Genomic DNA, 56,572 nt, shown 5'->3' with positions numbered 1-56,572 from the left:
CACCGTTCCAACGGATGTTGTTCGTGACGGTAATTGTCTCGCCGGGGACGGGCGTACCGTTGCTGATCGTTCGGTTGAATGTCCAACTGCCTGACGCCGTCGATGTGCTCACGGGCGCAGCGGACGCCGTCATGACGCCGAACGTCGTGGCGAAGCCCACCGCCATCGCTGCGGTGCTGACGCCGGCTAACAACCGACGTAACTTCTTGTCTTTCATGTGCTTCGAGCCCTCTCTTGCGATGCGCTGACTGGACGGAACAACCGCCGCAGCCAGTGCCACAGCAGCAGTTGAGCCAATCCGAATCTGCTTTGCGCAGCAGAAGGGAAGCCCACCCAGCGAGCCGACATTTTGGTTAGGAACTGTTGATCAAAAGTTGAATCACAGAGTAGCTAGAAAACTGCTACCTGTATCAGTTTTGGTAAGACGGACGTCCAATAAGGAACAAAATGTTGCTGACCACCGTCTTGGATGAGCTAAGAAGGCCGAAATAGACAAGAGCGCGGCTGCAGCCCCGCTCTGTGAGAAACGACTACCCCCAAGCCGAATACACCCGGCCGGGCAGAAAAAGCAGCCGAGGCCGCGACAAAATCGTCGCGGCCTCGGCTTTTCAGCTAGGAAGAAGTCAGCGCAACACATCCGTGCCGACAAACGGAACCAGTGCTGCCGGCACGCGAACGGTGCCGTCGGCCTGCTGGTGGTTTTCGAGGATCGACACAATCCAGCGCGTCGTGGCGAGGGTTCCGTTGAGGGTGGCAGCCGTCTGCGGCTTGCCGTTCTCGTCGCGGTACCGAACGCTCAACCGTCGCGCCTGGAACGTGGTGCAGTTGGAGGTCGAGGTCAGCTCGCGGTACGCCTGCTGCGTCGGAACCCATGCCTCGCAGTCGAACTTACGGGCAGCCGAGGAACCGAGGTCTCCGCCGGCAACGTCGATGACGCGGTACGGAATCTCCATGGCGTCCAACATGTCCCGCTCCCAACGCAGGAGACGCTGATGCTCGGCGTCGGCGTCCTCCGGTCGGCAGTATGTGAACATTTCGACCTTGTCGAACTGGTGGACGCGGATGATGCCGCGGGTGTCCTTGCCGTAGCTGCCCGCTTCGCGGCGGAAGCACGAGGACCAACCGGCGTAGCGCTTCGGGCCTTCGTTCAGCTCGAGAATTTCACCCGAGTGGTAACCGGCCATCGGAACCTCGGAGGTGCCGACGAGGTAGAGGTCGTCTTCCTCGAGGTGGTAGATCTCGTCGGAGTGAGCGCCGAGGAAGCCGGTACCGGCCATGATCTCGGGGCGCACGAGCACCGGCGGAATCATCATCGTGAAGCCGTTGGAGATAGCCTTCTGCGCCGCGAGCTGCAGCAGTCCGAGCTGGAGCATCGCGCCGTACCCGGTCATGAAGTAGAAACGCGAACCCGAGACCTTCGCGCCGCGCTCCATGTCGATGAGGTTGAGCGATTCACCGAGCTCGAGGTGATCCTTCGGCTCGAAGTCGAACGAAGGAATGTCGCCGACAGTCTCGAGGACGATGTAGTCGTCTTCGCCGCCGGCGGGAGCGCCCTCCTGCACGACGTTGGAGATCGCGCGATGGGCAGCGTCGAGCGCGGCCTGAGCCTCGTGCTGCGCGGCTTCGGCTTCCTTGACCTTGGCCGCAAGTTCCTTGGACCCCGCGAGCAGTGCGGGACGCTCCTCCGGAGATGCCTGACCGACCTTCTTGCCGAACGCCTTCTGCTCGGCGCGGAGGTTGTCTCCGGTCAGCACAGCGGCGCGTCGGGACGCGTCGGCTTCGAGCAGAGCGTCGACCAGTCCGGGATCTTCTCCACGGGTGCGCTGCGACTCGCGGACGATTTCGGGATTCTCGCGGAGGAACTTGAGGTCAATCACGACTAGGAACTTTACCCACTCACCCCAGGTAGCCAACGGTCACGTCCGCGGCCGCTCCGGGCGACGCTCAGGATTCGAGGAGGGAAAGATAGTCCTCGCGTCCGAACATCCGGGCCGCGTCGATAGCGCTCGGATGCCCGCCGCGCGGGTCGGCTCCCCCGCTCACCAGTGCTTTTACGACGGCGTCCTCACCCTTGAAGACGGCACCGGCAAGGGGTGTCTGGTTCTTGTCGTTGGCCCGATTGACGTCTGCGTCGCGCTCGATCAGAGCAACGACGGCATCAACGTGGCCGTGATATGCGGCCAACATCACCAGCGTGTCGCCGCTGCTGTTGGTCAGATCCACCGGAATCCCGGCATCGATGTACGACGCCAGAGACGCCGCGTCGCCGGTCCGCGCCATGTCGAAGAGGCGCCCGGCAAGTTCGACGGCTTCGGGTTCGAGCCCGGATTCTTCGGTCATAGTCCATAAAATACCTGCTTCGGACGTAAACGTTTTGCCGTGAAGGTTCGGTACGGCATGGAAAACAGGCATGATGGGATCGATGCCTGAAGACAAGATCGAGAAGCCGTCCGATCCGGCGGGCCCGACGGGCGCGTCGGGGAAGAAAACCGTCTCAGCGCACCGCACCAGACGCGTTCTGGCTGCTGTTGCGGTGGGCGCGGTTGTTGCCGCCATTGCGACAATCGCGATTTCCGGCGGCCTGAACAGTGGCGACAAGCCAGCTGCCACTGTCGGCGGAATCGGCTCTCAGGCCACCAACAAGTCCGCCGAAGAAAACGCCTTCACGTCGGCCGGCGCAGGCGATTGCCTGAACTGGACGCCTGCGACGGCATCCGGTGGCGATCGCACCGACATGTCCATCGTCTCGTGCGACACCGAGCATCGATTCGAAGTTGCCGGCCCGCTCGACTTGTCGGTGTTCCCGGGCGCGGAGTTCGGCCCCGGATCGCGATACCCGGGCGCGCTGCGGTTCGCAGAACTGCGCGACGAGCACTGCACTCCGATCGTGAACTCGTACCTCGGCTCGCGGTTCGACCCGAAGGGCAAGTTCAGCGTCGGACTGATGTTCCCGAGTGAATCATCCTGGACGTCTGGCGACCGTTCGCTGCGCTGTGGTCTGCAGTTCTCGACCACAACCGGTGAACTTCTGCCATTCATCGGCAGGGTTGCCGATCAGGACCAGTCGAATGTCTGGGACGTCGGAACCTGCATCGGCATCAACCAGAATCTCCCGACCGACCCCGTGGATTGCGCGAACCCCCACGCATACGAGGTCATCTCGGTGATCGACCTGGGCACCCAGTTCCCCGCAGGCATGCCGTCGGTCGAGGATCAGGACGCCTATCTCGAAGGCGTCTGCACGCAGGCTGCCAACGAGTACCTGGGTTCAGCCGACGCGTTGCGCGACAAGACACTGACCCTGTTCTGGGACAACATCGCCCTCGAGAGCTGGTTGGCCGGCAGCCGACGCGTCAACTGCTCCGTCGGCACGGAAGTCGCCACCGGCGGGTTCGCGGCCATCACCGGCAGCGCCAAAGGTGAAATCCTGATCAACGGCGCGGCTCCGGTCCCGCCGCCCTCAGCACCGGAAGGTCGGTCAGTGCCGACACCGTTGCCCGGCGCGTCCCCGCCGTCGTAAGCCATGACGGTAACCATGAACGACGACCGGTTCGAAGACCTGGTCGGCGAGGCACTCGATCTCATTCCGCCGGAATTGGCAAAGGCCATCGACAACGTTGTTGTCCTGGTCGAACCTCGTGACCCCGAGGAACCGGGACTTCTCGGGCTGTACCAGGGCATTGCCCTCACCGAGCGCGATTCTCAGTACGGCGGATACCTGCCGGACACGGTGACCATCTACCGCGACGCGATCCTCGACATCTGCGAGTCCGAAGAAGAGGTCGTGCACGAGGTTGCGGTCACGGTCATCCACGAGATCGCCCACTACTTCGGAATCGAAGAGGACCGTCTGCACGAACTCGGGTGGGGTTGAGAAACCAGTCCGATTTCGAGGGAACCGACAGCTCCCGGCGCGCATCAAAGTAGGTGCGGGGAGTTTGACGTTCGGCGTCTGTAGGGCGACGGATGATGATCCTCGCCCATCATTCGCACTGGTCACCTAGGAGTTCGGCACATGCACGTCGATCCTCACGCACTGATTACCGCTGCCCTCGAACTCGAAGCCGGGGCCGCACGGCTGCGCGGAGTCGTCGCGTCCACAAGACCCGCCCGGCAAGTCCTGCCGTCCGGCTCCGACGAAGTGTCCACCAGCGCCGCGAGCAGTTTCAATGCGACGTCCGAAAGCTTGGCATCGTCAGCCGACCGCGCTGTTGCCGAACTCGAAAACGCGGCCGCCGCACTGCGCCGCTACGCCGCCGCCTATGAATTCGAGGACAACCGGACGCAGGCGGATCTGGCTTCGGCTCCACTCTGATTCTCGTCCGCAGACACGTCACTACTTCGCACATATTCGCTTCTGGGGGAAGAACAATGGTCGGCATCACCGGCGTCATCTGGTATCCACGCGGCGCAGCGCCCAATTCGGCTGCGTTGATCGCCGGCGCGGGCCCGGTACCTCTCAGCGTCGCGGGCGGAGCCTGGACGGCAGTATCCGCCGGACTCGGAGACACTGCGTCGACGGTCAGCCGAGTAATGGCAAATCTACGAACCGGCTGGACGGGCGACGCCGCCGATGCCGCACTCGCCAAGTTCAAGCCGTTCGAGGAGTGGGCAGCACGGTCTTCCATGCTCGCCCAGAAGACCGGCGGCAAAGCACAGGTTCAGTCGGCGACGTACACCGTCGCGGCTATCGCCATGCCGTCGTTACCGGAAATCGCTGCCGTCGAAACAGCCAAGCTGGCCGCGTACACCCTCGGCGGTGCCCTCACCGGATCGGCTGCGGTGGCCGAACTGGCTGCAGAGCAGCTCAAGCTCCGGGCAGCGGCGGCCATGGAAACCTACGATTCCGCTACGGCTCCCCTCGCCGTACGGGACGAGTTCGAGCCGCCGCCGTCCATCACCATGTCCGATGTTGCCGGCCAAGGCCCCCAGCAGAATGTCAGCGTCGCCGAACAGACCGTCAACGCATTTGTCGAGCCGGTCCGCACTGCTGCGGCGGCAATCACGTCGGTGCTCTCCAACCCTGCAGTCACTGCGGCCGCTTCCCAGCTCGGTACCGTACTCGCCGGATCCAACGCCGCCACCACTGCAGCAACAGCAGCCGCAACCACGGCCACCGCTGCGGCTGGTGCCGTATCGGCGGCGGTCGGTGCGGGCGGTGGGTTAGCCGGTGGGCTGGGCGCGGGTGCAACATCATTCCTGAGTTCACCGTTGACCGCCCTGACCGGCGGTAACAGCACTGGGCGGCATGCGACAGCCACCACCGCAGCGGCCGCCACAACACCCGTCGGCGCACATTCGACCAGCGCAGGGCTTTCGGTCAGTTCTGCCGACCAGATCACGCCCCGCGCGGCGTCCGGGACAGTAGTCAATGCTGTCGGCACCGAAAGTGTGCGCTCCGACGCCGTCCGCACCGACGCCGTCCGCGCTACGCCGAGTTCCGGAACGGGCCCCGTCGCCAGTGGTCGACATGCCGCGGCGGATGACGACGACACCGAATTCCATGACACCCCCGACTACCTCAAGCACTTCGAGCATTTTGCCGATGGGCGTACCGTCATCACCTCGGTGATCGGTGCCGCCGATCTGGAATCGCGCCTGTGAGCACCCTTGATCTCGGAATAGCCACCGACACCGACGCTTTCCCCTCCGTCGATCTGACGTCGACGGAGATCGAGTACGCCCGCGAGCGCCTCGGCCTCGACGTGCTCCCGGTGGTACTCGGCGGCACAGCACTCTGGGATTCGGTAGCCGAATACGATGCCGCAATGCGCAGTGCAGCAACATCTTTGGCTGGGCGTAACCTTCTCCTGGGCGGCGAGATCCATCACGGCATTGCTGCGACACTGCGCACCCTGACGCGCCCCGCGTGGGAACTTGCACTGCGCAGCCACAACCAGGGAACACTGACCCGGGTGTGCGTTGCCGCCGACGAATCACTGTGCGTGGAAGCATCTTTCAACGAAGCAACCAAAATCTACACACTTCACAAAGTCGTGAATCCGGCAGATGCGGTGGTGCGCGCACTCGGCCCGTCGGAACCCATGCCGATTGCCGTGATCAACGCACCCACCGACATGCTGAGCGCCGCACTGAACGCCGGACCCGACGCAGACACTGTCGCCGACGCTCTGACCCAAGCCGGGGTACCACCCGTCGAGGCCGGCCAGCTCGGCAGTGCGATGGTCACCTCCACGTCCTTCACGGAAATTGTTGCCGTCCCGCGGGGCGTCGGCATCGAGAAGCTCCCCGCAGGAGTGGTGTCGGTCTTCAACACCGCGCATGGCCGCATTGTCGCGTCGTCAAGCACGTCGGCCGACGGTACACAGTGGAGCTCGATCAGTTCCGGAACACCCCAACGGCTCCGACAGGCGGTGAATTCGCTGGTAGAACTGCTGTCCGAATCGCCTGGTGCCGTCTCCCGGTAACCTAGGGCGATCCCCTAGACGCCCGGAGCCTTCACCCAGCATGCCTTTGACCACCCCCGCCACCACCGTCGAGTCACCGCACAAACCGAGAACACGGCAGTACCGCGAAGACCTCAACGGGCTTCGGGGACTCGCTATCGCCTTGGTGGTGGTCTTCCATGTGTGGTTCGGCAAGGTGTCCGGCGGGGTCGACGTCTTCTTGGTTCTGTCCGGCTACTTCTTTGTCGGTTCGCTGGTTCGCCGCGCCGAGGCCGGTGGCTCGCTCAATCCCCTGCCGGCGTTCAAACGGGTATTCGTCAGACTGTTCCCGCCGATTGCGGCGGTGACGCTCCTGACCGCGGCGGCGGCCTTGGTGCTGTTGCCTCGCACCCGATGGGCCGGCCTCGCCGACGAGCTGACTGCTGTTCTCGGTTTCTTCCAGAATTGGCAGCTTGCACTTACGTCGAGCGATTATCTGGCGGCCGACGGTTCGGTGTCTCCACTCCAACATCTGTGGTCGATGGCTGTGCAGGGTCAGTTCTATCTCGTGGCCATCGCCGTCGTGCTGGTGGTCGCGTCGTGCGTATCACGCACTCGCCCAGAGCTTCTGCGGCCAACACTGACGCTGGTGTTCGGCGCGTTTGCTGTTGCGTCGTTTACCTACGCCGCAGTGATGTCGGGCCACGATCAAGCCTGGAACTACTACGATTCCGCAGCCCGGTTGTGGGAGCCGTCTGTGGGCGCACTCGCGGCGTTGATGCTGACACGCTGGAATATCACGCGGGTCGGGGCCTGGCCGCTTGCGCTCAGAACAGCTCTCGGCATCGCTGGACTGGCGTCGATTCTGCTGTGTGGGTTCTTCCTCGACGGCGCCGAGCAATTCCCGGGACCGTGGACCCTGGTCCCCACTCTCGCGGCCATCGCACTGATAGTCAGCGGCGCGGGAAACAAGACTTGGACCGCACAGGTTCTCGCGCACCCCGTTCTCTCGCAGCTTGGCTCCTTCGCCTTTGCGCTGTACCTGGTCCACTGGCCGATCCTGGTGTTCGCTCTCGTTGTCACCGGGCGCCCGGAAGCCGGATTTGTGGGCGGGACGTTGATCATCGCCGTATCGCTCGCGATGGCCTACGGCTTGCGGATGGCGGTCGAGGTACCGATCGAGCGCGATGCTCCGGCACGGAGGCCGATCCTGCTGGCCTCCGTCGTCGGTGCGGCGGTCATCGTCACCGGAATGTTCGGTTGGCAGGCCTACGTGGGAAGTCAGAGCACGGGTCAGCGCGCAGCCGATACTCTCGACATCCCAACGCACCCGGGCGCCTTGACGTTGACCGACGGCGTCTCGGTCCCGGAAGCGTCGATGGTTCCGTCCATTTTCGACGCACCACTGGATCTTCCGATAACCACGCTCGACGGCTGTATCTCGGATTTCCAGCAGATCGACATCGTGACCTGCACGTACGGCGACGTGAACGCAGACCGCACGATCGCCCTGGCCGGGGGATCCCATTCCGAGCACTGGATCACCGCACTCGACGAACTGGGCCGCAGCAATGGATTTCGGGTCGACACGTATCTGAAGATGGGTTGTCCGCTGGTCGCGGGAGAGAGCCCCGCCGTCAGCGACGTACCGGATTGCGCGCCGTGGTCGAGCGCGGTCATCGACCGACTTGCCGCAACCACACCCGATTTCGTGTTCACGACCGCCAGCCGGCCCAGCCCGGACGGTCCCGGCGACGTGACGCCCGAATCCTACGTCGAGGTGTGGCACGAGCTGGAGCAGAGCGGCGTTCAGGTTCTCGCGATCCGCGATACTCCATGGCTGCACCACGACGGCGTTCCGTATCGCGCCATCGACTGCCTGGCAACCGCTACCTCAGCGGATCATTGCGCCTTGCCGCGGGCAGACATGCTCAGCGACATCAACCCGGCGTGGGAGGCAATTGCGGAACTCTCCAACGTAGCGCTACTGGATCTGAGCGATGGTGTCTGCGGCCCCGACCTGTGCCGCGTGACGGAGGGAAATGTGTTGGTGTACCACGATTCCCACCACCTCACGGCAAGCTACGTCCGAACCTTGACGCCGGAACTCGGCCGTCAGTTGGGATCAGCGACAACTTGGTGGTGAGCTGGAGCGTCAGCCCATCACGTCGTCGGCGCCCGGAATGAGCCGGTGCTCGAACGGTGGGTTCACCGTTCCCCAGCGCAAGCACTCCCAACCGCCGTCGGCTCGCGGCAGGAGTTCGACGCTTTCGGTGTTCGCGAGGTGATTGTTCGCCGCGAACAGTCCCGGGATGCCCGCGAGCTGAGCTGCGACCAGCCTGATGGCGGCGCCGTGGCTCACGACAACGATATCGCCGGCGCGCGACGACCCTTCGAGGAACTCGTCACGCAGTGAGTTGACCACGGGGATATACCGTTCCAAGACGTCGTAACCGGTTTCGCCACCGGGTATACGCATACCGAGGTTGCCGGTGTGCCAGTGATGGAAGGTTTCGACAAACAGACGGTGCGCGTCTTCGTCGGTGCGATCTTCCAGGTCACCTGCCTGCACTTCATGCAAACCGTCTCGCACGTCCAGCGAGACACCGGCGGCCTGTTCGACGAATCCCGCTGTCTGCCTTGCTCGCAACGCCAAGGACGACACCAAGGCGAGTGGCGGTGCGGCGGCCAGACCCTTGCCCAGAACTTCGGCCTGCGCCAGCCCTTCCGGGGTGAGTTTGGCTCCGGGCAACGCTGTGTCGAGCCGCTTGGCTACGTTGGCTTCGGTCTGGCCGTGCCGAACGAGAATGAGCCTGCCGGTCATCGTTCTCCCTCTCCGCGCTTGAGGTCTTCGATCCACGCGATCGCTTTTTCATCCGAAGGAGGCTGTGGCCCTGTTGAATTCGCGGTCGCCCACGACCCCAGGAAGCGAACTCCGGATTTTCGGTACAACGCGCGCATCGCTTCGGCCACCAGGGAGTCCTCGACGTGCCCGACACAGTCGACGAAGAATCGGTAGGTTCCCAGCTCCGTGCGCATCGGACGCGATTCGATTCGCGTCAAATCGATTCCACGAGCGGCAAATTCGGAGAGAGCCTGGACCAGCGATCCGGGAGCGTTGTCGAGGTGGAGCACCAAGGCGGTGCGGTCTGCGCCGGTTCTGGCCGGTACCGGCGCAGGTTTGGTGACCAGCACGAAGCGCGTCACCGCGCCGCCCACGTCGGCGACATTGTCTGCAAGGCTTGACAATCCGAGCATCTGGCCGGCCAAGGCCGTGGACACACCGGCGTCGACGGTTCCCGCCTGCACGTCCAGCGCGGCACCGGCATTGGACGAGGAGATCACAACTTCCGCGTTCGGGAGATTGGCCGCGATCCATCCCCGTACCTGGGCGCTCGCGTGCGGGTAGGCACCGATGGTGCGCACCTGATCCGCACTGATGCCGTCGCGAACGAGGATGGAAAAGCTCACCTCGATCTCGGTCTCGGCCACGATCTGCAGCGGCGAACCCAAGGCGAGTGAGTCCAGCGTCGGCGCGACACCGCCTTCCACCGAGTTCTCGAACGGCACCACGGCGCCGTCGACAACGCCGTCACGAACCAGGTCGAGCGTCGAGGGTGGGCTACCGGCAGGCACCCGTTCGACCAGCTCGTCGAATGCGCCCTCTGCCTCGAACTGGGCGAGCGCTATCTCCGTGAAGGTTCCCGACGGACCGAAATACGCGATTTTTGGCACGCCTCAAAGGTTACGCAACGATCAGCTCAAACCTGCCGAACGTAGTGCCGTTTCCACCGAAGTCGGGTCGGATACTTCGATCGTGAGGAGAACCTCGCGCAACGCGGACTGGGCTTCTGGGATCAGCGCGGCCAGTTTTGCCGGCTGCGGGTCGAGGATCGCAGCGCGGGCGTCGTCGCCGCGCAGGGCCGCCATGGTTCCGCACAGTAATCCGATCACCTCGTCGGAGTTGGCCGCTCGGGCGACAAATCCCACCGATTCGTGGGCAAGCACGGCCAGAAAATCGGCGATTTCGGCAGGTGAGTGCCCTGAATCGAGGCCCGGAATGCGTCCTCCTTCACAGAGCAACGCAGCCGATTCGGCCGGAGACAGAATCTCGTCGCCGCCGTCGACGTACACCGCGAGTGGGGCGGGCACGCGAAGTGCGATGGCGTCGTCGATCTGTTCGGCTGTGCACTCCAGATCAAAGCGCACCGCTTCGTACGACGCACCGGCATCCGCTCGCAACCGCACGGGGTCGATATCGAGGAGAACTACGACGCGTCCAGCGGATTCGGCTCCGAGCAGCGCCGATGCGGGAACAACGCGGGGTTCGCCAGGGGCGCCGAGGAGGAGTCCGTCGAGCAGTCCACGGGAACTTTTCGGGGGCAACCCGAGAGAAAGAGGTATGGCCACCGCTCCACCGTAGTGGCGGGCGTGGTCGGGGATTTCAGGCGAGTTGCGCAAAAGTCTTGCGATTCACACCACAGCAGCTTAGGTTAGGGTTACCTCATCAGCCGGTGGGGTAACCGGAAACACCCACCGAGGGGGCAGCATGGCTACGAAAACGAGCACCGGTCCATCCACCGCCGAACGAGTACGTAGCGCCTGCGCCCGAGCCCAGGATGCGGTTCTCGCGATCGAAGGCAGCGAACCGACCGTCACATCGGTGCACCACCTGCGATCCAACGGCGACATCGTTGTGGCCGTGCCCTCCGGCTCGGCTGCAACAGCACTTGCCTGGAGCGCCGGAAACGGCGGCCTACCTGCAGTACTGGAGCTCACCGATCACGCGCCGCTGGCCCTGCGCGAACCTGTCCGCTCACTCGTCTGGCTGCGCGGCACACTGCACGCGGTGCCGGACTACGAATCGCGGGTACTGGCCGACGACGTCGCCGCAGAACACCCGCACCCCGCACTCCTCGACCTCGGTCACACCTCGGTGCTACTCCGGTTGAGCCTCGCGTCGGCCGTTGTCGCAGACTCGTCCGGAGCCGAACCCGTCGCCGTGGAAGACCTGCTCGCCGCTCACCCCGATCCGTTCTGCGAAATGGAAACGGCGTGGTTGCAGCACCTCGACGAAGATCACAGCGACCTTGTGGACATGCTCACACGCAAACTGCCCTCATACCTGCGCACCGGACGGGTACGCCCCCTCGGAATCGACCGGTACGGACTGCGTCTGCGCATCGAGGACCACGCAGGCGACCGGGACGTCTGGATGCCGTTTGCCAACCCCGTCGACGACGCCATCTCGCTGTCCCGCGCAATCCGCATCCTGGTCGGCTGCCCGTTCCTCAACGGCCTGCGCCCCGGCGGTTCACATGTCACAGGCGGCGCCGCCAACGGATAGCGTTGCGCGGGTGAATGCCCGCCAAACCGTCCGCTCGTGGTTGAACCCACCCGCTCCCGCCGGACCTGCTCTCGATGCGTCCGAACGTCGCGGTGTGCGGATCGAGATCACGATCGTCCTGCTGGTCACCTTCGGCCTCAGTGGCCTTTCCGGCGTCTTGTCGCTCCTCGAATCCCTCGCGACGCCCGTCGCATTGTCCGATCAGACGGTGGCGCTCAATCCGTCGCAGGCAGCGATCGACTGGATCGACCTCGCTCGTCAATTGCTGAGTGTGACAAGACTGTTCGCGTGGGCTGCACTCGGCCTGTACTTGCTCTGGCGGGCGGGTATCGGCCCGACCGCGGCCGGCCTTCCTCCCAAACCGAAGCTACGACGCGACATCGCGCCCGGCTTTGGCCTTGCCGCCTTGATCGGCCTTCCCGGACTGCTGTTCTATCTCGCGGCGCAGGCGTTGAACATCAATCTCACCGTCCAGGCGAGTGCCCTCGACGATCACTGGTGGCGCGTCCCGATTCTGATTCTCTCGGCGATCGCGAACTCGAGTGCCGAAGAAGTTCTTGTTGTCGCGTATCTGATCAGCAGGCTGCGCCTGCTCGGGTGGGGCGAGAACTCGTCGTTGCTCGCGTCGTCGCTGCTGCGGGGCAGCTATCACCTGTACCAAGGTTTCGGTGGTGGTGTCGGCAACGTCGTCATGGGTCTGATCTTCGGTCGGTACTGGCAGCGAACGGGACGCCTGTGGCCGTTGATCATCGCCCACGCGCTCATCGACATGGTGGCGTTCATCGGTTACGCCCTGCTTCGCGATCATGTGGGTTGGTTGCCGTGACCGGTACCGTGAACTGGTGACCGGCGACTCTCCCTATCCTCAGCGCCCGCCGCGACCGGGTCCTCCACCTCAGGGTCCGCCGCCGCGGCGTCAGCCGCCGCGTCCGCCCGAGGGACAGCGCCCGCCCGAGGGCACTCAGGTCATTCGCCGTGACGGCCGGCCACCCCAGAACCAGCCACCCCAGAACCGGGCGTGGTCGCAGACCCCGCCACCCCAAAACCGCAACAACTGGGCCCCGCCGCAGCAACCACAGCCGTACCGGGACCCCCAGCAGAACCGGCAAGCACAGCAGGATCGGCAAGCGCAGCAATACCGTCAAGCTCCCCCGCCACCCCCGCGGAGGACGCCGCCGAATCAGCCACCCCGCCAGCCACCGCCGCGTCAGCAGCCGCCGTCGGCGCCTCGTCGACGCAAGAATTGGGGCAAGCGCATCGGCATCACGTTGCTGGTGCTGCTTCTCGCGTTTGTCGGCGCGATTTTCTACGTCGACAATTCACTGAATCGGATCGACGCACTTCCCGACTACGCCGGCCGCGTCGCGGATACACCTGGCACGAACTGGTTGATCGTGGGTTCGGACAGCCGCGACGGTCTGACTCCGGAGCAGGAGCAGGCGCTCGCGACCGGTGGCGATACCGGACCCAAGCGCACGGACACGATCATGCTGGTCCATGTGCCCAAGAGTGGTAAGACCACGATGGTCAGCATTCCGCGTGACTCGTATGTTCCGATTCCGGGTGAGGGTTCCGACAAGATCAATGCCGCATTCGCGTGGGGCGGAGCGCCGTTGCTGGTGCAGACCGTCGAGGAAGCAACGGGTTTGCGGATCGACCACTACGCCGAAATCGGATTCAGCGGTTTTGCGGGAATCGTCGATGCTGTCGGTGGGGTCAACGTGTGCCTGGATTCTCCGATCGACGATCCCCTTGCCGGTATCAACTTGCCTGCCGGGTGTCAGGACCTGACAGGCTCGGAGGCGCTCGGATTTGTGCGTACCCGCGCAACGGCGATGGCCGATCTTGATCGCATGAACAATCAGCGCAAGTTCATGTCGGCTCTGCTGTCGAAGGCCACCAGTCCTACGACGTTCCTCAATCCGTTCCGGTTGTGGTCCCTCGCCACCGACACGGCAAAGTCGCTTCAGGTCGACAACGGTGACCACATCTGGAATCTGGCGTCACTCGCGTGGGCTTTGCGCGGCGGCATGACAACCACAACGGTTCCCGTCGGCGGATTCGATTACGTCGACGGCTCGGGTGACGTTCTGCTGTGGGACAAGACCAAGGCATCACAATTCTTCGACGCGCTCGCCAATGATCAGCAGATTCCTGCGGAATTGGTCACACCCGGCTGAGCAACGTAGATCCCGGACGGCGGCCTGCACGCAGTAACCTGGAGACATGACACAGGCGAAGAACTCGAGCGAATTCACCCTTCTTCTGCGTGAGCAGATCCGGAACGAGTTCACGGCGTCTCAGCAGTACGTCGCGGTGGCCGTGTACTTCGATTCGCATGATCTTCCGCAAATGGCGACGCGTTTCTACAACCAGGCGGGCGAGGAACGCTCCCACGCCATGATGATGATCCAGTACTTGCTGGACAACGATCTCGACGTCGAGATTCCCGGAGTCGGCGAGGTTGTCACGAAGTTCGAAAATGTGCGCGGACCTGTGGAATTGGCGCTCGAGCAGGAGCACACCGTCACGGCTCAGATCACGCGTCTGGCTCGCACTGCTCGTGACACCGGAGACTATCTGGGTGAGCAGTTCATGCAGTGGTTCCTCAAGGAACAGGTTGAGGAAGTCGCGAGTATGACCACGTTGTTGTCGATCGTGGATCGGGCAGGAAACAATCTTTTCCACTTGGAAAACTTTGTGGCGCGCGAGATGAACAATCCGCCCGCAGCCGACGCCACTGCTCCGAAAATTGCGGGTGCCGGGGCTTGAATAATTAGGTTTCCATTAGTTTGGAAACGCTTACCACAATAAGGCTGCACTGGGATGACAGTGCCCCTGACCTGCACTATCTTGGGGTTCATGACTTCTGGTGACACACACATGACTAAATTCCATGCGCTCCTCCGAGACCAGATTCGCAACGAATTCAACGCCTCGCACCAGTACACGGCAACTGCTGTTTATTTCGACTACGCCGATCTTCCGCAGCTTGCCAAGCACTTCTACAAGCAGGCCGTTGAAGAGCGCAATCACGCGATGATGATCGTCCAGTACTTCCTCGATCGCAGCATCAACGTCGAACTCACGGGTGTCGACGGCGCCAAGTCCGACTTCAAGGATGTCCGGGAAGCCATTGCGCTTGCACTCACCCAGGAGAAGTCCGTCACCGAGCAGATCGTTCAGCTCGCGAGCACCGCTCGTGAGGAAGGCGACTACTTGGGTGAGCAGTTCATGCAGTGGTTCCTCAAGGAGCAGGTCGAGGAAGTTGCGAGCATGACAACACTTCTCACCATTGCGGATCGTGCGGGCGCCAACCTGTTCGACATCGAGGATTTTGTGTCTCGTGAAATGAGCGTCGTTGGCGATTCTTCGGGAGCACCCGCAGTTGCCGGCGGAGCCGTCTAACGCCGCAACTCACTGCCGGCCAGCAGAATCGAGCTGATCAGCTCGGGTGAGTCGGTCATCGGAACATGCCCTACCCCAGGCAAAACTATGAGTTTTGCTTGCGGGAAGGGCTTTTTCACGCGCTGGGCCTGATAGACCGGCAGGATCAGGTCGCGTCGGCCCCACGCAACTGTCACGGGCACAGCCGGATTCACGATCGGCGGCAGCACAAAATCGAGTTCCATCCCTAGATCGACAAGCTCATTCGAGATAAGTGAACGGCAGTCGGCCAGGGCAGCGGAGTAGTCGACGTGACTCGGATGCGCAAAGAATGCGGCAAGCGCCGGATAGCGAATCAGCTTGTACTGCAACGCGCGGGGCAATCCGTCGCCGAAGAGTTTGGCCGTGCTTCGGAGTGCCTGGAACGTGCCTATCGCGCGCACCTGATCCAGATGGTTGACAAAAAATCCGGCCGGCGAGAGCGCCGTTGCCGAAGCAACGTCGCCGCGTGCCGCAAGGCAGAGTGAGATCCACCCGCCGAGAGAATTGCCGGCGACGTGGGCGCGCTCGCCAGTCGGTGTCACCTCTGTGATGAATTCACTGACGTCGTCGATCAACTGGCCCATGACATCAGTGCCGAGTTCGGGCAGCGCAGAATCCCCGTGGCCGGGGAGATCAACCGTGACGACGCGCCGATACGGCGTCAACTGATCCAAAAGCGAATCCCACGCCTGGCGCCGATGGACAATGCCATGGACGAGCACAAGCGTGGGACCGCTACCGGAGATGTCGTGCGCCAAGGTCATCCGTAGAACTTTATACGTGACCCCGCGTAACGTCTATAGAAGCGCTATCAGCGCAGCGTGACCTGACGTCCACGCAGTCCGTCGCGCGAACGCAGTTCCGCCGACGTCAAAGGTGCGTCGACGGCCAGGGCCTGCGCCAGCCGATCGCCGAACTCGACCGTTGCCGCAACCCACTCGTTTGCGTGCTTCTCGGGGTCCAGGTCGAAGACCGGAACCAGCAGTCCGTGGGTGCGGAAGGATCCCGCGTAACGCGAACCCTCACCCAGGTTCAGTCCGCCGGCAGCGTGAACGCGAGCCAGTGCAAGCATCAGATCGTCTTCGCTTTCGGGGCGAACCCAACGCAGGTGCGCCTTCTCTCCGGCGTCTACCCACCAGGCTGCGACGAGGCCGTCACCTTCGAGGCGAGCCGACGGCATGATTGCCGCGTTGGCCTGCTCAACGGTGGCCTTGACCTGGGCATCCGTTTCGGTTCCTTCGGGGATCCACCAGTTGAAGTCCTGGTAGACGGTGATGTCGAGCAGTGCGGCGGGAGCGACGACAGCGGTGACTGCCGGGGTGTCCTCGGCGGGATCGGCAGCGGGGAGCGCGTCGCCGGGGGCTGCGTCGGCAACCCACGTCACGGATGCGGCGAGGTCTGCGCCCAGATCTGCAGAGTGAGCCTGAACCTGAACACCGACAAATCCGGTTGCCGTCTCACCCTCGTTGCGGACGAGAGCGGCAACAGCGCCGGGAAGAACCGTCGCGACGGTGACGGGACGATCCGAGCCGATGACGGGCAGCGGAGCCGTGGCCGAAGGAACGAATTCGCGCATGGCAACCAGGTCGCACTCTGCCGCGAGGCCTTCGAACGGGCGGTTGACCGCGCCTGATGCGGCGTCACGCTCTGCTTGGCGGGCTGCGAGCTTCGCTGCGCGCCCACTGTCTACCTTCGGTCCACTGTTTCTCTTGCTCTTCTTAGCCACGAGGGCAAAACTACACGGGATCACCCGCGATCAAGCACTGCCCAGCCATTGCTTCGTGCGTCCGGGATGGTTTGTGGCCACCCAACTGACCCCGAGCTCACGGCACAGGTCCACATCCGCCTTGTCGTCGACGGTCCAGCAGTAGGTAGCGCGTCCGGCCGCAGCGGCTCGGTCCACAAGATCGGGATGCTCTCGCAGCGCCTTGACGGACGGGCCGATCGCCGTCGCACCAACAGCCGTCGATGCGCCGCCGCCGAGATACCGCGACGCGTCGCCGAGAAGGACCGTCGGCAGAAGGGGGGCTGCTCGGCGCACACGCCACACCGCGCTGGCCGAGAAGGACATCACGACGGCCCGGGAATGATCCGCGGACGGCGGCGACGCTATGCCGAAGCGGTGCAGTTCGGCGAGGAGCTTTGCTTCGACCAGTCCGCCGTACCGCACGGGGTGCTTGGTTTCGATGAACAGTTTCACCGGACGCGAGAAATCCAGCGCCAAGGTGATGAGTTCGGTCAGGGTCAGCAGATCTGCGGGCTCGCCGGTTGATCCGAAGTCGAGTGCGGTCAGGGAATCGAGAGTCATCTCGCTGACGATGCCGGTGCCGCTGGACGTGCGGTCGACCTTGCGGTCGTGGACACAGACCAGGTGGCCGTCGCGGGTGAGCCGGACATCGCACTCGAGCCCGTCTGCCCCTTCTTCGAGGGCAAGCTCGTAAGCGGCAAGCGTGTGTTCCGGCCGCGCAGCCGACGCGCCTCGATGGGCTACGACAAGCGGGCCTCGACGATCCGGGCTCACTGAGCGGCTGCTTTTTCCGGCACGGCGTTTTCAGGCACCGAGCTCGCCGGCACGGCATTTTCCAGCACCGATCGTGGAACCGGCACCCATCTGGTCGCGGTGTCCGGTTCGCCTCGCCAGTCCTTGTGCTCGATACGCCGAATCACCACCAGCAGGAGCGCAGCGGTGGCAGCGGCGATCAACGCGATGAAGGCCGAGAGGAGCACTCCGTCGGCCATTGCCTGGAGGCCGGGTCGCGAGCGCCAATACGCGTTCACGACAAGGAGGAAGCCACTGAACGCCCAGAACCCCCACCAGATCTTGACGAGCCGGCTCCCACGCGGGTCGCGGCGCACGAGTTCGAGTAGATATAGGGGCGGCATCACGAGATTGAGTACCGGCACGGCGCAGCCGACCAGGATTTCACCGCGTGAGCGCGGATCAGTGCGCTTTTCCCGCGCGTACAGGTCGCGGCGCGCACGTAGCAGCCAACACACCGCGGCCACGGCGGCGAGGACAGCCGTAAGCAGCCCACCGAGTTGCGTGAAGTAGACGGCGGCGTCCGACAGCCGCAACAACAGTTGTGGGACCAGACGGGTCTGGTTGTACACCAGGATCGTGTAGCGGCCGAGTTCCGCGAAGACGGCCAGTCCGTACAGGACTGCCGCAATGGTGAGCAACGAGCCGACGCGATCGGCCATCCGGTCGGCGCGAGACTCCTCGGCTGGGCTGGTGTCGACGACGTCGGTGAGTCCCCACGTCGGGACGGCGTCGTAGCGGGGCGTCGACGGGTCGGCGCGCGGCGGGTTGGGATCTCCGACGCCACGTGGTTCCCCGGGGTTGCGGGCGATCCACCGGAAGCCGCGACGGGAAGGGGGCAGATACACGTCGGTGCGGACCGGCATGAGGAGGACACCGCCGCAGCGGGGACACCATCTACCCGCGGGACCGACGACGGGCCATCGTGCGGCGCACCGTGCGCAGACCTGTAGCTGGTTCACACGCTCGATTCTGTCACGCCGTATCGGTAACGGCAGCAAATGGTTTCGGAGCTGTTCCGTAACCTGAACTTCATCTCCAGGTACAACTTTGTGCCGATAATGTGACCTGCGACACCGAAAAACTCGAGTTATCCACACTATCCACAGGTTCATCCCCAGCTTGGGATGAATCCACAGACCTTTATCCACAGGTCAGGGCTCATGGGTTGTGGGTTTACTGACAGGTGTTAGCGAATGATGCACAGGCTCGAGGATGAATTTGACAAGCGGGCGAATTCCCTGTGAATTCGCGGCCGGAGTCCACCGGACAATCCGTTCACGCGGCACCTGGCAGCACTGTGGGACGGCACCTGGCAGCATTGCCAGGCGATGACTCTCCCGATGACCAAGCCCAGTGCCAGGTACGTTTTGCCGATCGCACTCGCGTCGATCGCGATCGCACTCGGTATTCGAACGTGGGTGGCATCGCAGAACTACTTCTACTGGGACGATCTCATCCTGATCGGACGCGGAGCTCGCTTCCCCCTCTTCTCGAGCGAACTGCTGCTCTACGACCACGACGGTCACTTCATGCCGGCAGCCTTCTTCCTGACGGGCCTCGTGACGCGAATTGCCCCGTACCAGTGGGCTCTTCCGGTGATGCTGCTTGTCCTCGGTCAGGCGTTGGCATCACTCGCGCTGCTCCGCACGCTCAGACTGGTGCTCGGATGGCGTCCGGCGCTGCTGATTCCGTTGCTCGGCTATCTGTTCATCCCGCTCACATTGCCGGCATTTGCCTGGTGGTCGGCGGCGCTCAACGCGCTTCCTCTGCAGATTGCTCTCGCGTGGGTGTGCGGCGACGCGATACAACTCGTGCGGACCGGCCGACGGCGCTATGCCGCCTCGGGGACAGCAGTTTTTGTGGTCTCGTTGCTGTTCTTCGAGAAGTCGGTACTCGTGCCGTTTGTGGCGCTCGTGTTCCTCGTCTTGTACCTGCGCACGCAGTCCGACGCGTCGCCGATCCGCACAGCTGCGAAAAAAGCCAAGGCGCTGTGGATTCCGTGCGCCGTTGTGCTCGCGATCTGGATTCCGGTGTACCTGTTCACCGTCGAATCGCCGGTGACGGGCAACGGTCGCAGCATGTCCACGGCCCTGCTGCACCACGGAACTTCCTTGGGAATGCTCCCGACTTTGTTGGGTGGGCCGTGGCAGTGGGAACGATGGATTCCGGGTCCCGCGTGGGCCGATCCGCCGATGTTCCTGGTCATTGCCGCCTGGATCATGCTTCTGACGGCACTCGCGGTCACCGTGCGCTCCCGACAAGGCGCTGCCTGGATCTGGATCTGCGCTGCTCTGTATTTTCTGGCGTCGGTTGCTGCGATGACCGTCACCCGCACCGCCGAGGGCACGACGTACGAATTGGCTCAGACCCTGCGGTATTTCACGGATTCGGCCACGGTGTTCGCTCTCGCAATTGCGCTCTACTTCGCGGCGCCACCCCGGGTCGAACCCCGCGTCGACTCCCACACCGACTCCCACACCACGGTGCCGATCCGCGCTATTGCCGTGGGTCTTTCGGTTCTGTTTGTCGTCAGTTCCCTGGTCTCGACATTCTCGTTCGTGAATGTCTGGCGAGAAAGCCCAACCCGTGACTATCTTCAGAATGCCCGGGTGTCGTTGGCGCAGAACACGGATGCGCCGCTGCTCGATCAGCCGGTCTCGATCTGGGTTCTCCTTCCTTTCACCAACCCGAACAACATGGCTTCCCAGGTACTCGGCCCACTGCCCGATCGACCCGAATTTGCTTCCAGTACACCGATTCTGCGACTGATCAACGACAACGGCACTGTCGTCGACGGCGAAGTCACGTTCACGCGACGGATTCTCGAGGGCACGGATCCGCAGTGCGGAACACGTGTCGACGGCCCGACAGAACTGACGTTGGACGGACCGTTGGCCGTCTGGGATTGGACAGTTCAGCTCAACTATCTCGCGAGCGCAGACGGAACGATCGACGTGTCCTTGACCACCGGTGACGCGGTCTCCGTTCCCGTGAAGCAGGGCTTGCACTCGGCATTCGTGCAGGTTGTCGGCGACGGCACAACCGTCAAGGTATCGCCGCGGACCCCAGGACTGTCACTGTGCCTTGCCGCCGGACAGGTGGGTGTTGTTGTTCCCGCGCTGCCCTGACGCACCCGCAATGGCAGAGTTGAGCGCATGGATCTACGTATCTTCACCGAACCCCAACAGGGCGCTACTTACGAACAACTACTCGCGGTGGCCCAGACGGCCGAAAAGCTCGGGTACGGAGCGTTCTTCCGTTCCGATCACTATCTGGCCATGAATTCCGACGGCCTTCCCGGACCGACCGACGCGTGGATCACGCTTGCGGGCATTGCCCGCGAGACGTCGACGATCCGCCTCGGCACGCTCGTGACGTCGGCAACGTTCCGGTACGCCGGCCCGCTTGCCATCTCCGTCGCGCAGGTGGACCAGATGAGTGGCGGCCGCGTCGACTTCGGTATCGGCGCCGGCTGGTACGAAAAGGAGCATGAGGCGTACGGGATTCCGTTCCCGGCGCTGAAGGACCGCTTCGAACTGCTCGAGGAAACCCTCGACGTGGTGACGGGCTTGTGGCGCACTCCCGTCGGCGAGCAGTTCGACTACGACGGCAAGCACGTGCAGATCAAGAATTCTCCGGCGATGCCGAAGCCGCACCAGGCAGGCGGACCGCCCATTCTGATGGGCGGCGTCGGTAAGAAGAAGACACCGGCTTTGGCGGCGCGGTATGCCAGTGAGTTCAATATCCCGTTCCAGTCCGCGGGCGACACCAAGGAGATCTTCGGGCGCGTTCGTCAGGCCTGTGTCGATATCAACCGGGACCCGAACGAGCTGACGTATTCCAACGCACTGGTCTTGTGCTGCGGACGTGACGAGGCGGAAATCGCCAAGCGAGCTGCTGCCATCGGCCGCGAGGTAGCCGAACTGCGTGAAAACGGCTTGGCGGGAACGCCGTCGGAGCTGGTGGACAAACTCGGAGCATTTGCCGAGGCCGGTTCAGAGCGTATGTACCTGCAGACGCTTGATCTCAGCGATCTGGATCATCTCGAACTGGTGGCGAGCGAGGTCATGCCGCAGATCGCCTAGGCCTTCGGCCTGTGCGCCTTTTTGGTAGCGCCCACTACCAAAAAGGCGCACAGGGGCGAAGCCCCTAACTGTTCGCGTCCAGGAATGCGCGCAGGTCCCGGTCCCACTGTGCGTCGCGGCTACGGTCGAGCCATACCCGAATCAGCATGAAACCGATGGTCAGCAGCGACATGATGCTGAACCACGTGAAGATTCCGGTCACAACCGCGGCTACGTCAGCTGCGCTCTGCGTGATCGGGGCAATGGTTTTGTCACCGTTGTTGTCGACGTAGATGTCGACGGAAGTGCCGGCAGGCGTGGTCTCGTCGACGGTGATGTCTTCGCGATGAACCTGCCCGTTCCAGTTCCACTGAGCCGGTGCTGTTTCGGTGTTCGCAGGAATGTAATCGGCGGTCGCGACACTGGACGTGACCGAGTCGCCCGTCGTGACGGCGGCGATGGAATGGGTGCTCCTGGCCTGGTCGGCGATCAGGGCATTCTGGCTTGCCGCCGTAGCGCCGCCTGCCCAGATGGCAAACGGCACCAGCAGGATCGCAAGAACGATCAAGCCGAAGGACATGAATCCTTCGATGCGATCACTACGCCTGACCATCGGGTCGTGGCCGACGTGAATGGTGCGTCGGAGCAACGACGCTGTTGCTCGCGTACTAGCGGACATGATGCGCTCAGTTCTCTCGACAAGACACTCTTACTATCGAGATTCCCTTTATTTCGATCTAGTTGCAAGTATTAACGATCGGAATCACATGTGTCCTCCAACACCAACTATTCGTGAGGCGGAAGAATATCGGTCTGTGCCGGCACCTGATCTTGGCGCAATAGTCCTACCGGGCAGCTGACTCCCGTGGCATGCACTGGGCAATATCCGCCGGGGTTTTTTGCAAGATATTGCTGGTGATAGTCCTCGGCATAGAAGAAATCACGCAGCGGACCTATTTCCGTCGTAATTGCGCCATAACCGGCGTCAGTCAATCGTTTGCCGAATGCAAGTGCAGATGCGTGCGCGATCTGTTCCTGATCTTCGGAAGTCGTGAAAATCGCGGATCGATACTGCGAACCTTGGTCGTTTCCTTGACGCATCCCCTGCGTCGGATCGTGGTTTTCCCAGAAATGAGCCAGGATCTGCTCGTACGAAATGACGGCCGGATCAAAGACGACGAGCACTACCTCGGTGTGCCCGGTGCGTCCCGAGCAGGTTTCCTCGTACGTGGGATTGGGGGTGTATCCGCCCGCATATCCGGCAGCGGTGCTGTAGACGCCCGGAAGCTGCCAGAACTCCTTCTCCGCACCCCAGAAACAACCCATACCGACGACGACGGTCTGCATCCCCTCGGGGAACGGCGGCGTCAGCGGATGCCCGTTCACGTAATGCGCGGCAGGCACTGGCATCGCGGTCTCACGTCCTGGCAGTGCGTCCTGCGGACTGATCAGGGTGGATTGTGCGGACGCTCGCCCCAGAATGTCGTCGTACCAGCTCATTCTTTGATTCTACGCGTGAGCGCTTGTTCCGCCATGCCGTGATGGCCCGCGCACCGGGCAGTTCGACCCAGCGATATCCGAATTCCGCGACGACCGCCGTGACAACAAGAAAGAGGCCGAAGGCGAGCGTCGGCCCGACGTGCGGCGTCGTGTTCTCGACGACGCGATACAGAATCAGCGTGTGGACGAGGTAGATGATGTAGCTCCGCGTCGACAACCACTTCACGAACGCCCAGCGCGTCGGGCCGCCGTCGTAGCGGCCGATGAGGACCACCGCGGCGGCTACGACGGTGATGGTCCACAAATAGTTCTCACCGGCCCAGTAGACGCGGAACTCGGTGGCCACGAGGATCACGTGAATCTGCGCCAGAACGGCGACGATCAGCCATCGCCCCGGGGCCAGCCGCGCCCACGCGAGGTACATGATCTGTCCGAGGAAAACCGCCGGGAGTGTCGCCGCGATCTTCGAGAGCATCGGAACGGTGTACGGCATCGGGGCGTAAATGTTGTAGAGCAACACCAGCGAACACAGCGCTGCCCCGCCGAGCGGCATGATGACCGGCCGCATGCGCAGAATCGGCCGCATCGCCACGCAGGCAAGGTAGAACAGGAATTGGACGGTCAACGTCCAGGTCACACCGAGAACAGCCACTTCGGGCGTGAGAAAGAACCCGCCGAGGAAGAAACTCATCAGCGCCTGGGTATTCGAAATACCGTCCTGGCCACTGAACATGCCGTTGATACCGAGACGAACCAACAGGATGGCAATCGCAATTGCCACCCAGAATGCCGGTACCAGTCGACTCAATCTGTTGGTCAGGAATTTGCCCGGCCGATCACGTATCGCGGACCGAGTCACCAGGGCGCCGGTCAACATCATGAACGTCGCGACTCCGACAAAAGACAGGTGCTGATTTAGCTGAGCCGGTTCGATCAAGGCGCCGTACACGACGTCGATCAGCCACCAACCGGAGCCGAGATCGTCGATGACGTAGAACGAGATGTGGGAGTAGATCACCGCCGCAACAGCGAGTGCGCGCAGCAGGTCAGCGCCCGGAAGGTACACCCGAGGCGGTGCCGCCTCTGATGACTCCGGGAGAAAAACTGGTGCGGGCATCGAGCAAGTTTAAGGTTCCGTTCACCTTTACGACGAATTTCCGGATGCCCCAATGTCCGAGATCACGCAGTTTTCGGTTACCCGAACTTTATTGTCAGGGAATGACTACCTGAGCTGAACTGTTGCAGACCGTGTACGAATGTTATTGGGTGGATACCCAAGATTGATCCGCAATCCAAGCACCATACTCTCGAAGAAGCAGGGCTCACGGAGCCCGCAAAGAAGGGACCCTCGTGTCTGTTTACACGCTGCCGGAACTCCCCTACGACTACGCAGCCCTCGAGCCGCACATCTCGGGCAAGATCATGGAGCTGCACCACGACAAGCACCACGCGGCATACGTCGCCGGCGCCAACGCTGCACTCGAGAAGCTGGCCGAGGCTCGCGAGAACGACACCATCGCCGCGCAGGCCAACCTGCTCGAGAAGAACCTGGCTTTCCACCTCGGTGGCCACACCAACCACACCGTTTTCTGGAACAACCTCAGCGCTGACGGTGGCGACAAGCCCGAAGGCGAACTCGCCGCAGCGATCGACGACAACTTCGGTTCGTTCGATCTCTTCCGCGCACACTTCTCCGCGAACGCCAACGCCATCCAGGGCTCCGGCTGGTCCATCCTCGCGTGGGATTCCATCGGCGCACGCCTCGTCATCGTCCAGCTCTACGATCAGCAGGGCAACATCTCCATCGGCCTCACGCCGCTGCTGATGCTGGACATGTGGGAGCACGCTTTCTACCTCGATTACCAGAACGTCAAGGGCGACTACGTCAAGGCATTCTGGAACATCGTGAACTGGAACGACGTCACGGCACGCTTCGAGCGCGCTCGTACGCAGACCGCAGGCCTGATCGTCTAATCACGTTCTCCTAGCTCTATGCGGCGGCGCTCCTTCACCAGGGGCGCCGCCGTTTGCGTCAGCAAGGCACCAGCAAGAAGGGCTGTCGCCACGCCGAACACCAAAGCGATTGTGCGCGAATCCGATCCACTTCCCGGCGCAGGCGTTTGATTCACCGCCACAGGATCGGACAGCACCGACATCAGTTGAACCTGCTGCGGAGTGGTCAACGCCGGCAGCCCGGATTTTGCGGTGTCCAACCCGGTCACCAACGACGTCGCAACCGACTTGAGAGTCCCGAACCCCTGAGTGATCTGAGTCGTCACATCTTCGAGCATCTGCGGAGCTTGGTCTGCGATCGGAATCAATCCATCACTCAATTGACCGGCAGCGCTGTTCAATTGCGCACTGGCACCCTGCAATTGGCCGACGGCAGTACGCACCAAATCGCCGAGCGCCGTATCGGGGCCCACCGACCCACCCAACATCGACGGTACCGCGTTCAATTGCGCAGTCACGGCACCCAAGTCGGTACTCACGCTCGCCAATTGCGCCGTAATATCCTGCGGCACCGGCAATCCGCTCAACGCACCGGTCAGCGAGTCGATGCGCGACTTGAGATCTGCGGTGGACGACGACGCCTCACCCAACGTCAAGCCGAGCGAGTCTGCGCGCGTGGCCAATTCCTCCGCCGACCCGGCAGCCTGATCTACGACGCCGGAAACCTGCTCCGCGACACTCGTCAACTGCAACGAACCCGCGCGCGCTGTTTCCAGGTACGGCAGGATCGTGTCTGCCCCGGCCTTCACCTGGTCGATCGACTTCTCGGCGCCCGCTGTTCCCGCTACCAGCATCTGCGCGGTCACAAGATTCTGATCGAATGCTCGACGGGCGGCGGACGTCTGGGACATCAAACCCTTGATACCGTCGGCACTGACCTGCGCCGACACCGCGCTGGTCAGTGCCACCGCCTGCGCTCCGTCTGCGCCCTGAACGTCGAGGTCGATACTTGCCTGCTGCGGCTCCGGGCCCAGCATCGAGGCAACCGACTCACTGAAATTCTCGGGCACGGTGAGAGTCGCAAAGTAGTTACCGCCGGGGCTGTCCACGACGTGGAAGTCGAAGTCTTCACTCGCGCTCAGTGTCTCGACCAGTGTGTCACCGGCGCGCAGTTCCTCGCCGTCCAGCATGGTTCCGGCATCGGTGTTGACTATCGCAACTGCCCGCGAGTTGTTCTCGCTGCCCGAGAACCACACCCAGCCCGTACCGGCCACCGCACCCACCACAACAGCTGCCAAACCACCCACCGCCAGCCGTCGACCAAGTAGCGACGGCTGGCGGTGGGTGTTTTCGGTGTTGTTCGCGGTGCTCATGGCCGAGACGATAGATGGCGATCTTGTAGAAATACTGAGAGTTACCTCAGCCGACGATCACCGGATCTTCGGGCGGCTTGTCGTTCCCTTCCGGTTCCTCTGTCGGCCCAGCCGTTTTGCTCACCTCTTTCGGACCACTGATCAAGATGTCGGCCCACCGGGTAGACGGATCGATGTCGAGCAGGACGGCTTTCACCAGGAGTGAGAGCGGAATAGCCAGCAGCGCACCGAGCGCGCCCAACACCCACGACCAGAAGATGAGCGAGAGGAAGGTCATCGTCACCGACAGACCAACGGCGTCACCGACAAACTTGGGTTGGATAATGGACTGGATGACGAAGTTGATCACGGAGTACACGACGATCACCCACACCATCAACCATGGTCCGCCCTCGAGGAGTCCGAGCAGTGCCGGCGGGATCACACCGATCACAAATCCGATGTTCGGGATGTAGTTGGTGATGAACGACAACAACGCCCACAGAATCGGCAAGGGTATCCCCATCAACCACAGTGCCCCGCCGTCCAGCACCGCGACGATCAGACCGAAGACGGTGGACACCACCAGGTACTTGCGGGTTCCCTTGGCAAAAGTGGAAAGAGCGTAAGAGATTTCAGGGCGCTCCTCGGCCAGGATATGCAGCCTCGACCGGATACTCATGCCGTCGAAGGCCATGAACAGCAGTAGCGCCAAAATGAACACGAGGTCCGAGAACACTCCGAGGAGGCCCTCGAGAGCTGTCTCGACCACTCCCAAAACCTTGGTGAGATCGATACTGCTGACCGTGTTTTGGATCTGCTCGGTATCAACTCCGAAGCTAGCCAGACTACTTCGAGCCTCGTCCAGGAGCGCACCCATCTTGTCTGAGTACTCCGGCAGGATCGTGGCCAATTGAGCAGTCGAGACAACCAACGACGCGGCCAAGCCGATCAGGATCAAATACACCGTGACCAGGGCGCCAAGCATGCCGAGCCACTTCGGCCAGCCGTGCTTCTGCGCCCAATCCTGAATCGGCTGAACGGCAACGGTCAGCATCAAGGCCAGAAATACAGGACCGAGAATTCCACTGAAGCCCTTCATCCCGGCAACCGCGACCACTGTTGCGGCAGCGCCGAGCAGCACGATCAGCCCGCGCGGAATCGACCAATGTTCGCTGCCTGTGACAGTCGGTGCCGGGGCGGGGACGGGAACAGGAGCGGGAGCCCGCTTAGAGAACACCAGCTTCCTTTGCCCGACTCCTGATCTGGAACGCACCGACGATCATCAGAATGCCGAAGAATATTGCGTACCAACCAAGCAACCAGGTCAACCCGATGATGCCTTCACCAGGGAAGATGAGCAGGATTATTCCGAAGATCACGGCCAGCACCGACGCGGCGAGTAGCCATCCCCACCCGGAGCCCGACAAGCCCTTGAGCTTGAAAGATCCGACCACGCCGAGGATTCCGAACAGGATGGCGTAGAACGCGATGATGTACAGCAGTACCACCGCAGTGATTCCGGGCCATACCAATGCGACAACACCGGCTGCCACCGAGACCACGCCAGTGAAGACGAACCATCCCCATGAACTGAGATGCGCTCGGTCGCGGATTGCCCGCACCAGCGTGACCACGCCGTCCACGATGGAGTAGATACCGAAAACGAAGACCAAGGCCACCACGGTTATTCCCGGCCACACGAGGGCGATGATTCCGAAAATCACGCCGAAGATTCCGCGGACCAGGATCATCCACCAGATCTCTTTGCCGTACAACACAAACGGGTTCGTTGCGACCATCAGTAGCCTCCGAGCATTTCAGTTCGTCGGACGAATACCCGGTGCCGTCCACGATCCCGAGAGCACCGAAGCCTTGGGCCAATACAGTCGCAAGAATACGTTGAATCCGTCTGCCGGGCTGGGTAACCAGTTCTTTTCCTTCGAGCCGCCTGGAGACTCGTGCTGAATGTAGATATTCAGGGAGCCGTCGTCCTCGAACCCCAGGTCACTTCGGTCACCGATGGCGTATCGATCAATCGGATTGTCCACGAAGAACTGTCGCTCGTTCATCATTGTGAGCGACCAGAAACCTTCGACCGGCGGAAGCTCGTCCTCGTCGAAGTGCAGGACGTAGTTCTTCTCCCCGGTCAGGGCGTTGCCGTCGATGTCGGTGGTGGCATGCGGGTACACGGCGTCCGCGTCGAGGTTCGCGCCGAATCCCAGCCATACGATCAAAGCCCGCTGCGCATAGTGCGTTCCGTAGTGCCCCAACCCGCGGTGCATGGTCCAGCCGTTCTTCGGGGAACTTTCGGCGTCGGCCGCGATCGTGTGCAGCAGGTCCATGCCGCTGCGTGCGGCGCGGTCCAATGCGTCGCGCACTTCGGGTGGCCGCGACGCCCACGCGAGTCCCGAGCCGATTCCTATGTCGCCGAGCTGCTTCATGATCTCGGAATCCTCGGGACGCGGTGGATTGTCGTCGAGTAGCGCGTCGAGTGCGGTGAAGAACGCCTGTCCGTCCATCGCGGCAACCTGGTCGACCGGGGGTGTGAACGTATCGACTGTCGGGTCGAGCGAGCCTTCGGGCGCCGTGTATCCCGCCTTGTTGTCCGTCCACTGCGACAGTGGTGTCAGCCGGGTTCCGTCCTGCAACGTGTGTACTGCGGCGAGGTCGGTGCCGCCCGATGTGGCGTAGCGCGCCACTATCCAATTCATCGCCGTCGGCGAGCGGAGAAGCGTCGTACCCCGCGGCACTTCGCCTTTCCATGTCGGACCCGCCACGACGTACGGTCCACCGGTGCGGCCTACTGTGCGCGAACCGGGCACGGTGAAGACATCGCTCCACGCGTCGAGAATCGGGACCAGCCAGTACCTCGTCCCGAAGTCCGGCAACGTCAGGACCTGCGGTTCGGTCCGCAGGTCCAACCACGCCGACGAGTAGAGAGTGTCCGCGTTGGGCGAGACCACATCCGTGAACGACGCATCCGGGGTTTCCCGCGCGTACGCAAACTGGTTGAGCGGCGCTTTCATGCCCTGCGGCGTCGCCGTTGCCGTCATCACGTCCCGTGAGACCGCCGCGATCAACAGTGGATATCCGAATATCCAGGCCTGCGTTGCCAAATCATCCAACGACGAGCGCTTCGAGGCAGTCATGCGTGATGGATACCACCGCTCTCACCTGCGCAAACCACCGCCGGCACCTGCGCTCATCACCGCTGGCACTCTCCTACTCTTGTGTGCCAGCAGTGTTTAGGCGCATATTTTAGCTACCCAACGACGTGTGCCGGACTTACCTGTCATCACCTCGGGGAGGAACAGAGATGAATAGAAATGAAGCGATAGGCATCTCACCGTTCCAGTCAGCCGGAGCGTTGCAGGGTTTTGTCATTTCGGGGCGTTGGCCCGACACCACCAAAGAATGGGCGCAACTGCTCGCATTGGCTGTGCGGGTCGCGTCACTCCCCGGTCTGTTGCCCACCTCGACGGTTTTCGGCGTGCGCGAGGACGTCCCGGACGATCCACAACCGGGCACTGTGGGATTGGTGATGGCCGAAGGTCCGGTTCTCGGAGATTTTGCTCTGCCACCTGGGCGTTTTTCCGAGCATCAACCGCCGGCGCTGATCATGCTGCACCCACCCTCCGAAACGACTCCCAGCCTGCCGGAATGTGAGGGCAGCGCCTCTGGGTGTGTCCTGCTTCCCGGACTGCCGTACCTCGGCTTGGACCATCGCGCGGCCTGGGTGGAAGCCGAGGCCGACGGGACGGTCGTCTCGATGATCAGCCGGGTAGGCATCGATCCGATCAGCGATCCCGACACCGCGGTTTTGGCAATGCTCCTCGCCTGCTGACGGTAACGGTAAGCGATAAGTTCGGGCTCCCAAACTTGCTGTGCGCTTTGCCAATTCGCGAAACGCAGGCTAACCTCGGTAACGACGAAGGGGAGTAGCCCCCAATCGCCTGTGTCGACATACTGGTTCGACGCGTTCCGCCTGGTGCGGATCGCGAAGCGCCCGGCCTGGCGAACCGAAGGTTTCTGACCTCGGTGGGCGAGACCTTCGGCCGGACAAACGCACCCGTTGCGTCTGTCCAGGCCGGAGGCCCCATATTTCCTCCGACCGATACGGACCGGAGGAGTTAATCTTGCTAGCCGCAATACTTTTGAGCTTCGGCGTCATCTTCGTCGCCGAACTCGGCGACAAATCCCAGCTGATGGCAATGACATTTGCCCTGCGCTATCGCTGGTGGGTTGTTCTCGGCGGAATCACCGTAGCCACCACCCTTGTTCACCTGGTGTCAGTGGCTGTCGGCCACTACCTGGGCGTCGCACTGCCCACGGCGGCAATTTCCATCGTCGGCGGTATCGCCTTCCTGGTCTTCGGCCTCTGGACCCTGCGCGGTGACGATCTCACCGAGGACGAGCAGAACAAGGCCGGACGCGTCACACGCTCCGTCTTCATCGCCGTCGCGTCGGCCTTCTTCCTGGCAGAACTCGGCGACAAGACCATGCTCGCCACCATCACCCTTGCGACCGACAACGACTGGATCGGCATCTGGATCGGATCGACCGTCGGCATGGTGGCGGCCGACGCTCTCGCCATCATCGTCGGCTCGGTGCTGGGCAAGCACCTCCCGGAGGGATTCATCAAGATCGGTGCCGCGGTGCTGTTCTTCGTCTTCGGTGTCTGGCTGCTGCTCGAAGGTATCTTCCCGGACTCGTCCGCCGGCATCATCGGCGGCGGAGTTGTCCTGGCAATGTCCGTGGTGGGTGCGCTGGCCCGGATGGTCTGGAAGCGCACCCATCCGAAGCCTCCTTCAGAGCTTGGCTCTGATCTCCTGAGCGATCGGCTGGAACTGCTCGAGGAAGGTAAGCGCCCAACCGAATGAGGCGACGCCCTCGTAGTCGAACGAGTACACCTGATCGTTCTTGACGGCGCGCAGACGCTGGAAGATGGTGTCGTTCGCCAACTTCTCGTTGATCGGACCCTTACCACTGTTGGTGATGATGACGTCGGCCTCGTCGAGTAACTCCAACTGCTCCTTCGGGAACCACTCGTTGCTGCCGGCGGGAATTGCGAGTGAGCGGTCGTTGAACTGGAACCCGGCCTCGCTGATGACCGTCGTCTGATACTTGGTCGGCGAGTACAGCGAGAAGCCGCTCTCCTCGAAGTACGTGGTGTAGACGACCTTCACCTTGCTCAGCACGTCCGCGTTGTCGCTGCGGAACTTGGCAATCCGCGCCTCGTACCGGTCTGCCAACTCCTGAACTTTCGCACTCTGGTTGAGTGCGTCCGCGACCCCGAGGGCACGCTCCTTCCACGCGTACTGGCCGTCTTCGGCAAAAACCGCGGTCGGTGCGATCGACCGGATCTGCTCGTAAAGATCCGGGTTGTTCTCCGAAAGGAGGTTGGTCATCACGATCAAGTCGGGAGACAAAGCCGCTATCGCCTCGGCGTTGGGCTCGTACCAGCGTCCCACCTTCGGGAGAGACCGCAGCGCGGACGCATAGGGTTCCGGGACACCGTCCGCGTTCTCGTAGTCGACCGGTAATCCGACAGGCGTGAATCCGGCGTCGAACATCGCGGGGCCCGTGTAGTAATCGGCGCTGACCACCCGCTGCGGATTAACGGGTACCTCCACCTGGCCGTTGACGGTGGTGATCGTGCGCGTCTCGCCCTCGTCCGTTTCGCCCGAACTGGTTCCGCAGGCGGTAAGCAATCCGATCCCGGCTAAGGCACCGGCCCCGAGGAAACCTCGCCGGGTGAGTGCGGCGGTGATGCGAGCGAATTCGGCATCGGTATCGAGTGTCGGCAGCAGAAGTGATGTCATTAAGTGTCCTAACAGTAACTGAAATTAGGGTGACCTAAAAAATATCCTCACCTGCGGGGTTACGGTGAAGAGTATCGGTCAAGGGTTGTCTCTTTCACGCCACAGACAACTGGTCTGACCACTTGACCTCTTGCCAGAAGGTGGCCTATCGTCAGTACATGTTCCAACCCGTTGCACGTACCTCGGCTTCCGGCGCAGTGTTCGACCAGATTTCGGTGAAAGTGCTGGCCGGAGAGCTTGCGGCGGGCGAAAATCTCCCCAGCGAACGCAAGCTCGCCGAGGCGTTCGGCGTCTCGAGGCCCGCGGTCCGAGAGGCAATTCAGAAGCTCGCCCAAGCGGGACTAGTCGAAGTCCGCCAGGGCGAATCTACGTCGGTGCGCGATTTCCGGCGCCAGGCCGGACCCGAGCTTCTCCCCCAATTGCTGATACGCGACGGTGTCCCCGACCTGGCCGTGGTGCGCAGTGTCCTGGAAACTCGTGAGTTGATGGGACCGCAGATCGCGGTGCTTGCCTCCCGTCGCATCTCCGCGGAATCTGCCCAGGAACTCGACATGGCCGTGAATCATCTAGGCGCCACCGAAGATCCGGTGGAGTTGCAAGCGCGGGCCCTGGCCTTCTGGGACGTCGTTGTCGACAGCGCAGATTCCATTGCCTTCCGCTTGATCTTCAACAGCCTGCGCGCTGCATACGAGCCGGCTATGACTGCACTTGCCTCCGTCATGGTCGCCGAAGTCGGCCAAACTGATCTGTATCGAAAACTGGCCTCCGCCATCACTTCACACGACGAGTCCACTGCCGAGGCGTCAGCCGCACAGCTCCTTCACACCGGCACGACGGCAATCGGCGACGCTCTCACCTTCCTGGAAGGACTGAAACCATGAGCAAGCCCATCACTCTCGCCGATGCCGCACGAACGTTCCGCAAGTCACCGACGCCGTGGATGATCGGCACTATGTTGGTGGCTGCAGCGGCGACGCGCATCGCCTTGGGCGACTGGCAGATCACCGACGCACTTGTTCCGATCGTGATGCTTGCCGCATTCCCGTTCGTGGAGTGGATCATTCACGTCTTTATTCTCCATTGGAAGCCGCGGACCATTGCCGGCGTCACACTCGATTCACGCCTGGCGCGCAGCCATCGGGAGCACCATTTCGCCCCGCGAACCGTCTCACTCATCTTTATTCCGTGGCAGACACTCCTGATCGTGATTCCCGTCCTGACCGCTGTCGCACTCCTAGCGTTTCCCCGCGTCGAACTCGGCCTGACCTTCCTGACCTGTATTTCCGTACTCGGTCTCGGTTACGAGTGGACTCATTTCCTCATCCACAGTGACTACAAGCCGAAAACTGCTCTCTACCGGTCGGTTTGGCGCAACCATCGCAACCATCACTTCAAGAACGAGCACTACTGGTTCACCGTCACCACCGCGGGAACGGCCGATCGCGTACTGGGCACGTACCCCGACCCCAAATCCGTCGAGACATCCCCGACGGCCAAGAACCTGCACTGCACCGCGTCGAAGCTGTGAAGAAACGCCGATTCCTGGCCCCCAGCTGGCAATGAACTTGAACTTGACTGTGTATCAGCAATTTTCGTTGAAACACACTCGAACCGTGCTTAGTGTCGATGGAGTCAGAAGTTCGAAAAACGCTGTAACCGAAGGACACAACACATGTTCAACGATGTATTCAACAACGTCATCCACCCGATGGTCACGAACTTCCAGCAGTTGGGTCCCCAGCAGTTCATTCCCCAGCAGTTCATCCCTCAGGGCCTGTTCCAGCAGGCACCGCAGGCAGCAGAGCAGGCTGTGACGATCTTCGGTAGCTGATACCGCAATCCACAGATAGCGCCACTCAGGGGTCGTCCGTCCAATATGCTGGACGGACGACCTGAGTGCCTCCGCCTGACAAGGATCCCCATGAGCCCCAACACCCCCGTCCACGCATTCACCGATGATGCCCTGGGCGATCTCGACGCCACCGGCGTCGCCGCCCGGATCGAATCAGGCGAGGTGACCGCACGGGAAGTCATGGAGGCGTCGATCGCGCGCGCCGAGGCAGTGCAGGGGCAATTGAACGGTCTGGCCTGCACAGACTTCGATCGCGCCCTTGCCAGGAGCAACCGGCCGGCCGCGGGCATCTTCGCCGGCGTCCCCACCGCGATCAAGGACAACACCGACAGCGCCGGCCTTCCCACCCAGCAGGGCAGCACCGCCTTCACCGCAGTCCCCGCCAAGGCTGACAGCGATTTCGCGAAGCAGTTCCTCTCCACCGGGGCCATTTCGATCGGCAAGACCCGACTGCCCGAGTTCGGATTCAGTGCGTCCACCGAGTACATGACGGAAGAACCCGTGCACAACCCGTGGAACCCGGCCTACTCGTCGGGCGCTTCCTCGGGTGGCGCTGCCGCACTGGTTGCTGCCGGAGTCCTCCCGATCGCGCACGCCAACGACGGTGGTGGATCGATTCGCATTCCCGCCGCTGCCTGCGGACTGGTCGGACTCAAACCCACTCGCGGCCGTACCATCGCCGATCCGGCCGACAAGTCGATGCCGATCCGGCTGATCGCTCAGGGCGCCGTCACCCGCACGGTTCGTGACACTGCACGATGGATGTCAGCGGCCGAAAGTTACTACCGCAATCCACGACTCGCACCGGTTCGCCTGATCGAAGGACCCAGCTCAACCCGCCTGCGCGTCGGCGTGATCACCGATTCGGTGACAGTCACCAAGACCGACGACGAGACACGCAAGTCCGTCGAAGCTACGGCTGAACTCCTTGCAAGCCTTGGCCATCACGTCGAGGACGCGGCATTGCCCGTCGGCCCGGAATTCATCGACGACTTCAGCATCTACTGGGGCTTTTTGTCGTTTGCCATCTCCACCGGTGGCAAACAGATGCTCGGGCCCGACTTCGACAAGTCCGGCACCGACAATCTCACGAAGGGCCTCTACACGCTGTACCGGAAGAACCTGGTGAAGACGCCGCGCGTGCTCTACCGCCTGCGACGGCTCCAGCAGCAGTACAGCGCCATGTTCTTGAAGTACGACGTCGTGCTCTCGCCGGCCCTGGGGCACACCACCCCTGAACTCGGATACCTCTCTCCCGCTCAGCCTTTCGAGGAACTCTTCGACAAGTTGATTGCGTACACATCGTTCACGCCGCTGAACAACATCTCCGGTGGTCCCGCGATTTCGCTACCGATGCACCAGACCAGCAACGGTTTGCCGTTGGCTTCGCATTTCTCCGCCGATCTCGGCGACGAGCGCACACTCCTCGAATTGGCCTTCGAACTGGAAGAGGCTCAGCCCTGGAGAAGAATCCAGGACTGAGCCCCACCCGATTAATACCCTCAGTCTCGCGGCAATCCGAGCATGCGCTCACCGATCACGTTGAGCTGCACCTCGGTTGTGCCGCCGTAGATGGTGGTGGCACGGCCCGAAATGAGCTGCTCCATCGCCTTGTCGCTTGGCTGACCTGGGATGCTGACCGCTCCGGCAGCACCCAGTTCGGCGACGACGAACTCGGCGATCGACTGGCTGATCTTCATCGCCAACAGCTTGCCGACGCTCGACGTCGTACTCACGTCGATTCCCGAAAGTTGCTTGAGCACAACGCGGGAGCCGATGAGGTCGATCGCCTGGCTCTCGGCCACCAGCTCGCCGACGCGGTAGCGTCCGATCGGGCTCAGGTCTGCTGACTTCGCGAACTTCAGTAGATCGGAGTCCGAGGCGTACGCCTCCATCTTCTGGCTCAGTGCGACGCGCTCGCCTGCCAGCGTCGTACGTGCGACGTTCCAGCCGTCGTTGACCTCGCCGACCACGTTCTCGTCGGGGATGAAGACGTCGTCGAGGAAGACTTCGTTGAACAGCGCCGAGCCCGTCATCTCACGCAGCGGGCGGACGGTGATGCCCGGTGTCGACATGTCCAGGACGAAGTACGTGATGCCCTGATGCTTCGGCTTGCCGGCGTCCGTGCGGGCGATCAGCATTGCCCAGTCGGAGAACTGCGCAACCGTGGTCCAGATCTTCTGACCGGTGATCTTCCAACCGCCGTCAACCTTTTCGGCCTTCGTCGACAATGATGCGAGGTCGGAACCAGCACCGGGCTCACTGAAAAGCTGGCACCACACCAGCTCACCCTGCAGGGTCGGTACTGCCAGTTCCTGCTTCTGCTTGTCCGAACCATGCGCTACGACGGCCTGCACGGCCCAGGTGCCCATCAGGAGCTGCGGCATCGAGATACCGGCAGCCTTGATCTCCTGGGAGATGACGATCTGCTCGAGCGGAGCGGCGCTGCGCCCGTACGGCTTCGGCAGGTGAGGCTGAACCCAGCCGCCGTCGCCGAGTGCGATCAGCTGGTCGTCCTCGTCGAGATCGACCAACTGGGCAAGCTCAGCCGCGATGTCGCCGCGGATCTCCTCTGCCTCTGGCGGCAGTTCGAGAACCGAAGCCCGGCTGACACCGTCAAGTGCCTGCTGCGCAACACGATTGGCGCGATCCTCGCGAGTACCGAGAATGCCGCGGATCGAGAGTGCGCGCCGGTAGTACAGGTGGGCGTCGTGCTCCCACGTGAATCCGATGCCGCCGTGGACCTGCACGCAGTCCTGCGCCACCTGCACTGCGGCGTCCGGCACGATCACAGCGGCGATGTCGGCGGCAAAATCTGCCGTGTCGTCGCCCTTGTCCAGTGCGCTTGCTGCATCCCACACAACGGCTCGCGCCTGTTCGAGCGCAATGCCCATCTGCGCGCACTTGTGCTTGACGCCCTGGAACTGGCCGATCGGTCGCCCGAACTGCACACGGGTCTTGGCGTACTCCGACGCGGTGGAAACACACCAGGACATGACGCCGACGTCTTCGGCGCCGAGAACGACTGCGGCAATGGACCGTACCCGCGCCTCGGTGAGACCGTCGAGTACCCGTTCGGCGCTGATCTGCGCTCCATCAGCTTCGATCCGCGCACTGCCGCGCAGCACGTCGATGCTGTCCTGCACGGTGATCGCGACTGCGCTGCTCTCGAGCACCGCGTAGCGAACACCCTCGGGCAACTGGATCGGGACCAGCAGCACGTCGGCATGTTCACCGCCGAGCACACCGTCGAGTGCGCCCGTGATCTTGTATCCGCCGTCCGACGACTCGGCCGCCAACGGAGCACCCAAGGCGACTGCTGCCGTACGACTTCCGTCGATCAGACCGGGCAGGAACTCGGGGCCCGCCTTGGAATCGGCAGCACCGAGAACGGCGCTTGCCAATACCGTCGGAACAAACGGGCCGGGAGAGACAGCGCGGCCCAATGCTTCCAGTGCCACCGCCAAGGTCAGCAGACCGGCGCCGTGACCACCCTGTTCTTCCGGAACCGCGAGCCCGAGAAGGTCTTGCCCGACCAATGCCGTCCAGAACTCGGGGAACTTGTCCTCGGTCCGTGACTCCACCGCCGCGCGAACCTGCTCGGTAGTGATGGTGCGGTCGGCGAAGGAGCGTACCGAATCTGCGAGTGCCGTGTGCTCCTCACTCAGCCCGAGGCCGAGTTCGTATGCGTTGCGTGCCATGCGCTTACAGACGTTCTGCGAGGTCGGCGGTGGTCCAGGGACCCTCGCTCTCGATGGTGTTCACACCGTGCCAGCCGGCAAGTTCCGTGATGGCCCCACCCTGAACGGCATACACCTTGCCGGTCAGCTTGCAGTCCGCTGCCGCAAGATAGGCCACCAACGGGGAGATGTTGGACGGCGCAAACGCGTCGAACTCACCCTCGGGGACCTCGGCGGCGAACAACGCGCCCATACCGGGTGTCGCCAGCGTCAGCCGAGTACGCGCGATCGGCGCAATAGCGTTGACACGCACACCGTATCGATCGAGCTCGTCAGCGGCCACCAGAGTCAGGGCTGCGATGCCCGCCTTGGCGGCGCCGTAGTTGCCCTGGCCCGCGTTGGGCATGAAGGTACCCGAAGCCGAAGCGGTGTTGATGACCGAAGCGTTGACGGTCTCGCCTGCCTTGCTCTGGTCCTTCCAGTACGCGGCAGCGTGGTGCAGCGTCGCCGCATGACCCTTGAGGTGCACGGCAATGACTGCATCCCACTGGCTCTCGTCCATACCGGCGATGAAGGCGTCGCGGAGAATGCCCGCGTTGTTGACCAGAACGTCGAGTCGGCCGAACTCGCTGACGGCCTGCTTGACGAGGCCCTCGGCGCCGTCCCAGGTGGCGATGTTGTCGGTGTTGGCGACCGCCTTTCCGCCTGCGGCAACGATCTCGTCGACTACCTGCTGCGCCGGGCCGGCATCTGCGCCCGATCCGTCGTTTGCGCCGCCGAGATCGTTGACCACGACGCTCGCACCCTCACGAGCGAAGAGCAGCGCATGCTCACGGCCGATGCCGCGTCCTGCTCCGGTGATGATCGCTACGCGACCGTCGAGACTTCCCATCAGTTCAGATTCCCATCAGTTCAGTTGTCGGACATGAAGACTCAGTTGTCGGCGATGACCGCGAGGCCGTCCTTGATGACGAGGTCACCGAGCGCGCTGGTTTCGTACGAGTACGACGTGGCTCCGTCTGCCGAACCCGACTTGTAGAACACCGTCTCGATGTCCTGGGTCGGGAGCACGGGCTTCGCGAATCGCACTGCGAGACGGCGCAACCGCTCGGTCTCTCCGCCCGCCAGTTCGGTCAGGGCTCCCCACGACGTGAACGCCATCGTGCACAGCCCGTGATTGATGATTCCGGGGAGCCCGGACATCCGAGCGATCTCCTCGTCGAGGTGGATTGGCATCGGATCGCCGGAAGCCGGTGAGTACCGGAACGTCTGGTCCTCGTCGATATGCTGGTTCACCACCGCTGCGGGACTACCCGCGCGAAGAGCTTCGTCGAATCGGTGTTCGGGAGCCTTCTCACCCAGGCCGGGGCCTGCGTCGACCTTGCGGAAGAAGGCCGTCATCCACTGCTCGTTGACCAATTCACCCTTGTCGGTTTTGGTTTCGACGTAGATGACGACGGTGGAGCCGTTGTCCCGGCCCTCGAATCCGATGGGCTTGGCACGAGCGACCAGATGGTCACCGGGGTAGATCGGACGGTGGAACAGGAAGTCCTGCTCACCGTGAACGAGCTTCATCAGCAGTTCGACCGGCGCCACCGACAGCGCAGCGGGTGCCATCGACATGAAGACGGGTACCACCGCGAAGACCGGTGGAGCGATCTCGCCCTTCAGGTGTCGCTCGATGGGATCGTTGGTGGCAGCGGCGTATTCGGCGATGCGCTCGGCTGTCACCTCGAAGTGCTCCGGATCGGTCCATACGTCCAGCCCGGACGTATCGAATTCGACCGCGTTGGTCTTCGGTGTTGTCATTGAGCCGTTACCCGACCAGCTCGGCGAACTTAGCCAGCGAGGCCTCGAGATCAGCCTTGGCGTTCTTGGCAACTGCCTTGCCGATCGGCCCGACGATCATGGTGCCCTTGAAGCTGGCGTCGACGGTTGCCTTCGAACCCGCACCGTCGGCCTCGACCGAGAGAACGAATTCGACGGTGACGCCGGCCATTCCGGTACCGGCAATCTTGACCATCTTCGGAACCTCGACCTCTTCCACGGTCCACTCGATCTTGTTTGCCATCCCCATCACGGAGACGACCTCGGTGAACTTGGCGCCCAACGCAACCTCGGTGGGGAGTTCACTCTTCCAGCCCTGGTGAATGGTGAGCCACTCTTCCCAGCGAGACAGATCGGAGAGCGCATCCCAGGTCTTCTCGGGGGATGCGGGCAGTACAGCGGAGACGGAAACGGAAGCCATGATGAAACTCCTAGTGGGTAGCTAGCGGGTTGTGGGTGTGATTCAGCGTGCGTAGGGCTTGTATGCGGTCACGACAACTGCGCCGCCGAGTCCGATGTTGTGCTGGAGCGCGACCTTCGCGCCGTCGACCTGACGCTTGTCGGCGGTTCCGCGGAGCTGCCAGGTGAGTTCGGCGCACTGGGCGAGGCCGGTTGCGCCGAGGGGGTGTCCCTTGGAGATGAGGCCGCCGGACGGGTTGACCACCCAGCGTCCGCCGTAGGTGGTGTCGTCGGCGTCGACGAGCTTGCCGCCGTCACCTTCTGCGCACAGTCCGAGCGCCTCGTACGTCAGCAACTCGTTGGTGGAGAAGCAGTCGTGGAGTTCGATGACGTCGACGTCGTCGGCGGTGATCCCGGCCTGCGCGTACACCTTCTCAGCGGCCTTACGAGTCATGTCCGCGCCGACGAGACTGATCGCGCTCTTGTCCTCGAAGGTGCTGTTCATGTCGGTGACCATGGCCTGCCCGACGATCTCGATCGCCTGAGCAGCGAGTCCGTGCTTCTCGACGAATGCTTCGCTGGCGATGATCGCCGCGCCGGATCCGTCCGAGGTAGGCGAGCACTGGAGCTTGGTGAGCGGCCCGTGGATCTGGCGTGCTTCGAGGATCTGCTCGAGGGTGTACTCGTCCTGGAACTGGGCATACGGGTTATTCAGTGAGTGCTTGTGGTTCTTGACGGCGATCTTCGCGAACTGCTCTGCAGTGGTCCCGAAGCGTTCCATGTGCTCGACGCCCGCGGCGCCGAACATGTACGGAGCTGGCGGCATCGCGAACTCCTGCAGCTCGGCGAGAGCGAGGAGGTGCCGCATGAGTGGCTGTTCACGGTCGTCGTAGGTGGATCCGAGGGACCCGGACTGCATCTTCTCGAAGCCCAGCGCCAGTGCGCAGTCGGCCTGACCGCTCTTGACTGCCTGCGTGGCGAGATAGAGCGCGGTCGATCCCGTCGAACAGTTGTTGTTGACGTTGACGATGGGGATGCCTGTCAGACCGAGCTCGTAGACAGCGCGCTGACCTGCGGTGGACTCGCCGTAGACGTAGCCGACATACGCCTGCTCAACCTCGGTGTAGTCGATACCCGCGTCTTCGAGCGCCTTGGTACCCGACTCGCGTGCCATGTCGGGGTAGTCCCACTCGCGGGCTCCCGGCTTCTCGAACTTCGTCATGCCGACGCCGACGACAAAAACCCTGTTACTCATTGCCACTCCTGAAGAGAACGGTATCTGTGTGTGACACGCTGTCCCACCAAAGTATGTGAGACATCTTGTCCAGTCAATGGCCGGGTGAGTATCGTTCGATTTATGACAAAAACAGCCGAGTCGGCGCAGCCCGACGGGCGCAGCACTCGCTGGAACGATCACAAGGAGCAGCGCAAAGCGCGGATCCTCGACGCAGCACTCGATGCAGTCAACGAAGGTGGCGCCGATGTCGGCGTCCAGCAGATCGCCGAACGTGCCGACGTCCCCCGTTCCGTTGTCTACCGGATCTTCAAGGATCGAGCCGACCTCGACGAGCAGCTGCGAGTCCGCATTCTCGAGATGATGATGACCGACCTGACACCCACCCTCACGCCGCAGGGTACGGTCGGTGAGGCTATCTCGCGGGCAGTCGAGACCTACCTCCAGTGGATTGTGAAATACCCACGGCTACACCACTTTCTAGGCAAGGGCTCGCCGAGCACCCGAGCTACCGGTTCGAAAGTGGTGACCGGAACCAAGACAGCCATCGCCGTCCAGTTGGGAAACCTGTTGGGTGCGATCCTCGCCAGCCGCGGCAAACCGTCGAAGATGGCAGAGCCCTTGGCTTTCGGCGTCATCGGCTTGGTCGACGTCAGCGTCAATCGTTGGCTCAGCCAACCCGGTTCCGACGTGTCCGGCACTGAATTGGCCGAGTTCCTCGAGATTTCCATCTGGCAGGTTCTCGACGGAAATCTGCGACGGATGGGTGTGGACATCACTTTGGAGACGCCGATATCGGAGTTGTAGGCAGCAAAGTGCACCGGGGCATGTTTGATCCCCGGTGCACACGTTTGTTTTTCAGGCCGCTGTTGGCGGCGTGTTCCCGGGAACGGGAACTTGATACGGATCCACGGACATCGGTGGATAGAACCGGGTTTTTCGGTCGTCTCCGATGTCGACACGCCACTGCGTGTGATGCATCATCCGATGATGGTGACCGCATAACAAGATCAGGTTGTCGAGGTCCGTGGGGCCGTCATCGAGCCAGTGGATCAGATGGTGGGCGTCGCACCAGCCCGGTGGAGTGCCACAACCGGGGAAGGCGCATCCACCGTCCCTAACCGTCAGGGCCCGCCGCTGCGGGACGCTGGCAAGTCGCGCTTTCATACCGTGATTGAGCGGAACACCGTTGCTATCGAGAAGGATTCGGGTGACCTCGCAGTCGCAGGCCAGCATGCGGGCGGTGTCGAGGCTGATGGGGCCGGCCCAGTTGGTGATCGCGTACCCGAGTTCCTCGGTGGAAGGCAACATGTCTTTGAGGGCCTGAAGATCGGTCATGTCTTTTGCGGTGGCGGTGATCGTCAGGTGCGGTTTCACGCCGCCTTCGACGGGACCGAGACCCGCGGCTTCGTAGCGGCGCAGCATTTCACAGAATCCGTCGGCGCGTCGAAGTGCCGGGGTGCGTTCGTCTTTCACACCGTCCTTCTCCGGCGTGGGCGCCGAGAGGGCAGACAGTAATGCGATGAGACGGGCACCGTTGACGGCGTCGAGGTCACCTTTCACGCAAACTCGCCCGTACAAACCGCGGGAGGCGTAGAACTCGTTGAGCTCGGAGTCTTCACCGGCCGGCACTCCGTCGGCGCGGTTGCCGTACTGCTTCTGAATCCGCCGAATGGCGGCGCGGACGGAATCGCAGTCGGTGACCTTTTTCGAGGCGAGGGCCAGGAGGATCTCGCGGGCTTTCTCGACGTCGGCGAGGCTCATGTTCTTGGGCGGGTGCTGGCAGAAGTGGGCGACCTGACGCGCTTTCAACGCGTCGATATCACCGTCGTGAAAGGATTGTCCGACAACAGGTTCGAGCATGAACAACCGCGCCAGGCCCACCAACTGGCTGCATTCACCGATCTCGAGGTTGGTGGACAGGTGCAGCCACTGTGCGATAGCGCGGAATCCTTTGCCGCCGAGGGTGTCGCGGGTGAACATTTCCGTGATCATCACAACCATGCGGGACTGCATCTCGTGCCGGGCGCGAGCGAGGTCGAGAACCTCGGTCTTGAGGCCCTCGCCGTCGTATTGCCACGCTTCCCGACTGCCCATGAACTAATTTTAGTCGAACATAATTTCGATTCCTAGGGACATATCGGACACGTTTAAGCGAATCTGTGCTCGAGACTTGTTGACGTACAAGAATATTCAATGAACCGTGACCCACAGTTGCGCACTGCCATCGTGCCCAATCATGCAACGATTCGAAAGAACCCGTCTACTCCGAAGCGGGCTTGTAACCCTTGCCCTGCATCCACGCCAGAACGTCGAGGATCCGCACTGCGGGCACAACTTCGCCCAGACCTGCCAGATCGCGTAGGCCCTGCAATCGCGATTGGAGTTCCCCGTCGCGCAAGGCGCTGCGCACCGGCTCCAGATGGGCGGCCTTCGTTCCGAGTTCTCGACCGACGACGTCGTCGTAGATCGGGAAGAGCCGCGGGCGTTTGCGAGCAATCAGCTTGGATGCCATCGTGCGGCCGACGCCGTGGATCTCGCGCAGCGCTGTCTCCAGCCGCCACACCGGAGATTCCGGTGTCAAAGGATCAACTTCGTCCACCAGATCGCGATCTGGACCTACATCAGCCAGGAGCGCGTTCAGTGAAGCGTTGCTCTCCCCCAGCAGGAACAATGCGCCCTGGGCTGGAACCTGAACTGCGAGAAGTGTCACTGCGACAAGATCTTCCGCAGTGAAGACGTCCGCGTCGCGATCACGATTACCACTGGGATCCCAGGAATCCCACAACGCACCGGTACGGAGATACCCTGTCTTTCGGAGCGGCCTCGTGAAGTACTCCTGCAACACGTCGACGGCGCCGGCATCGTCACCGTCTCGCAGCACACGCGGCAAGCGGATGGACATTTGCTCAACCATGATCGACCGACCTTTCGAGTACGTACTTGGCAAATCCGGGGTTGTGGTACTGCCGGAAAGGCCCTTTGCCCTTGGCTACGAGATGCTCCGCCAGCGGCCGAACGGTCGACGCGTCGACGGGCAGTTCGGCGAACTGCTCCAACGCATCCGAGTCCTCGAGGCTGCAGTCGATCATGGTCCCGTCACCGTCGGCTGAAGCTAACGCAGTACGCCGGATGCCGAGCAAATCGTGTTTTGCAGCAAGTTCCTCGATACTGCAACCCGTTCGGGATTCCAACGCCGAACTCGACACGAAGACCGACATGACGTGTTCGATCGGTTGCCCGCCGACAAGATGACACTCGACGCTCAGCACTTCCATCGGACCGATGTTGAGGGTGAACAATCGATGGCGATCCGCGGATCGGTTTGTCGACGGCAGGCAGCTGATCGTCCACTGCTCGATCTCGACTGCCGCCGGAGCATCGAATGCGTAGGAAAGAACCTCTGCAATCAACTCGGCGAGATCCTCGAAGAGTGGGTCGCCCTGCAATCGCTCGAAGTTCTCGACCGAGGCGGCGGGGCGCACAGGTGCTTTGCTCACCGCGGCCCCCTCTCGTCCGATGAGGTCGAAACCTTACGTCTCACCTCGCATCAAAGGTACCCAGCGCTGTGGGGCCCTCGCGCGTTCGCCCTCACATAGAGCGCCGCGTTATGGTTCTCAACACGTACCACTGCCTTACCGATCGCTAACTCGAGGAGCATACGAAGTGGAAATCAAGGGAACCGCAGCACTGGTCACCGGAGCAGCTTCCGGACTGGGAGCAGCTACGGCCAAGCGCCTCGCCGACGCCGGCGCCACCGTCTTCGGCCTGGATCTGCCCGCGTCGATCGAACGCGCCGGCGACAACGTCCCCGCCGGTGTCACCCTCATCCCCACCGACGTGACCAGCGGCGAAGAGGTCGAAGCTGCCATCAACCAGATCGTCGAATCCGGCTCTCCGCTGCGAATCGTCGTCAACTGCGCCGGCGTCGGCTGGGCCGGACGCATCCTGTCCAAGAACGGCCCGCATGACCTCGAGCTTTTCCGCACGGTCATCACTGTGAACCTGCTCGGCACGTTCAACGTCATGCGCCTGGCGGCCGACGCCATTGCCAAGACAGATACCGTCGACGACTCGGGCCAGCGCGGGGTTGTCATCAACACCGCTTCCGTTGCCGCATTCGAAGGCCAGATCGGACAGATCGCCTACTCCGCATCCAAGGGCGGCGTGCACGGCATGACGGTTCCGGCTGCCCGCGACCTGGCTCAGTTCGGCATCCGCGTCAACACGATCGCTCCCGGCATCATCGACACCCCGATGCTCGCGGGCGTCACCGACGAGTACCGCAAGGGCCTCGAAGCCGGCGTTCCGTTCCCGTCGCGTCTGGGCCAGCCGTCCGAGTACGCGCAGCTCGCTCAGATGATCGTCGAGCACGATTACCTCAACGGCGAGACCATCCGCATGGACGGCGCTCTCCGCATGACACCGCGGTAGGTTTCTGTTGCCTTGTGCGCCTTTGTCAACCGTCCGCGGTTAACAAAGGCGCACAAGGGCTATGACCGTTTGAGGTATTCGGCGACGTCCGCCGCCGGTTTCGGCTCGCTGATGTAATAACCCTGAACCAACTCACAACCGGCGAATCACCTTCACTGAGCTCAGTGATGAATGATCTGTCGATTTTGAGAATGTCCATGGGCAGTTTCTTCAAACTCTCGAAAGACGAGTAGCCGGTTCCGAAGTCGTCCAACGCAATTGCGATCCCCGTCGCACGAAGACGGTCCAATTAGGCGACGCCGAGCGACGGACCGATCCACTCCGGATACTGCACAGCCATCGGCATAGTCGGCATGACATACCCGGGAGGCGAAATCAGCGCTCTACTCCCTTGGGTGTCTACGGTGAACGTCGGGAACTCTTGTTTCCACCAATCGACGCACCCTTGCGAGATCGCATTGCCCGGAATCGATTTTTCCTCCACGATTTTCCAGTTCCCGAAAACATTCCACGAGGGTGGGCGTTGGGCACGTGGATCATGACCTCCCACATCGGTGTCTACGATTCCCGAACTGCCCGCAAATTCAGCAGTATTCTCCAAAACTATACGCACTGAACCATCGAGAACAACCGAACTGTCAAATTTCGACGGCTTCTCGTGAACCAAATAGTCACACACAATTGCCGACACCGAATCTGAACTCTCCGAAAAATCGACAATATTCCGGAACCAAGTAAACCTATTATCGTAGTCGGGAGTCTGATTCACGATCCACGAACTAATTGAAGAACGATCCCTGGAAATGTCACGAATCGCATCGATGTAGCCCGGATAAGTAAACTCTGGTCCGCCGGTATGGGTGTACGCAGCGGCTTCGGCAGTCGCTCGAATCAATTCAGCACCGCGACCGAATAAGTCGACACCAGGATCAGCCGACCACACCGTTGTGTGCGGAAACTCCGACGCCGGTGCGACATCGGCAGAATTCGTCGGCGATCTGTCGCTGCCACACGCTGAAATAGAGGCCACACATATCAGCGCTACCGCCACCGAAAGTGCCCTGTTAGGGAGCATTCCACGCCACCGCATTGTATTTTTCCAGCATCCGCGTCGCATGGAAATCAGTTGAGGAACCAAACGTCGAAAACATTGTGTCAATATCACCCAGCCTATAAGGTTTTTCGTTGGTCGCCTCCTTAATTTGATCCCAAGATTTCAATTCTCCATCATCGAATGCCCACCGGTAAACTTCCTTGAATTCAGGTGGTAATTCCGGTGCCGCATTCAGAATATTGTAAGCCTGTCTAGCTGAGTCGAAACCTGCGAGTTTAGCCGTTTCAGGCCCTGAAGGCTGGGCACCGATTACCGACTCCTTCAACGGATCACCCCCGGCACCGATCATGGCGTTGATGTAATCCCCGCCAGGGAGGTTTCCGATTCCCAAGGTTCCGAGACTCATCAAGGCGCCATATGCATTGTTCTTGCGTGCATATATTTCGGCTGCCTGCGCCGCCTTGTCGTCGTAACCATCCTGAGTGCCACGCATCAATCCGTAGTCTGTCAGCCCCGCCAGCCTTCCCGCAGTATCCAAATTGTTGGCTGCACTTTCCCCCATAGGGTTCAGCGCATATGCACCCTGCCTCGCGAGCATCTCCTGGTATGCCGCTCGGGTAAAGTTCGTGCCAGCCGTTTCGTCGGTATTCATCAGAGCGAACACGTTTGCCGAGCCAGTGTAGTGACGAAACCCGTCGGGATCAGTCCACCCTCCGATGCTGAAACCTGGATGATTCTCAGGATCTTCACCAGCCAGATCAGAAACGTAGGGACTCATACTATTCGAAACTGTCTGCAACAGATCGGGATTGAGCTGGCCAGTCGACTGGCCGTCGGCTTCAGGGATATTGGACAGCAACTTCCACGCGTCGTCAGTACTAACCGCTTCCCCAACAGCTGACATGATGCTGCCGGTACGAGTTGCCGTGGCCACATCGGTGGGATCATTCGGATTCTCCACAGTGGCATCACCATCCGGGAAGCCGAAGAGCGTCGACGCGGCTTGACCGTCGTCAGTCCAGTTGTGGGACAGCACATCCTTCACGAAGTCGCTGCCGATCTCTGGATTGTTGACAACGGCATCGACGGCAATTTTGTCATGTCCCACAGCGGTGAAGATCTGCTCGGTGACGGCCATGTCCTGGGTACCACGCCCATCGACCATGAAGTACTCGAACTTGTGTTCCGGGTTCTGTTCATGAGCGACCTGCGCATCCAGGTATTTCTGCCCCACGTCGAGAAGCGCACTGTCCAGGGTGCTTCCGCTCTTGTACTGATCGTCGCCCATCGAAACGATGTCGGCGATCGCCTGATTGTCGGCAACCCCGTTGAGTGCGATGCTGGGAAGGCCGGATCCGCCAGCTACTTCAAAGCTGTTTACCACCAAGTCATCCCGAGTCAGAGACTCTCGCATCATGTCGGGTAGAAGGTTCAGACCGCCCTTGGTCGGAACGTCCGGATCACCCTCGACCGTCGCGCTGACGTTCTCGTTGGACAGTATCTGCAGCGAGTTTGCGACCGCAGCCTGCGCATCGGGCGGCAACTTCGAGAGCAGGTCTTCGATCTCCTGGGGCGATTTCCCATCCAGTGATCTTCCCAGCTGATTGAGGTATTCCATCTGCGACGCCGGGATTATCGCAGTTTCACCACGCTCCAACGCCGTGACCTGTTCCGGTGTCAGGTGGCCGGTTTCCGTGATCCGCTGCAATTGTTCCGGCGTCATCGACGCCGGATGTGTGGCTAGAGCGTCAGAATCACTCTTACCCTGCTCCCCACCCGAGGTAGCTGCGGATACAAATGTCACACGTAGCCCGTCACGAGCGCCTGCCAGGGAGCTTCGCACAGTGTTGTCCGCATTCTCGGTGGCATTTGCGGCGTCGGTCAGTTCACGTTGCCGTTCGACCATCAGGGCAACACGGGCTGTGTCCGGTTCGGCCGCGGTGTCGGTGAGAAGAAGCGCGTCCGAGACCACAAATCTATCCGCTTCTGCTGCAAGAACAGCCATTCGGGCCCGCTGCAAGGGAGCGTCGATCTCGTGAAAGCCTTGCTGTGCGGTTTTTGCCAGAGCTTCGAGAGCATCGACAACCTCGCCGGCAGTCTTCCTGTCTGCGGCGGCCCTGTCCTGAGCCGCTTCCGCGGTCTTTCCTTCCCAGTAAGCACCGTGGACGGTGGTAACACTGCTGAGGTACCGGGAAAACAGATCTTCCGCCTTGCTGCCCAAGGTAATCCACGCGTCGGCAACGGCAGTGAGCGACGCTGGATCCCACGATTCGATCTGTGCACGCGTCGGGGTCATGCGGTGGGTTCCTGGGCGACCCAGGCGCCTGTGGCGTCGGTGTACGCGGTGGCAAGTTCGGCCGCAGACTGCTCGTCGCAACTGCGGAACTTTTCGGCGACGTTGATCATGATGTCGCCGGTCTCGCCCAACCGTTCCTGCAATGAGGGAACCAGCACACCCTCGACAAGCTCGTGCGAGATCGCTGATGCTTCGAGAAAAGAGGTCAGCACCGTATTCGCAGGCACAAAAGGGAGATTCCCGAGCAAGGGCCCAGGCGCCATGGGGACAAACGTGCCACCAGTGGCGGGAGGAGCACCGGCCGACGGTCCCACGCTCAGCCGACCAGCTTCATCCGCGAGCCCGTGTAGCACCCCGCCCAAGCTTTTCAATTCAGCAATATCGGCCGCAAACGTACCCACGATCCCCCCTCGGACCTACGAGTCAGACCCCCCGACTCATGCAACGCGGGCCAAGTATACGTCGAGTAAGCCGGATTACAGATCCGAGGCGAGTGGAATTTCCTTCTCCGCGCGGTCCGTCATCCACTCACGTAAGACCTTGGTGGCGATGACATCATCCTCGTTGTACTGCAGGATCCGCGTCCGTTGTGTCTCGTCCGGCTCACCGTCGTAGCCGACCGCCTCGCGGTACCACGCCATCGACGCTTCACCACCGGCTTCGGCGTCGCGCCAATGGAATCCGGCAACGGGCGCAATCTTCTTGAGCCCCTTGCCATCCGGGCAGATGAACTGATCGCTGACAGCTTGGTAGATGTCCACCCACTGCGGACTGTCGATAAACTCCCGGATCTCTTCCTTGGTCGGAATGCCCGGTTCACCGGCAAATCGACGCGCAGAATCCAGAAGCCATTTGTCCTCCGCCGAACGTGAATAGCAGTAGGCGGCAAAGGTTTTACCGGACACCGCTGCGGCCGCACGCTCTGCCATCAGCCAACCCCAGAACTCCGCAAACGATCGCGCCTCGTCCCGTGTCGGCAACGGATCCCACGTCGCAAATCCCCGATACATCGAGAAGCCACCGACATTGAGCAAAGTTCCCCACAAATAGGCACCGTGCTCCTGGTAACTCTCCATGTCGACATCGATCTCGATATCGGCGCGCGTCACCGAGATCTTGTCGAACCGTCGTACCAACGGAGCGCCCGCCAGCCACGCCTTCGCGATAACGACGGCGTCGTCGAAGTTTCCGTGTGGCCAATCCTCGAGCGGCTCGCCCTCCCAGGCCGCGAGCTGATCGATGGTGTTGCATCCGGCGTCACGCAGAAGCTCGGCCCGGGAGCCGACCGCAACCAGACTCACATCACGGTTGCGGACCAACTCTTCCTTGCACTCCGTCCACCACGGGCACGATTTGCACTCGCTGACCTGAGAGGGAGACGTCAGCACCTCGCCGCGCGCCACGGCAATCCTGTCGTCGTAGCGCTCGTCGTAGTCCTCGAGAATCGCACTCAGGTCGTGAACGAGGATGCAGTCGCCGTTGTAACCGATCGCACCCGCCTGCAACGACGGACTCGCCAGTCCCCGGCGCTCGAGCATCCGGTAGACCTGCGCGACGCGCATCTGGTCGCGAACCTGGCCTCGTACCTTGCGCTTCGGATCGACTGCAGGCTCCCACTCGAACAGTCCAGATGTGATCGCGCCCTGCCCCGGGTCGGTGACCTTGTGGTTGACGACGATCACCGGGATATAGCCGCCGCCGTCCGTATCGCGGATCAGCATTTCGCATCGACCTTTGCGGCCGGTGTCGCGTTCGACGGGCAACACGGCGCCCCAGATGCGGTCGGCGCCGGCTTCACATGCGGCCAGGGTGTCGCGAGCTTGCGCCGCCGTCGACTGATCGGCGTTGATCCGCACCCAACGATCAGGAGCGGCGCCGATCACCAGCTCCGCGATCTCCGCACGCTTGGCCGTTGCCGATTCCTGACGCTGTTTGATGCCCGTATCGAGAGGTTCCGACGCCCATTTGCCCGGAAACAATCCGTCGAGACGCACCCGATGACGGCAACGCGTGAGCGCCCCTGAATCGATCAGAGGGAGCGAGGGCGCGGGGCTTTTATCGGAACACACGATGACGAAGATTATGTGCTCCCCTAGGCTGAAGCCGAAGCGCAGGTACCTGGCAGCGCACAAACACCTGGAAACGGGGTCCTTTTCGATGGGGTTGTTCAAGAAGCGAAAGTCTCGTGCCACCCGCAAGGCGGAGGCGAAGGCTCTCAAGCACAAGGCCGAGGTCGAGGCGAAACTCAACGCCAAGAGCCAACGCAAGCGCGACAAGGTTGAGACCAAGTCGATCAAGAAGCTGGAAAAGGCTGAGATCGAGTCGACGCACAAGATCGAAAAGGCGCAGATCGCCACGCTGAAGGCCCAAGAAAAGGCCGCTGTGAATCAGGGCCTGACCGTTGCCAAGGTGCGCAAGTACCTGGGTGTCGCTCGGCTACTGGCTCCGGTTCTGCTGCCGATCATCTATCGAGCGGCAACCGCGGTTCGTGGTCAGTTGGATACCGCGCGCGCTCAGAAGATGGGCATCGCCGTCGACCAACTGGGCGACTACACCGGCCACGGAGCCAAGCTGAGCGCCCGCATTGCTGGAGCGGAAAGCTCGGTCACCGAAATCCTCAGCCACAAGCCGAACGACGCCGAGACGCAGCGTTTTGCCGCAGCCATCCGTGAGCGTCTGAGCGACCTGAGCACCGCGGTGCGGGCGGCCGAGCAGATGCCGCAGGCTCGCCGCAAGGCCGCCCACCACGCTATTTCCTCCGAACTCGACGGCGTAGAGGCTGATCTGCTCGCACGCCTCGGCGTCCGCTAGACCTGCTCGAGTGTCCACCGACGCGCCCACGACAGCACTCCTTCGGGGTAGTGCTGTCGGGGCTGTGTCGACCGCTCTTGCCATCGCCGCGCACGGCCTGGCCGGCGGCGATGTACCGCCGGCGTCGGCGCTGACCCTGCTGATAGCCGTGTGTTCAGCCGTGGGCGCGATCACCGGAACGCTTCCCGTTCCGACCCGCGGACCGCTACCACTCATTGCGGCTCTCGGCGCCGGCCAACTGGCAGCGCACACCACCATGACACTCTCCGTGCATTCTCATTCCCCTTCTCCGGGGTTGGCGATGCTCGGAGCACACATAGTCGCCACGCTCGTCTGCGCGACCCTCGTGTTGGCTGCCGAGCGACTGTTCGGAGTCGTCACCCGCGTCGTGCAGGTTGTGCTGTCCACGCCGGCGATGCCCGTCGCAGCGCTGATCCGTCGATTCCCGACGACGCACCACCTCGGCCCCAATGGCGCACTCCTTCGCGCCGGCATTTCCCCGCGCGGACCTCCCGCTCTGGTCTGAAGAACTCGCACTGAAACCCCTTCACCAGACCAAGAGGACACATTCCACATGAAGAACACCCTGATTTCGCGTGCGCTCATCACGGCAGCAGCAACCGGCGGGGCAATCCTGCTCGCCGGCGGAATCGCGTCGGCGCACGTCAGCGTCGTAGCTCCGGGAGCGACCCAGGGCGGGTACAGCGTTTTGACCTTCCGCGTACCCACTGAATCCGACACCGCGTCCACCACCAAGGTGACGGTGGCACTGCCCGACCTCAAGTCCGCGCGCACCGAACCGATGCCAGGTTGGACTGCCGTCGTCGAGAAGGACCCGACGTCGTTGGTCGCCAAGTCCGTCACCTGGACGGCAGATCCCGGTGTCGGCGTCGGCCCCGGCCAGTTCCAACAGTTCGTTCTCTCCGCCGGCCCGCTACCCACGCAGGACGAGGTCTCGTTCAATGCGGTGCAGACGTACAGCGACGGCAACGTCGTCAACTGGGATCAGGCCGCCCTCGCCGACGGCAGTGAGCCCGACAAGCCGGCGCCGTCCTTGACCTTGGCAGCTTCGACGGGCGACGCGCACGGAAGCAGCGCCGATACTCACGCCACGAACGAGACAACTGCGACAGAATCATCGAACGACAACACCGCCCGCTGGCTCGGAGGAGCCGGACTGGTTCTCGGCGCGCTCGGCGCTGCACTGGGCCTGGGTGCACTGGTGAGGAGCAAGCGTTCATGAGCACACGACTGAAGGTCGTCACTATCGGCCTACTTGCCATGCTCGCGTCCATGCTCGGGGTGAGCACAGCCAGCGCGCACTCCGCGGTGGTCGGGTCGAACCCCGAGAACGGCGCGTCCATCCAGGTTCCCCCGGACAACGTTTCCGTCACTTTCAACGAAGCACTGCAAGCGCAGTTCGCGGCGTTGACCGTCACGGGCCCCGGTGACAGCCGCGATCAATGGTCCAAGGGCGAGCCCTCAGTCGAGGGGGCAACTGTGAGTGTGGACCTGGGAGATCTGGGACCCGCCGGTGTGTACACGATCGCGTATCGCGTCACGTCCGCTGACGGCCACCCGGTTCAGGGAACGTTGAACTTCACACTCACCGAGGCCGGTCCCGGCACCCCGGTCACGCCGGCCGCGTCGGCTGGTGACAGTTCGTCGTCCGAGTCGTCGTCGAGCAGCATCCCGGTGTGGGGATTCATCCTCGCCGGTGTTGTCGTCTTCGGCGGCGCACTGTTCTTCGTGCTCCGCAAGCCGAAGTCGAGCTGATCCGTGAGCGGTACGGCAAACAGGTGGTGGTTGCTGTTTGCCGTACCCACAGCACTGCTGGGAGTGCTGATCGCGTGGGGATTGGCGAGTCCCGCCGGCCCTGAAGCGTCCAGCACGGTACGCGTCCTCGCCATCGGATGTGGTTCCGTGACACTGGGAATCGCCACACTCGCCTGGATGGGCCGGGGCGAGCGTCGGCCGGCTTCACCCAACAGCGCGATGTGGACACAACTCACTGCCATCGCCGCCGTGTGGCTGGTTGCCGAAATCGCCTTGCTCGCACTGAGTGCCGCTGCCGCCGACGGACAGCCGATCACCGCGTTGACCGTCGGCCACTTCGCAACTTTTGTCGGCGAAGTCAATGTCGGCCGGGTCGGAGCAGCCATCATCGTGTGCGCTTTTGCCGTCGTCTGCTACGGCGTCTACGGATTCAAGAACCCTGAAACAGCGCCCGTCGCACCGGCATTGGTTGTCACCGCACTCGCTCTCGCCACCCGACCCATCACCGGTCACATGGCGCAGCAGAGCTTCGGATCCATCCTCGACGCCATCCACGTACTCGCTGCCGGCTTATGGTTCGGCGTCCTCGCCGCACTCGCGCTCGCCATGCCCGCTCGCGGCGCCTGGGCACTCTGGCTGCCCAAATACTCTGCTCTCGCGTGGCGATGCGTTCTTGCGCTGGTCATCACGGGAGTTGTCAACGCGGCGGTACGACTCGGATCTGTGACCGCGTTTGTCGACACTGCCTACGGCCGCGTCGTCCTCGCCAAGCTCGTTGCCGTTGCCCTGCTCCTCGGGTTGGGATGGTGGTGGCGTCGTACCTGGGTCGTCGCGAGTGCCGCCCACCGCATGAGCGCCGACGGATCGCTTCGCCGCGCAATCGGCGAAGTTGTCCTCATGGCAGTTGCTTTCGGGCTTGCAGCGGCCCTTGCCACTACCGCTTAGGGCCTTCGGCCCCGTGAGCCTTTTTGGTAGCGCCCACTACCAAAAAGGCTCACGGGCAGCGAAGCTGCCTGATCCACTTCCTCGTATCTGCCGGATCGATGACGTCGTCCAACTCGAATGTTGTTGCCGCCATCAGCGCCTTGCCTTGTGCGTAGGCCAATTCCACGAACTGACCGAACAGGGTTTCCCGCGCAGCCGGATCTTCGACTGATTCGAGTTCCTTCCGGAAGCCCAGTCGGACAGCGCCTTCAAGCCCCATCGGCCCGATCTCGCCGGTCGGCCAGGCCACAGTGAACTCGGGCGCGTGGAATGACCCGCCGGCCATCGCCATGGCACCGAGACCGTAACCCTTACGCAGGATCACCGTCCCGAAAGGCACCGTGAGCCTCGCTCCGGCCACGAAAAAGCGACCGAATCGCCGTACCGTCGCTTGTTCCTCGGAATCCGGCCCCACCATGAATCCCGGAGTGTCGCAGAGCGTAACCAGCGGAATCCGATGTGCCTCGCACAGTTCCAGGAAGTCCGACGCCTTGTCCGCTGCTTCCGCATCGATTGCCCCGCCCAGATGCTCACTACTGTTCGCGAGCACGGCAACCGGTACGCCTTCCACCCGGATCAACGCCGTCACGACGCCGCGACCGTAATCGCGCCGCAACTCCAGCACCGAATCGACGTCGGCAATCGCCTCGACGGCGCGTCGCACATCGTACGAACGCAGCCTGTTTTCCGGCACTACATGCCGAGCCAGCCGAGGATCAGGCGCGGTCCACTGCTGCGCCGCACCCTGGAAGTAGCCGAGATACTTCTTTGCCAATTCGACTGCCTGAGCATCGTTCTCGGCAACCACGTGCACAACGCCGTTTCGCCGTTGAATGTCGATCGGCCCGATGTCCTCCGGGCGGTAGGTACCCAGTCCACCGCCCTCGACCATCGCCGGTCCACCCATTCCGATGTTGGCGTCCGGCGTGGCGATCAGGACATCGCACGCACCCGCCAACGCGGCATTGCCGGCAAAGCAACGACCCGATACGACGGCCACCAACGGCACTCGGCCGCGCAATGCCGCCATCGCCCGGAAGGTACCCAGTTCAAGCCCCGACCCTGCTCCGGCATCCGTATCACCGGGGCGACCACCACCGCCCTCCGCGAACAGCACCACGGGAACACGTTTACGGGCGGCGAGCTCGAGCAGTCGGTCCGTCTTGGCATGATTGCGCATACCCTGCGTACCGGCAAGAACCGAGTAATCGTACGAAATGACAACGCTCTCACCGCCGTTGATTGCTGCCACGCCACCGATCAATCCGTCGGCGGGAGTATTTGCGATCAGGTCTTCTTCACTGCGACGGCTACGCTGAGCCGCCAAAGTCAAGGCGCCGTATTCGACAAAGCTGCCGTCGTCGATCAGGTCCTCGACATTTTCGCGTGCCGTCCGACGACCCAGCTTGTGCCGTTTGGCTACCGCTTCGGGCCTCGCCGCATCCAAGGTCACCTCATGTCGAGCAAGGATTTCCGCGAGGTCAGGACGCACCAGATCCAGGTCGAGGTCCTCGGAACGCTCCACTCGCTCGGCCGCTGTGGCATCGCGCACCACCATGAGCGGCTCACCCGCAACCACTGCCTTGCCGACCCTGCCGAGTACGCGAATCACCTCGACGTCGGATTCGGCAGCCAGGACATGCTGCATTTTCATCGCTTCGAGCACAGCGGCCTGACTGCCCCGGTGAACGGCATCGCCGACAGCGGCAATCTCGACGACAATTCCGGCCATCTGCGCGCGCAGGACGGTCTCACCCAGCACTGCAACGGGAGGCTCCGAAACCTTGGCTTCCGGGACGAGATCGGCAATACGTCCCTCGAGCCAGT

At 62.3% G+C, this 56,572-nt stretch carries 59 protein-coding genes (2 of these 59 only partly in view); 27 read left to right on the top strand and 32 right to left on the bottom strand.

What is annotated here, in order from left to right:
* The 3 genes from C7T36_RS14635 to C7T36_RS14625 form a co-directional block, all read right to left on the bottom strand.
* A protein-coding gene (locus C7T36_RS14635; RefSeq protein ID WP_052683450.1) for an Ig-like domain-containing protein crosses the window boundary here: on the bottom strand, window positions 1-280 show its beginning. It extends 2,354 nt beyond the left edge of the window; the window shows 280 of its 2,634 coding nt (coding positions 1-280); it begins with the start codon at window positions 278-280; its stop codon lies off the left edge, out of view.
* A gap of 343 nt (window positions 281-623) precedes the next feature.
* Window positions 624-1,877 carry a serine--tRNA ligase gene (gene serS / locus C7T36_RS14630; protein WP_033235171.1) on the bottom strand — a complete coding sequence of 418 codons (1,254 nt, stop codon included), beginning with the start codon at window positions 1,875-1,877 and terminating at the stop codon, window positions 624-626.
* A gap of 67 nt (window positions 1,878-1,944) precedes the next feature.
* The gene (locus C7T36_RS14625; RefSeq protein WP_045066295.1) at window positions 1,945-2,340 is read right to left on the bottom strand and encodes an ankyrin repeat domain-containing protein; all 396 of its coding nucleotides are present in this window, start codon (window positions 2,338-2,340) and stop codon (window positions 1,945-1,947) included.
* Window positions 2,341-2,410: 70 nt separating this feature from the next.
* On the opposite strand from C7T36_RS14625, the gene C7T36_RS14620 reads away from it, so the two are divergent.
* From C7T36_RS14620 to C7T36_RS14595, 6 genes are all read left to right on the top strand, one after another.
* Window positions 2,411-3,520 (top strand): septum formation family protein, encoded by a 1,110-nt coding sequence (locus C7T36_RS14620; RefSeq protein WP_033235173.1) that lies wholly within the window; start codon window positions 2,411-2,413, stop codon window positions 3,518-3,520.
* 3 nt (window positions 3,521-3,523) lie between these two features.
* Entirely contained in the window at window positions 3,524-3,874 is a 351-nt protein-coding gene (locus C7T36_RS14615; RefSeq protein WP_033235174.1) for a metallopeptidase family protein, read from the top strand.
* A gap of 141 nt (window positions 3,875-4,015) precedes the next feature.
* Window positions 4,016-4,315 (top strand): PE domain-containing protein, encoded by a 300-nt coding sequence (locus C7T36_RS14610; protein WP_045066294.1) that lies wholly within the window; start codon window positions 4,016-4,018, stop codon window positions 4,313-4,315.
* Window positions 4,316-4,371: 56 nt separating this feature from the next.
* A complete protein-coding gene (locus tag C7T36_RS14605) occupies window positions 4,372-5,604 on the top strand; it encodes a PPE domain-containing protein (RefSeq protein WP_045066292.1) in 1,233 nt (410 codons plus the stop codon).
* Entirely contained in the window at window positions 5,601-6,428 is an 828-nt protein-coding gene (locus C7T36_RS14600) for an ESX secretion-associated protein EspG (RefSeq protein WP_045066289.1), read from the top strand. Before C7T36_RS14605 ends, C7T36_RS14600 begins: the two co-directional genes overlap by 4 nt.
* Before the next feature lie 40 nt (window positions 6,429-6,468).
* A complete protein-coding gene (locus C7T36_RS14595; protein WP_045066287.1) occupies window positions 6,469-8,532 on the top strand; it encodes an acyltransferase family protein in 2,064 nt (687 codons plus the stop codon).
* Between the two features lie 9 nt (window positions 8,533-8,541).
* Here the strand turns inward: C7T36_RS14595 and C7T36_RS14590 are convergent, their stop codons facing one another.
* Genes C7T36_RS14590 through C7T36_RS14580 form a run of 3 tightly spaced genes read right to left on the bottom strand, consistent with a single transcriptional unit; the run spans window position 8,542 to window position 10,796 of the window.
* Window positions 8,542-9,210, bottom strand: a complete 669-nt coding sequence (locus C7T36_RS14590; RefSeq protein WP_045066285.1) for a histidine phosphatase family protein — start codon at window positions 9,208-9,210, stop codon at window positions 8,542-8,544.
* Window positions 9,207-10,121 carry a prephenate dehydratase gene (pheA, locus tag C7T36_RS14585; RefSeq protein ID WP_045066282.1) on the bottom strand — a complete coding sequence of 305 codons (915 nt, stop codon included), beginning with the start codon at window positions 10,119-10,121 and terminating at the stop codon, window positions 9,207-9,209. Before pheA ends, C7T36_RS14590 begins: the two co-directional genes overlap by 4 nt.
* Window positions 10,122-10,142: 21 nt before the next feature.
* Complete coding sequence (locus tag C7T36_RS14580; RefSeq protein WP_045066280.1) at window positions 10,143-10,796, bottom strand: hypothetical protein; 654 nt, start codon at window positions 10,794-10,796, stop codon at window positions 10,143-10,145.
* A 139-nt stretch (window positions 10,797-10,935) separates the two neighbouring features.
* Between C7T36_RS14580 and C7T36_RS14575 the strand changes: the two genes are divergently transcribed.
* The 5 genes from C7T36_RS14575 to C7T36_RS14555 all read left to right on the top strand — a co-directional run bounded on the left by C7T36_RS14575 (window position 10,936) and on the right by C7T36_RS14555 (window position 15,141).
* Window positions 10,936-11,733 (top strand): DUF2470 domain-containing protein, encoded by a 798-nt coding sequence (locus C7T36_RS14575; RefSeq protein WP_045066279.1) that lies wholly within the window; start codon window positions 10,936-10,938, stop codon window positions 11,731-11,733.
* On the top strand, window positions 11,705-12,559 hold the full coding sequence (locus C7T36_RS14570) for a CPBP family intramembrane glutamic endopeptidase (protein ID WP_045066276.1): 855 nt from the start codon (window positions 11,705-11,707) through the stop codon (window positions 12,557-12,559). The genes C7T36_RS14575 and C7T36_RS14570 overlap by 29 nt, the downstream gene beginning before the upstream one ends.
* Before the next feature lie 16 nt (window positions 12,560-12,575).
* Entirely contained in the window at window positions 12,576-13,913 is a 1,338-nt protein-coding gene (locus C7T36_RS14565) for an LCP family protein (RefSeq protein WP_375128786.1), read from the top strand.
* A 46-nt stretch (window positions 13,914-13,959) separates the two neighbouring features.
* The gene (locus tag C7T36_RS14560; protein ID WP_045066274.1) at window positions 13,960-14,505 is read left to right on the top strand and encodes a ferritin; all 546 of its coding nucleotides are present in this window, start codon (window positions 13,960-13,962) and stop codon (window positions 14,503-14,505) included.
* A 90-nt stretch (window positions 14,506-14,595) separates the two neighbouring features.
* A complete protein-coding gene (locus C7T36_RS14555; protein ID WP_033235246.1) occupies window positions 14,596-15,141 on the top strand; it encodes a ferritin in 546 nt (181 codons plus the stop codon).
* Here C7T36_RS14555 and C7T36_RS14550 read toward each other — a convergent pair.
* From C7T36_RS14550 to C7T36_RS14535, 4 genes are read right to left on the bottom strand one after another with little or no spacing between them, the layout of a single operon-like run.
* Window positions 15,138-15,926 carry an alpha/beta fold hydrolase gene (locus C7T36_RS14550; protein ID WP_045066272.1) on the bottom strand — a complete coding sequence of 263 codons (789 nt, stop codon included), beginning with the start codon at window positions 15,924-15,926 and terminating at the stop codon, window positions 15,138-15,140. The two genes, C7T36_RS14555 and C7T36_RS14550, sit on opposite strands and share 4 nt — an antisense overlap.
* 47 nt (window positions 15,927-15,973) lie before the next feature.
* Window positions 15,974-16,888, bottom strand: a complete 915-nt coding sequence (locus tag C7T36_RS14545; RefSeq protein ID WP_045066838.1) for a DUF5926 family protein — start codon at window positions 16,886-16,888, stop codon at window positions 15,974-15,976.
* 30 nt (window positions 16,889-16,918) lie between these two features.
* Window positions 16,919-17,683 carry a glycerophosphodiester phosphodiesterase gene (locus C7T36_RS14540; protein ID WP_045066271.1) on the bottom strand — a complete coding sequence of 255 codons (765 nt, stop codon included), beginning with the start codon at window positions 17,681-17,683 and terminating at the stop codon, window positions 16,919-16,921.
* A complete protein-coding gene (locus C7T36_RS14535; RefSeq protein ID WP_239654671.1) occupies window positions 17,680-18,567 on the bottom strand; it encodes a DUF4328 domain-containing protein in 888 nt (295 codons plus the stop codon). Before C7T36_RS14535 ends, C7T36_RS14540 begins: the two co-directional genes overlap by 4 nt.
* A gap of 465 nt (window positions 18,568-19,032) precedes the next feature.
* Between C7T36_RS14535 and C7T36_RS14530 the strand changes: the two genes are divergently transcribed.
* Window positions 19,033-20,832 (top strand): membrane protein, encoded by a 1,800-nt coding sequence (locus C7T36_RS14530; protein WP_045066266.1) that lies wholly within the window; start codon window positions 19,033-19,035, stop codon window positions 20,830-20,832.
* Window positions 20,833-20,859: 27 nt separating this feature from the next.
* Window positions 20,860-21,789 (top strand): LLM class F420-dependent oxidoreductase, encoded by a 930-nt coding sequence (locus C7T36_RS14525; protein ID WP_045066264.1) that lies wholly within the window; start codon window positions 20,860-20,862, stop codon window positions 21,787-21,789.
* A gap of 64 nt (window positions 21,790-21,853) precedes the next feature.
* Here the strand turns inward: C7T36_RS14525 and C7T36_RS14520 are convergent, their stop codons facing one another.
* From C7T36_RS14520 to C7T36_RS14510, 3 genes are all read right to left on the bottom strand, one after another.
* Window positions 21,854-22,447: a hypothetical protein gene (locus C7T36_RS14520; protein WP_233364292.1), complete on the bottom strand. Its 594-nt coding sequence runs from the start codon at window positions 22,445-22,447 to the stop codon at window positions 21,854-21,856.
* Between the two features lie 107 nt (window positions 22,448-22,554).
* Complete coding sequence (gene msrA / locus C7T36_RS14515) at window positions 22,555-23,268, bottom strand: peptide-methionine (S)-S-oxide reductase MsrA (RefSeq protein ID WP_045066262.1); 714 nt, start codon at window positions 23,266-23,268, stop codon at window positions 22,555-22,557.
* Window positions 23,186-24,385, bottom strand: a complete 1,200-nt coding sequence (locus C7T36_RS14510; protein WP_045066261.1) for an acyltransferase — start codon at window positions 24,383-24,385, stop codon at window positions 23,186-23,188. The genes msrA and C7T36_RS14510 overlap by 83 nt, the downstream gene beginning before the upstream one ends.
* A gap of 233 nt (window positions 24,386-24,618) precedes the next feature.
* Between C7T36_RS14510 and C7T36_RS14505 the strand changes: the two genes are divergently transcribed.
* Window positions 24,619-25,242: a superoxide dismutase gene (locus tag C7T36_RS14505; RefSeq protein ID WP_033235191.1), complete on the top strand. Its 624-nt coding sequence runs from the start codon at window positions 24,619-24,621 to the stop codon at window positions 25,240-25,242.
* Here the strand turns inward: C7T36_RS14505 and C7T36_RS14500 are convergent.
* The 4 genes from C7T36_RS14500 to C7T36_RS14485 are packed head-to-tail and all read right to left on the bottom strand — an operon-like array spanning window position 25,239 to window position 29,725.
* Window positions 25,239-26,594, bottom strand: a complete 1,356-nt coding sequence (locus tag C7T36_RS14500; RefSeq protein ID WP_045066259.1) for a membrane protein — start codon at window positions 26,592-26,594, stop codon at window positions 25,239-25,241. The two genes, C7T36_RS14505 and C7T36_RS14500, sit on opposite strands and share 4 nt — an antisense overlap.
* A gap of 46 nt (window positions 26,595-26,640) precedes the next feature.
* Window positions 26,641-27,813 carry an AI-2E family transporter gene (locus tag C7T36_RS14495; RefSeq protein ID WP_045066257.1) on the bottom strand — a complete coding sequence of 391 codons (1,173 nt, stop codon included), beginning with the start codon at window positions 27,811-27,813 and terminating at the stop codon, window positions 26,641-26,643.
* Window positions 27,803-28,375, bottom strand: a complete 573-nt coding sequence (locus C7T36_RS14490; RefSeq protein ID WP_033235197.1) for an HdeD family acid-resistance protein — start codon at window positions 28,373-28,375, stop codon at window positions 27,803-27,805. The genes C7T36_RS14495 and C7T36_RS14490 overlap by 11 nt, the downstream gene beginning before the upstream one ends.
* Before the next feature lie 18 nt (window positions 28,376-28,393).
* The gene (locus C7T36_RS14485) at window positions 28,394-29,725 is read right to left on the bottom strand and encodes a DUF1254 domain-containing protein (protein ID WP_033235198.1); all 1,332 of its coding nucleotides are present in this window, start codon (window positions 29,723-29,725) and stop codon (window positions 28,394-28,396) included.
* Window positions 29,726-29,892: 167 nt separating this feature from the next.
* On the opposite strand from C7T36_RS14485, the gene C7T36_RS14480 reads away from it, so the two are divergent.
* Both C7T36_RS14480 and C7T36_RS14475 read left to right on the top strand, forming a co-directional pair.
* Window positions 29,893-30,420: a hypothetical protein gene (locus tag C7T36_RS14480; protein WP_033235199.1), complete on the top strand. Its 528-nt coding sequence runs from the start codon at window positions 29,893-29,895 to the stop codon at window positions 30,418-30,420.
* Window positions 30,421-30,712: 292 nt separating this feature from the next.
* Window positions 30,713-31,456: a TMEM165/GDT1 family protein gene (locus C7T36_RS14475; protein WP_045066254.1), complete on the top strand. Its 744-nt coding sequence runs from the start codon at window positions 30,713-30,715 to the stop codon at window positions 31,454-31,456.
* Here C7T36_RS14475 and C7T36_RS14470 read toward each other — a convergent pair.
* The gene (locus C7T36_RS14470) at window positions 31,385-32,398 is read right to left on the bottom strand and encodes an ABC transporter substrate-binding protein (protein ID WP_045066252.1); all 1,014 of its coding nucleotides are present in this window, start codon (window positions 32,396-32,398) and stop codon (window positions 31,385-31,387) included. The two genes, C7T36_RS14475 and C7T36_RS14470, sit on opposite strands and share 72 nt — an antisense overlap.
* 158 nt (window positions 32,399-32,556) lie before the next feature.
* Between C7T36_RS14470 and C7T36_RS14465 the strand changes: the two genes are divergently transcribed.
* From C7T36_RS14465 to C7T36_RS14455, 4 genes are all read left to right on the top strand, one after another.
* Window positions 32,557-33,279, top strand: coding sequence for a FadR/GntR family transcriptional regulator (locus tag C7T36_RS14465; RefSeq protein ID WP_045066836.1), 723 nt, complete (start codon window positions 32,557-32,559; stop codon window positions 33,277-33,279).
* On the top strand, window positions 33,276-33,926 hold the full coding sequence (locus C7T36_RS14460) for a sterol desaturase family protein (RefSeq protein ID WP_045066250.1): 651 nt from the start codon (window positions 33,276-33,278) through the stop codon (window positions 33,924-33,926). Before C7T36_RS14465 ends, C7T36_RS14460 begins: the two co-directional genes overlap by 4 nt.
* Window positions 33,927-34,070: 144 nt before the next feature.
* Window positions 34,071-34,229 carry a hypothetical protein gene (locus tag C7T36_RS30135; RefSeq protein WP_020905720.1) on the top strand — a complete coding sequence of 53 codons (159 nt, stop codon included), beginning with the start codon at window positions 34,071-34,073 and terminating at the stop codon, window positions 34,227-34,229.
* Between the two features lie 90 nt (window positions 34,230-34,319).
* Window positions 34,320-35,732 carry an amidase gene (locus C7T36_RS14455; protein WP_045066248.1) on the top strand — a complete coding sequence of 471 codons (1,413 nt, stop codon included), beginning with the start codon at window positions 34,320-34,322 and terminating at the stop codon, window positions 35,730-35,732.
* A gap of 20 nt (window positions 35,733-35,752) precedes the next feature.
* On the opposite strand, the gene C7T36_RS14450 is transcribed toward C7T36_RS14455, so the two are convergent.
* The 5 genes from C7T36_RS14450 to C7T36_RS14430 are packed head-to-tail and all read right to left on the bottom strand — an operon-like array spanning window position 35,753 to window position 41,411.
* On the bottom strand, window positions 35,753-37,951 hold the full coding sequence (locus C7T36_RS14450) for an acyl-CoA dehydrogenase (RefSeq protein WP_045066245.1): 2,199 nt from the start codon (window positions 37,949-37,951) through the stop codon (window positions 35,753-35,755).
* Window positions 37,952-37,955: 4 nt separating this feature from the next.
* Entirely contained in the window at window positions 37,956-38,822 is an 867-nt protein-coding gene (locus C7T36_RS14445) for an SDR family oxidoreductase (protein ID WP_007735961.1), read from the bottom strand.
* Between the two features lie 41 nt (window positions 38,823-38,863).
* Window positions 38,864-39,739 (bottom strand): MaoC/PaaZ C-terminal domain-containing protein, encoded by an 876-nt coding sequence (locus tag C7T36_RS14440; protein ID WP_045066244.1) that lies wholly within the window; start codon window positions 39,737-39,739, stop codon window positions 38,864-38,866.
* A gap of 7 nt (window positions 39,740-39,746) precedes the next feature.
* Window positions 39,747-40,178, bottom strand: coding sequence for an SRPBCC family protein (locus C7T36_RS14435; protein WP_003944139.1), 432 nt, complete (start codon window positions 40,176-40,178; stop codon window positions 39,747-39,749).
* A 42-nt stretch (window positions 40,179-40,220) separates the two neighbouring features.
* Window positions 40,221-41,411, bottom strand: a complete 1,191-nt coding sequence (locus tag C7T36_RS14430) for a lipid-transfer protein (RefSeq protein ID WP_007735955.1) — start codon at window positions 41,409-41,411, stop codon at window positions 40,221-40,223.
* Between the two features lie 102 nt (window positions 41,412-41,513).
* On the opposite strand from C7T36_RS14430, the gene C7T36_RS14425 reads away from it, so the two are divergent.
* Window positions 41,514-42,197, top strand: a complete 684-nt coding sequence (locus C7T36_RS14425; protein WP_045066237.1) for a TetR/AcrR family transcriptional regulator — start codon at window positions 41,514-41,516, stop codon at window positions 42,195-42,197.
* 51 nt (window positions 42,198-42,248) lie between these two features.
* Here the strand turns inward: C7T36_RS14425 and C7T36_RS14420 are convergent, their stop codons facing one another.
* The 3 genes from C7T36_RS14420 to C7T36_RS14410 all read right to left on the bottom strand — a co-directional run bounded on the left by C7T36_RS14420 (window position 42,249) and on the right by C7T36_RS14410 (window position 44,890).
* Window positions 42,249-43,487 (bottom strand): HNH endonuclease signature motif containing protein, encoded by a 1,239-nt coding sequence (locus tag C7T36_RS14420; RefSeq protein ID WP_045066236.1) that lies wholly within the window; start codon window positions 43,485-43,487, stop codon window positions 42,249-42,251.
* A gap of 166 nt (window positions 43,488-43,653) precedes the next feature.
* On the bottom strand, window positions 43,654-44,307 hold the full coding sequence (locus C7T36_RS14415; RefSeq protein WP_045066235.1) for a DUF6308 family protein: 654 nt from the start codon (window positions 44,305-44,307) through the stop codon (window positions 43,654-43,656).
* A complete protein-coding gene (locus tag C7T36_RS14410) occupies window positions 44,300-44,890 on the bottom strand; it encodes a hypothetical protein (RefSeq protein ID WP_033235407.1) in 591 nt (196 codons plus the stop codon). The genes C7T36_RS14415 and C7T36_RS14410 overlap by 8 nt, the downstream gene beginning before the upstream one ends.
* 166 nt (window positions 44,891-45,056) lie before the next feature.
* Between C7T36_RS14410 and C7T36_RS14405 the strand changes: the two genes are divergently transcribed.
* Window positions 45,057-45,824, top strand: coding sequence for an SDR family NAD(P)-dependent oxidoreductase (locus C7T36_RS14405; RefSeq protein ID WP_033235406.1), 768 nt, complete (start codon window positions 45,057-45,059; stop codon window positions 45,822-45,824).
* A gap of 25 nt (window positions 45,825-45,849) precedes the next feature.
* Here C7T36_RS14405 and C7T36_RS30720 read toward each other — a convergent pair whose 3' ends face one another.
* From C7T36_RS30720 to C7T36_RS14385, 5 genes are all read right to left on the bottom strand, one after another.
* A complete protein-coding gene (locus C7T36_RS30720; RefSeq protein WP_275586640.1) occupies window positions 45,850-46,077 on the bottom strand; it encodes an EAL domain-containing protein in 228 nt (75 codons plus the stop codon).
* A 36-nt stretch (window positions 46,078-46,113) separates the two neighbouring features.
* Complete coding sequence (locus tag C7T36_RS30130; RefSeq protein ID WP_181317474.1) at window positions 46,114-46,875, bottom strand: hypothetical protein; 762 nt, start codon at window positions 46,873-46,875, stop codon at window positions 46,114-46,116.
* A gap of 13 nt (window positions 46,876-46,888) precedes the next feature.
* On the bottom strand, window positions 46,889-49,174 hold the full coding sequence (locus C7T36_RS14395) for a hypothetical protein (RefSeq protein WP_045066231.1): 2,286 nt from the start codon (window positions 49,172-49,174) through the stop codon (window positions 46,889-46,891).
* Complete coding sequence (locus C7T36_RS14390) at window positions 49,171-49,575, bottom strand: hypothetical protein (RefSeq protein WP_052683447.1); 405 nt, start codon at window positions 49,573-49,575, stop codon at window positions 49,171-49,173. Before C7T36_RS14390 ends, C7T36_RS14395 begins: the two co-directional genes overlap by 4 nt.
* A 75-nt stretch (window positions 49,576-49,650) precedes the next feature.
* Complete coding sequence (locus C7T36_RS14385) at window positions 49,651-51,207, bottom strand: TM0106 family RecB-like putative nuclease (protein WP_045066835.1); 1,557 nt, start codon at window positions 51,205-51,207, stop codon at window positions 49,651-49,653.
* 124 nt (window positions 51,208-51,331) lie between these two features.
* Between C7T36_RS14385 and C7T36_RS14380 the strand changes: the two genes are divergently transcribed.
* From C7T36_RS14380 to C7T36_RS14360, 5 genes are read left to right on the top strand one after another with little or no spacing between them, the layout of a single operon-like run.
* Entirely contained in the window at window positions 51,332-51,985 is a 654-nt protein-coding gene (locus C7T36_RS14380) for a DUF6474 family protein (RefSeq protein ID WP_045066229.1), read from the top strand.
* A gap of 10 nt (window positions 51,986-51,995) precedes the next feature.
* Window positions 51,996-52,511 (top strand): hypothetical protein, encoded by a 516-nt coding sequence (locus tag C7T36_RS14375; protein ID WP_045066228.1) that lies wholly within the window; start codon window positions 51,996-51,998, stop codon window positions 52,509-52,511.
* 48 nt (window positions 52,512-52,559) lie between these two features.
* Window positions 52,560-53,228 (top strand): YcnI family protein, encoded by a 669-nt coding sequence (locus C7T36_RS14370; protein ID WP_045066227.1) that lies wholly within the window; start codon window positions 52,560-52,562, stop codon window positions 53,226-53,228.
* Complete coding sequence (locus C7T36_RS14365) at window positions 53,225-53,761, top strand: copper resistance CopC family protein (RefSeq protein ID WP_033235399.1); 537 nt, start codon at window positions 53,225-53,227, stop codon at window positions 53,759-53,761. Before C7T36_RS14370 ends, C7T36_RS14365 begins: the two co-directional genes overlap by 4 nt.
* Window positions 53,762-53,764: 3 nt before the next feature.
* Window positions 53,765-54,706: a CopD family protein gene (locus tag C7T36_RS14360; RefSeq protein ID WP_045066226.1), complete on the top strand. Its 942-nt coding sequence runs from the start codon at window positions 53,765-53,767 to the stop codon at window positions 54,704-54,706.
* Window positions 54,707-54,755: 49 nt separating this feature from the next.
* Here the strand turns inward: C7T36_RS14360 and C7T36_RS14355 are convergent, their stop codons facing one another.
* Window positions 54,756-56,572: the 3' portion of a carboxyl transferase domain-containing protein gene (locus C7T36_RS14355; protein ID WP_033235397.1), read on the bottom strand. Its footprint extends 1,369 nt past the window's final position; 1,817 of the gene's 3,186 nt are visible here — the last part of the coding sequence; its start codon lies beyond the right edge, outside the window; its stop codon occupies window positions 54,756-54,758.

It is taken from the genome of Rhodococcus sp. AD45-ID, assembly GCF_003023755.1.
GTDB lineage: Bacteria > Actinomycetota > Actinomycetes > Mycobacteriales > Mycobacteriaceae > Rhodococcus_F > Rhodococcus_F globerula.
The sequence above is the reverse complement of the archived record's forward strand: the minus strand, read 5'-3'. Positions and strand labels throughout refer to the sequence as shown.

Excerpts from the sequence above, each read along its gene's own strand:
- C7T36_RS14555 (WP_033235246.1), top strand. The coding sequence starts at position 14,596 with ATGACTTCTGGTGACACACACATGACTAAATTCCATGCGCTCCTCCGA.
- C7T36_RS14415 (WP_045066235.1), bottom strand. The coding sequence starts at position 44,307 with ATGGTTGAGCAAATGTCCATCCGCTTGCCGCGTGTGCTGCGAGACGGT.
- C7T36_RS14595 (WP_045066287.1), top strand. The coding sequence starts at position 6,469 with ATGCCTTTGACCACCCCCGCCACCACCGTCGAGTCACCGCACAAACCG.
- C7T36_RS14430 (WP_007735955.1), bottom strand. The coding sequence starts at position 41,411 with ATGAGTAACAGGGTTTTTGTCGTCGGCGTCGGCATGACGAAGTTCGAG.
- C7T36_RS14470 (WP_045066252.1), bottom strand. The coding sequence starts at position 32,398 with ATGACATCACTTCTGCTGCCGACACTCGATACCGATGCCGAATTCGCT.
- C7T36_RS14395 (WP_045066231.1), bottom strand. The coding sequence starts at position 49,174 with ATGACCCCGACGCGTGCACAGATCGAATCGTGGGATCCAGCGTCGCTC.
- C7T36_RS14560 (WP_045066274.1), top strand. The coding sequence starts at position 13,960 with ATGACACAGGCGAAGAACTCGAGCGAATTCACCCTTCTTCTGCGTGAG.
- C7T36_RS14465 (WP_045066836.1), top strand. The coding sequence starts at position 32,557 with ATGTTCCAACCCGTTGCACGTACCTCGGCTTCCGGCGCAGTGTTCGAC.
- C7T36_RS14575 (WP_045066279.1), top strand. The coding sequence starts at position 10,936 with ATGGCTACGAAAACGAGCACCGGTCCATCCACCGCCGAACGAGTACGT.
- C7T36_RS14425 (WP_045066237.1), top strand. The coding sequence starts at position 41,514 with ATGACAAAAACAGCCGAGTCGGCGCAGCCCGACGGGCGCAGCACTCGC.
- C7T36_RS14550 (WP_045066272.1), bottom strand. The coding sequence starts at position 15,926 with ATGACCTTGGCGCACGACATCTCCGGTAGCGGTCCCACGCTTGTGCTC.
- C7T36_RS14380 (WP_045066229.1), top strand. The coding sequence starts at position 51,332 with ATGGGGTTGTTCAAGAAGCGAAAGTCTCGTGCCACCCGCAAGGCGGAG.
- C7T36_RS14370 (WP_045066227.1), top strand. The coding sequence starts at position 52,560 with ATGAAGAACACCCTGATTTCGCGTGCGCTCATCACGGCAGCAGCAACC.
- C7T36_RS30135 (WP_020905720.1), top strand. The coding sequence starts at position 34,071 with ATGTTCAACGATGTATTCAACAACGTCATCCACCCGATGGTCACGAAC.
- C7T36_RS14510 (WP_045066261.1), bottom strand. The coding sequence starts at position 24,385 with ATGCCCGCACCAGTTTTTCTCCCGGAGTCATCAGAGGCGGCACCGCCT.
- C7T36_RS14520 (WP_233364292.1), bottom strand. The coding sequence starts at position 22,447 with ATGTCCGCTAGTACGCGAGCAACAGCGTCGTTGCTCCGACGCACCATT.
- C7T36_RS14480 (WP_033235199.1), top strand. The coding sequence starts at position 29,893 with ATGAATAGAAATGAAGCGATAGGCATCTCACCGTTCCAGTCAGCCGGA.
- C7T36_RS14535 (WP_239654671.1), bottom strand. The coding sequence starts at position 18,567 with ATGCCGGTCCGCACCGACGTGTATCTGCCCCCTTCCCGTCGCGGCTTC.
- C7T36_RS14440 (WP_045066244.1), bottom strand. The coding sequence starts at position 39,739 with ATGACAACACCGAAGACCAACGCGGTCGAATTCGATACGTCCGGGCTG.
- C7T36_RS14450 (WP_045066245.1), bottom strand. The coding sequence starts at position 37,951 with ATGGCACGCAACGCATACGAACTCGGCCTCGGGCTGAGTGAGGAGCAC.
- C7T36_RS14525 (WP_045066264.1), top strand. The coding sequence starts at position 20,860 with ATGGATCTACGTATCTTCACCGAACCCCAACAGGGCGCTACTTACGAA.
- C7T36_RS14460 (WP_045066250.1), top strand. The coding sequence starts at position 33,276 with ATGAGCAAGCCCATCACTCTCGCCGATGCCGCACGAACGTTCCGCAAG.
- C7T36_RS14455 (WP_045066248.1), top strand. The coding sequence starts at position 34,320 with ATGAGCCCCAACACCCCCGTCCACGCATTCACCGATGATGCCCTGGGC.
- C7T36_RS14610 (WP_045066294.1), top strand. The coding sequence starts at position 4,016 with ATGCACGTCGATCCTCACGCACTGATTACCGCTGCCCTCGAACTCGAA.
- C7T36_RS14605 (WP_045066292.1), top strand. The coding sequence starts at position 4,372 with ATGGTCGGCATCACCGGCGTCATCTGGTATCCACGCGGCGCAGCGCCC.
- C7T36_RS14365 (WP_033235399.1), top strand. The coding sequence starts at position 53,225 with ATGAGCACACGACTGAAGGTCGTCACTATCGGCCTACTTGCCATGCTC.
- C7T36_RS14435 (WP_003944139.1), bottom strand. The coding sequence starts at position 40,178 with ATGGCTTCCGTTTCCGTCTCCGCTGTACTGCCCGCATCCCCCGAGAAG.
- C7T36_RS14445 (WP_007735961.1), bottom strand. The coding sequence starts at position 38,822 with ATGGGAAGTCTCGACGGTCGCGTAGCGATCATCACCGGAGCAGGACGC.
- C7T36_RS14530 (WP_045066266.1), top strand. The coding sequence starts at position 19,033 with ATGACTCTCCCGATGACCAAGCCCAGTGCCAGGTACGTTTTGCCGATC.
- C7T36_RS14615 (WP_033235174.1), top strand. The coding sequence starts at position 3,524 with ATGACGGTAACCATGAACGACGACCGGTTCGAAGACCTGGTCGGCGAG.
- C7T36_RS14590 (WP_045066285.1), bottom strand. The coding sequence starts at position 9,210 with ATGACCGGCAGGCTCATTCTCGTTCGGCACGGCCAGACCGAAGCCAAC.
- C7T36_RS14625 (WP_045066295.1), bottom strand. The coding sequence starts at position 2,340 with ATGACCGAAGAATCCGGGCTCGAACCCGAAGCCGTCGAACTTGCCGGG.
- C7T36_RS14620 (WP_033235173.1), top strand. The coding sequence starts at position 2,411 with ATGATGGGATCGATGCCTGAAGACAAGATCGAGAAGCCGTCCGATCCG.
- C7T36_RS14490 (WP_033235197.1), bottom strand. The coding sequence starts at position 28,375 with ATGGTCGCAACGAACCCGTTTGTGTTGTACGGCAAAGAGATCTGGTGG.
- C7T36_RS14420 (WP_045066236.1), bottom strand. The coding sequence starts at position 43,487 with ATGGGCAGTCGGGAAGCGTGGCAATACGACGGCGAGGGCCTCAAGACC.
- C7T36_RS14500 (WP_045066259.1), bottom strand. The coding sequence starts at position 26,594 with ATGAGCACCGCGAACAACACCGAAAACACCCACCGCCAGCCGTCGCTA.
- C7T36_RS14485 (WP_033235198.1), bottom strand. The coding sequence starts at position 29,725 with ATGACTGCCTCGAAGCGCTCGTCGTTGGATGATTTGGCAACGCAGGCC.
- msrA (WP_045066262.1), bottom strand. The coding sequence starts at position 23,268 with ATGAGCTGGTACGACGACATTCTGGGGCGAGCGTCCGCACAATCCACC.
- C7T36_RS14570 (WP_045066276.1), top strand. The coding sequence starts at position 11,705 with ATGTCACAGGCGGCGCCGCCAACGGATAGCGTTGCGCGGGTGAATGCC.